This is a genomic window from Kribbella capetownensis (assembly GCF_004331485.1).
Classification (GTDB): Bacteria; Actinomycetota; Actinomycetes; order Propionibacteriales; family Kribbellaceae; genus Kribbella; species Kribbella capetownensis.
Genome location: NZ_SJKD01000001.1, coordinates 1 through 54449 on the forward strand (window position 1 = coordinate 1; position 54449 = coordinate 54449).

The window sequence follows — 54449 nt, forward strand, 5'->3', positions numbered from 1 at the left end:
GGTCCACATCGAAGGCGGCGCCCGCCACAAATCCACCTGATATCCAGTACGACAGCTGAGTGAGTCAGGTGAGCTCGGCGCGCAGGATCGATGCTGCGCCGGCCATGGCGCGCATCTTTCCCTCCGCACTCGCGCGCGGGAGGTACTTCATCCCGCAGTCCGTGGCGATGGTGATCCGGTCCGGCGAGGTGTAGGCGAAGGCACGGCGGACCCGATCAGCGACCAATTCGGCGGACTCGACCTCGTGGTCCGCCAGGTCGATGACGCCCAGGATGACGGTCTTCTCGCTGAGGTCCGTCAGGACGCCGAGATCGAGACCCGACTGTGCGGTCTCGATCGAGATCTGGTCGGCCGAGCAGCCGGCCAACTCGGGGAGGAACGAGTACCCCTCGGGCCGTTCGTGGATGATCGCGGCGTACCCGAAGCAGATGTGTACGGCGGTCGTGCCGGTGACGCCGTCGAGCGCGGCGTTGAGCGCGGTGAGGCCGTACTCCCGGGCCGCCTCAGGCCGTGCCTGCATGTACGGTTCGTCGATCTGGACCAGGTCGGCGCCGGCGGCATGCAGGTCCTTGATCTCGGCATTGACCGCGGCTGCGTACGCCAGAGCTGCCGACGCGAGGTCGGGGTAGTGGTCGTTCTGCGCCTGCTGCGACATCGTGAACGGACCCGGCACGGTCATCTTGACCGTGTGATCGGTGTTCGCCTTCAGGAACTCCAGATCGCGTACGCCGACGGGGTGCGACCGCACGATCGGGCCGGCGATCCGCGGCACCGGGTTGGGATGCCCGCTGCGGTCGAGCGCCGTACCAGGGTTGTCGAGATCGATTCCCTCGAGGGCGGTGGCGAAGTGGTTGCTGTACGACTCGCGCCGCATCTCTCCGTCGGTGATGATGTCGAGTCCCGCCGCCTCCTGGGCGCGGATGGCCAGCAACGTCGCGTCGTCTTGCGCCTGCGCGAGGTACTCCGGCTGCACCCGCCACAGCTCTCTCGCCCGCACCCGCGGAGGGAAGCGGCCGGCGAGCTTGGCCCGGTCGATCAGCCAGTCCGGCTGGGCGTAGCTGCCCACCAGCGAGGTCGGCAGGATCGGTGTCGCAGTCATTCTCGTGACTCTAGACCTGCCGATGCCCTCTGAGGAGGGCGTCCACTGCATCTCGTCCGGGGCGGGTGAGGCGAGGGGTCCGGCCGGCGAATTAGCGTGACCGGATATGAGTGAGGCCCCGACTCAGACGCGCGCGACCGGCGTGCTTGCCGCCACTTGCCTGTCGACGCTGGTCGTCAATGCGAACACGTCCGCCGTCAGCATCCTTCTTCCCGCGATCAGCGAGGACACCGGCATGGGCGTCACGACGCTCCAGTGGGCGGTGACGGGCTATTCACTGGTCGGTGCCGCGGTCATCGTGACGTCGGGCTCCATGGGAGATGTCTTCGGTCGCAAGAGGATCTTCCAACTCGGTCTGCTGGTGTTCGTCGCATCCTGCGTGCTCATTGCGCTGTCGAGCAGCGGTGGAATGGTGATCGCCGGGCGAGTCATCCAAGGAGCCGCCGGCGCGACCATCCTGGCGTGCGGACTCAGCCTGCTCTCGGTGGCCAATACTGGTTCTGAACAGCTACGTGCGGTGTCGCTGTGGGGAGCAGCCGCCGCGGTGGGGGCGGCGCTGGGTCCGCTGCTCGGCGGCGTACTCGTTGACACCACCGGGTGGCAAGGCCTGTTCTGGGTCGACGCGGTCGTCGCCGTCCTCTGCATGGTTCTTACCTACTTCACCGTGTCGGAGTCGCGCGATCCCAACCGCTCCCGTTCGATCGACTATGCGGGCACCCTGCTCGTCGCCCTGACGCTCGCCCCGCTGATCCTTGCCCTCAGCAAGGGCAGCGCTTGGGGATGGGCGTCTGTCGCCACCATCGGCTGCTTCGTGATCTCCGTTGTCTCCGGCTACCTCTTCGTCGTCATCGAGGGTCGCGTCAAGGTTCCTCTCCTCGATCTGGCCCTGCTACGCAACCGCATCCTGGTCGGCGCGACCATCGCCATCCTCATCGGCGCGGGCACCATCAACGGACTGATGTACCTGCTCAGCCTCTACTTCCAGGATCCCGCCAGCTTGGGCTTCACGCCCCTGCAAGCTGGTCTCGCCACTCTCCCGGCGACGGCCGGGCTCGTCGCGATCGCGCCCCTGGTCCCGCGACTCGCTTCGCGCGTGGGTGGCAGGCAGGTCATCGCGGCGGGATTCCTCCTCACCGCCATCGGGTTCGCCGCCGTGGGGTTCGTCCAGTCGGACTGGAGGTACGCCGCTTTCATCCTTCCGCTGATCGCCATCGCCGTCGGTATGGGGCTGTCCAACGGACCTGCTTCGTCGGCGTCGACCGCCTGCGTGGCGGAGAACCAGGTGGGCGCTGCCTCAGGCGTCTCCAACATGGCCCGGTACGTCGGCGCCGCCGTGGCCACGGCCCTCGCGGCCACCATCTACGGCAGCGTGATAGCTGATCAAACCGCCGCAGGTGCCGCGAAGGGCGATGCCCTGGCTTCCGGGCTGAGCGCCGCATCGTGGGTGATGGCGGCGATCAGTGCCGCAGGACTCCTGATGGCCGTAGTCATGGGACGGCACTCCACTGCGCGCGGCACCCTGCAGGACGCGGCCGCCGCAGCCGCGGCCCACACTCACACGCTCCCCACGTCGGCGACCCCCGTCGCCGATCGAGCCACCTGACTTCGCCCGAGCAGGCCAACGCATGAGCCCGCCCGAATCGTTCGCGGTGACAGTCAGGATCGCCAAGCTCCTGCTGGCATCCAGCGGTGAAGGTGTCGAGATGCTCGAGAAGTACGTCGCGTGCGTCTCAGGAGCGTTCCGGATCGACGTCACACTCCTGGTCCTGCCTGAGCAGGTGCTGCTCGCCTCGCCGGGCGCTCCAACGGTCGCCGTCGTACGCTCCGCGCCGGGCCTTTCCCGGCTGGACCAGGTGGCCGACCTCAAGGTGCTCGTCGCGGACATCGAGGCGGGACTGGGCCCGGCGGACGCCCTGCGTCGCGTCGACGAACTTGCCGCCCGCCCGCCACGATGGCCGGCCTGGTTGCGCGTCCTCGGTGTCGTGCTCTTCGCGGCGGGCTTCGCGCCCAGCGTCGTGGCCACCTGGTCCGAGCTCGCCACGTCGGCGCTGCTAGGTGCCGTCATGGGCGTGCTCATGGTGTTCTTCGAGCACCGCCGCTTCGAACCGTTGCTGCCGTTCGTCGCGGCGTTCCTCCTGACGGTCCTCGCGGCGACCCTGCTCGACGGGCTGACGTCGGTGTCCGGTGTCGTGCTGGTCGTCGTACCGGCGCTGTTCGTTGTCGTTCCCGGGGACTACCTGTCCGCGGCCGCCGCCGAGCTGGTGAGCGGGCACCTCAGCGCCGGCGCCGTACGGCTGGTGTACGCCGCGTTCGTGCTCGGCATGCTCGTCGTCGGCATCGTCGGTGCCGCCCAGCTGACCGGCCGCGAGCAGGCATTGGCCGAGACGGTCGTGGTGCCCGAGCTGCCGTTCGTGGTGGTCGTGCTGGCCTGGATACCGTTCTCGTGCGGCCTGGTGCTGGCCTTCAACGGGTACCCGAGCATGGTGCCATGGCTGGTACCGACCGTCATCGGCACGTACCTGCTTCAGCAAGGTGTCACCAGGCTGGGAGGCGACGTCACCGGAACGCTCATCGCGGGGATCGCGCTCGGCGCCGTCGCGAACCTCCTGTCGGCGCCGAACCACCGGCCACCGCGCCTGCTCCTGCTGGTCGGTGGATTCTTCGTGCTCACTGTCGGCGGGCTCGGGCTCCGTGGCTTCACGGCGATGGTCGGTGGGGACGTCATCTCCAGCTTCGACGACCTGCGGGGTTTCCTACTTCAGGTGCCGACAGTGGCGATCGCCATCGCCATCGGGGTACTGGCTACAGTCCGTCGGTCCGGGCCGACGGTTTCACCCGGCGTACGGCGTCGTTGATCTCACCGCTAGGCCACCTTGACGATCTTGCATTCAATGCCTGCCGCTCCGATCGGAGCCTCCGCCGGAGTGGTTCCTCCGAAGGTCGTCGTACCGCGAACCTCGAAGGTCTGACCGCCGATCCTCTGCTGCGAGGTTGCATCCAGGACCTCGACGGTCACCGAGTAGCTCGTCGCGTCACCTGAAATCGTGCCGTTGATCGTTACCGTGCCCTGCGATCCGACGGTGTTCACCTGGCAGTCGACGCTGGTCTTGTAACTCTTCAAGGCGCCCCCTCCCACCACACCGGTCAGGTAGAGCACGACGGCAACGCCCATCAACGCCACCAGACCAAAGCCGATGAACATCCGAATGCGCCTGGAGCGCGATTGCGAGCCATAGTCATCGTTGGCCAAGGTCCACTCGCTGGTCGGCATCGCTGTCCCCCGTAATCCTGATGCACGCTAGGCGCCGGTCGGTGTGCCCAGCCGACGAGACAGCCTAGGCAACTGTGAGCCAACCAGGCTGTGATCCGCGTCTCCCGCCGCCAGATTTGTCGTTGCGGAGGGCCGGGGCCGGGGCTGATACTGCGTCACGGTGCCGGGTGGCCAGCTCGGCGGAGTGGATTGGAGGCGCCGCTCGTGAACACCGCATCTGTGCGGTGCGCCTTGCTGTGCGCGCCAGAAGCTGACCACTTCGCTTCGCCCACCGGCTGACCTGCTTCGTTCACGGTGGGCGCGTTCCCTCATGGGAGACCACCTTGATGTACGAAGACTCCTTCGCCCGTAGTCGCCGCCCGCTGACCACAGTCCTTGCCGCCAACATCGTTTCGATCACCGGGAACTGCCTGACGGGCATCGGCGTGCCGTGGTTCGTACTGCAGAGCACCGGCAGCGCCACCAAGGCCGGGATCGTCGCGTTCTGCACACTGCTGCCCGTCGTACTCGCCGCGATCGTCGGTGGTCCGGTCATCGACCGGATCGGGCGCCGGCGGGTGAGTGTCACGTCGGACCTCGTCTGTGGCGCGGCTGTCGCCATGGTCCCGCTGCTTCAGCTCGCCGGGGTACTGCAGTTTTGGATGCTCTGTGGGCTGATGGCCGTGACCGGGCTGTTCCACGCTCCTGGCCAGACGGCCCGCGGCGTACTGTTGCCCTCACTCGCGAAACGTGCTGCGATGCCGCTGACTCGGGCAGCCGGGCTGTACGACGGCGCCTCGCGGTTCGCGGGACTGATCGGCTCGGCACTCGGCGGCATCCTGGTCGCGGTACTGGGATCCGAGAACGTCCTGCTGCTGGACGCCGGGACCTACGCGGTGTCCGCGTTCATTCTCTTGTACGGGTTGCGCGACCTACCCGAAGCCGGGCCTCAGTCGCGCGGCGAGCCGACGTCGCTGCGTGTGTATCGCCGCGAGCTGGGTGAGGGATACCGGTTCGTGGCGGCGACGCCGCTGCTTCTGGGCATCTGCCTCATGACGCTGGCCACCAGGGGCCTCGACCAGGCGTGGAGCGCCGTACTCCTCCCGGTCCACGCACGCGAAAGGCTCGGCGGCTCAGTCGATCTCGGGTTGCTGGAGGCATCGTTCGGGATCTGCGCGCTGACGAGCGCGCTGGTCTACGGAGCGGTGGGCAGCCGCTGGCGGCGGTGGCCGGTGTTCACGGTCGCGTTTCTCATCGTCGGTACGCCGCGCTTCGTCGTGGCTGCCTGCACCGACCACTTCGCGCCGTTGGCCGTGATGATGTCGATCGAGGGCCTCGCCTGCGGTGTGCTCAACCCCATCATGGCCTCGGTCATGTACGAGACAGTGCCGGAGGAACTGCGCAGCCGGGTGCTCAGCGCAACAACCGCCTCGTTCCTGACGATCACTCCACTCGGCGGCCTCGCCGCGGGATTCATGGTCGACTCGGCCGGCCTGTTCACGGCGATGCTGACTGTCGGCGGTGCCTACCTCCTCGCCACACTCTGCCCCGTCATCTTCCCGACCTGGAGAAAGATGGACCACACAAACACTCCGAAGGCAGCCGTGAGCGCGTGACCGATCGCGGCCGGCAGAGGTCCCGTGAGATTTCTGCCGGTGGCCTGTCGGATCCACGGTGCGGCGTTCGTTGCACGGGTGACAGGCAGCCGGAGACTGGCCGCCGGGACAAGGAGTCATGAGATGCCGAAGTACCTGATCTCGTTCGAGAAGGACGCGATGGACCATATTCCCGAGGAGGACTTCGCTGAGGTGGGCGCGGCCGCCCGCGCGGTGTGCCAGGAGGCCGAGGATGCCGGCGTGTTCGTCTTCTCCGATGGTCTGAGTTACGACGACGGCGACGTGGAGCACGCCGTGGTGGACGTTGACGCGATGGTCATCGACGGCCCGTACCCGGAGAGCAAGGAGCTCATCGGTGGCATCTTCATCGTCGACGTACCCACCCGGGAGGCAGCCCTGGAGTGGGCCGCAAAGGTCGCGGTCGCCTGCCGCTGTGCGCAAGATGTCCGCAAGTTCCGCGGCCCAAACGCCGTCTGATCGAACCGTGGTCGATGGCGGTGGTAGTTGCAGACCGGCCGTCGTCGTCTCGGAGCCGTTCGATGTCGGCGCCACCCCACGACACGGGGTGGCTGGCGGTCGAGGCGCCGGTGAGCTGGGATTGACCTACGGTGGGACGACGCCGAAGGGAGATGCATGGCCGACGAGATCAACAGTCCACGTCTGCAGAAGCTTGATCCGGCCGGAACTGAGGAGTTCTGGGCCGACGTCACCGAGCAGGGTGCACCACTGGTGGAGCCTGTGCTGGATGACGACGACGATGTATGGCTGACATTCCTCTACCGTTCGAGCGAGCCTGTCACCGGCGTCTCGGTGTTCGGCGGCCCAGCAGGATGGGATGCGCCAGACAACCAGATGCACCACCTGGACGGCACCGACGTCTGGTACCTGACCTGCCGGGTCCGCGCTGATCTGCGCTGTACCTACCGGCTGGCGGTCGATGACGTGGACAGTGCTGCGGCCAAGGCGGAGGACTGGCAGGAACGTACGGCGAAGTGGTTCACCGATCCACTCAACCCGGCAACGTTCGTCTATCCCGCGGACGAATTCCTTGACTCCGACGAGACCGTGGTGTCGTTGATCGAGCTATCGGCCGCGCCTGCTCAGCCGTGGCTCGCGCCACGGCCCGACGTCAAGCCCGGCGAGCTCGTCCAGCATCTGCACCGGAGCGAGATCCTCGGCAACGAGCGCCGCATCTGGGTCTACACCCCGCACGGCTATCGGCCGAACGACGAACCGTATCCGTTGCTCGTGCTGTTCGACGGCGACGTCGTACGCGGCCCGATCCCGTTCCCCACGATCCTGGACAACCTCATCGACGACGGCCGCATCCCGCCGACGGTGGCCGTCCTCGTCGACAGCCTGACCCAGGAAGTCCGCAACCGGGAACTCCCCTGCGGCAAACCCTTCCTGAAGTACCTGACCGACGAACTGCTGCCCTGGGCTCGCGAGCAGTACCGGATCACGACCGATCCCGCGCGCACGATCGTGGCGGGTCAGAGCCACGGCGGTCAGGCGGCCGCGTTCGCGGCACTCAACCGCCCGGACATCTTCGGCACTGTGATCTCGCAGTCGGGATCGTTCTGGTGGAGCCCCGACGACGACCACGAACACGAGTGGCTGACCCGCCAGTACGCCGAGACCGAACGACAGCCCGTGCGGCTCTACCTCGAGGTCGGCCTGCAGGAACGCGGTTCAACCCCTGACGACGGCCCCTCCATGGTGGTCGCGAACCGCCACTTTCGAACCATCCTGCGCAGCAAGGGCTACGACGTGACGTACACGGAGTACAACGGCGGCCACGACTACGTCTGCTGGCGCGGCTCACTCGCCGACGCACTCACCACTGTCACGGCGGGGTCAGTTGCCGGCGTAGCTGATGGACACGGCGGTTGAGCTGCTGCTGATCTTGCCGCTGTCGACTTTCTTGCCGCTGACAACCAGTACGACGGAGAGGCCGTCGGCGCCCTTGGTCTTGTGCAGGTTGACGGTGTAGGAACCGTTCGAGGCCTTGACCTGGAACGTGGCGGATCCACAGCCCTTCTTGCTCGTCGCGCCGATCCGGCCCGCCCAGCAGGTCTTCTTCGACGCCGTGATCCGGACGGTGGCACCCGACTGCGTGCTGGTCTTCCCCTTCCCCTTCCCCTTCGCACTCCCGCTCCCGCTGCTGCTGCCACCGGTGCTGGTGCCGGGCGTGGTCTTGATCGGTTCGCAGCCGGTCAGCACCAGCGGGACCACAAGTGCGACCGCGAGGGCGGTCCATCGGCGGGCAGACATCGGGGGCCTCCGGTCATCCGGTTTTGACGGTCAGTTGTGGCTTCAGGCTGGTCGGCTTCAGCTCCTTGCGAACCAGCGCTTCGATATCGGCAAGCCCACCGCTGTTCTTCGTCGCGGTGAGGCGCGCCGCCTTGCTGCCGGTCGAAAGCTGGGCCTCGAGTTCTCGCGCCATCGCCTCGAGCTGTTGCCGGCCGTGCCGCGAGAACGCGCGGTGCTTGCTGGTGACAACGACGATCTGCACCGCGACGGCCGAGGTCGTGCAGCCGGAACAGGCCGCGTTGACCGCGAAGGCACGGTTTCGAGCCGTGACCGTCGCACCGGGACGGACCACGACAACCTGCACGGACACGCTGGTCGCTCGGCAGTTGCTGCAACTCGACCAGGCGTTCGCGACGTTGTCCGCCGTACGCTTCTTGGCCTTGTTCACGTAGATGACCTGCACTGCCGAAGCGCTGGCGCTGCACGAGTCGCAGGTCGCCGTTGCGGTGGCCACGGCATCTGCCTGGGCTCGCTTGCCGCGGGCACGTTCGAACATGGCGGTCCGGTCGGTGTCCGAGCTGCCGGCCGTCGCAGGGTTGGCGGACGCGACCAGGTCGAAGTCCTGGCCGCTGCGGAACGTGAGGACGCTCGCGCCCATGACGAGGGACGCAACGACGGTGATCGCTTGGAGTCGCCGGCTGAGGTTCATGAGGCTCCTTCGCCTGTCAGGGACGGATCAACCACCGACACGGGACTCCAGCGGTTCGTGGTGAAGCCGCCGGCGACCAGTTCGGCCAGTTCCAGGTACGCATCGCGGGTTGCGGAGCGCAAGTCGTCGAGGCCGACCGCTGCTCCGCTGTCCAGCGCCGGGTCCCACGGGATGCGGACCGTCCCGGCGCAGCGACTGTTGAAGTGGTTCTCGATCTCGTCGAGCTGGAGCCAGCGCGGCTTGCCTCTGGTCGTGTTGATCACGGCCACCGCGGACGACACCAGGTCGGCGTGCCCGTGCTGGTCCAGCCAGTCCAGCGTCCCGGCCGCGACCCGGGCGCCGTCGAGTGCCGGTGGCATCACGACGACGATCTGGTCAGCCTCCCGCAGGATGCCCTGAATGGCGCCGTCCAGGATGCCGGTGCCGGTATCGACCAGGATCAGGTTGTAGTGCTGGGTGAGCAGGTCGAGCACGGCGCGGTAGTCCCGGTCGCCGAGCGCCTGGCTGATGGTCGGGTCGTCATCGGACGCGATCACCTCGAGCCGGCTCGGTGCCTGCGAGGTGTACTCGCGCAGATCGGCGTACTTCGTGATCAGATCGCGCTCGCCCAGGAGGTTGGTCACCGTGGCCGGGGACTCCCGGCGGACCCGGTAGATGAGCGAGCCGGCGTCAGGGTTCGCGTCGAGCGCGACCACTCGGTCGCCTCGGTGCATCGCGAGCGTGTGACCCAGCATCAGCGTAGTCGTGGTCTTTCCAGCCCCGCCCTTGCGGCTCAAGGTGACCACTCTGCGCGGGCCGCGCAGCGCCGTACGGACCCGGTCGATCCGCTCCAGCTCGCGCTGCTCGGCGAGGCTGGGCCCGACGTTGATCCGGCCACTCGAGACGAAGTACAGGCTGTGCCGCCATCCGTTCCGGGGTGGCGTCACCCGCCGGCGGAGCATCTTGTCCTCGGTGAACAGGGCAGCACCGGTCGCGCCGCTGATGTGGTCCATCGGTTCCTCCTCGGCCGGCGACGGCGGGGTCTGCCGGGTTCGAACCGCGCGTACGACGTGCAGCAGGGATCGGACGAGTACGACGCTCAGCCCGACGATCGGGAGCGCGATCGCCAGCAGAGACAGCAGCGCGAGCGTCGCTGCGCCGATCTGCCCTGCCGCGACGAGTGTTCGTACGCCGGCCCACAACTCACTCGAGCGATCCCAGAACCCGGCGAGGTAGCCAGGGGCGTTCCAGGTCAGGAGGCCCAGACCGATGAGCAGGGCGGGGACGGTGACCAGCACCCAGGTCGTGACCACGATCCGGGTACGGAACCGCAGCGTCGCCACCCCGGCATCGTTGCGGCGACCCGGCAGAAGGCTCACCAGAATGGGCCGGACATGCCCGAAGAGATTCGGTACGCCGGCCAGGTCGCCGAGAATGTAGTACCCGTCGAACCGGACCACCGGCAGCAGTTGCTGGATGATCTCCAGGTGGGACAGCGCGATCACCGCGAGCAGGGGCGCCCATCCGGTCCACAGGTACATCCCGGCCGCGACCACGATGTAGACCGCGTTGAAGTAGACGCCGCCCAGATCGGTCCGGAGCCGGCCGGCCCGGTTGAGCCGGTAGGCGCTGGTCACGTTCGTGTAGAACGCAGGGATCCAGAGGTAGAGCCCGACGCCGATCTGTCCGGGCTTGGCGCCGCCGTACCGGCAGCCGGCCGCGTGACCGAACTCGTGGAAGAGCGTGGCCAGTAGCAACAAGATCAGGACGGCCAGCACCCCGGCCGGATCGACCAGGGCGGCGAAGACGTCCGAGGCCGCCAGGGTGGTCAGCACCCAGACGTCGAAGGCGATCACGGCCGCCAGGACCGTGAAGATCACGGGCCGGTGGAACAACGGTGCGAAGATCCGTGCGATCGTGCGGACCGCACCGGGCGGCAGCAGCACGCCGCGCACGCTCAACGCGAGCAGGGGATCCGCCTTCTCCTGTCCCACCGGGGCGCCGTTCCAGAGCGCGACCAGGCCGGACGGACCGAGCTTGTCGTTGATCAGGCGGACCAGATCGTCGGAATCGAGACGCTGACCGTACGCGCGGCTCACCCGCTGCGCCAGCAGATCGGTCGACGAGCGTCCGTCGGCGTTGTCCACGATCAGGTAGAGCAGCTTGGTCAGCAGAACCATCTGCCGGTCGGCGCGTTCGACCAGATAGCGCTCGTCCCGGAACCCGGACCCCTCGTACCGCCCGAGCAGGCGTACGCCGCCGACCCGGCTCGGCCTGGGTCCGCCGCGCACCGGGACCGCGCGGAGGTGGTCTTCTGTCGTTGTCACGATGCGGTTGTCCCCCCAGTGCGGGGGGCGCAGGCCCCCCGCCAGTTCCGTGCGCCGAAGAAGCTAACGCTGGAACGCAGCCAGGTGCTGCAGTGCGGCGGCCGTGGCGGTCGAGCCGATCGTCCCCGCATTCACCGCGATCGCCAGGTTGACGGCCGTGATGTTGGTGATGTTGATCAGTGCCAGTGCCTCGCGCATGGGCAGCAGCTCGGCCGACTGGCCGGCGACGTCCGTACCCGAGATCCTGCCGAGATCCGTCATCGAAACCCCCTCGTTCCCGCGGCGTGCGGACGGCGCACTGGGTCAACGCCGCCCGCACACCCGATTCGGCGGCTAGTGCTGGTGGACGAAAATCGTCTGCACAGCCACGGCCTTCGCCGCTGAGAAGTGCGATGCTGCGTTGAGCGCCAGCGCCGTGTTGTTCGCCGTGATGTTCGCAAAGTTGAATGAACCCAGCGCCTCACGTTCGGGGAGAACCTGGACTTCTTCCAGGTCGAGCTCCACCGTTGTCACCTTCTCGTTCATGAGTCACCCCCTCCGCCCTTGTCGGTGCTCACAGCCAGTGGATGCCTGTTGGCATCCTCAGGGTGTTGTCACAGCGTTGTCCCGGCGTTGTCACAGCGTTGTCAGAAGACGGTGGTCGACGTAACGGCGTACTTCGGGGATCGTTGGGCTCATCGTGAGTCTCCCCGTGGCCCGAGCCCGAACGACGCCAGGCAGCCGGCCGGATGACTCCCGGGGGAGTGGATCATGACCGATCACGCGCAGTCCGAGCCCGTGCCCGACGCGGCGGCACTGGTCATCCGGGTCTGGCGGGAACCGACCGATTTGGCCGGCATCAAGGCGCGCATCACCCGGCGGCCCGATCTGGGCGCCGACGCCGAGACGACCGCTGTAGTGACCTCACCGGACGCCGTCTACAGCGAGGTCCGCGCCTGGCTCGAAGAGTTCGTCAACCGAACGGGCGGCCAGTCTTGACATCCGGCCATTCCTGTCCCATGTTTCAGAGAGTGCGTGGCAATTGGTGGTTCAGCCGTCACGCACAGCGGGGACATCTGCGAGCAACACAGCCGGGGGGCAGGCTCGACTGACGCGCGCCGTCGCATCCCCGAGGGGGAGGCCGTGCGGTGCGGACGTTCTTAGAGAGCGAATTTCGACTTCAGTTGCTCGGCGACTGGCTCCTGACCGTTGCCGACGAGCCGGCCGACGCGGCCGAACCGATCGATCTGCCGGCCGGTCCGCAGCACCTCATCGCGCTGCTGGCCCTCAACGGCCGCTGCGCACGGACCCACACGGCGGCGACGCTCTGGCCGGACTGCACCGACGAGGTCGCGGCCGCCCGTCTTCGCGCGGTTCTGTGGCGGCTGCGGCACCGGCATGTCGGCGTACCGCCCGTACTCGAGATCGGCGACTCCTCGCTGTCGCTGGCGGTCGACGTCGATGTGGACGTCGACCGTTTGCTTGACTGCGCCGAGCTGCTGATCCGCGACCACCCCGACCGCGGCACCGACGAGGCCGAAGACGCCGCTCTCGTCGTACTGCACTCCTCGGAACTTCTCCCCGGGTGGTACGACGACTGGGTGCTGGCCGCCCGCGAACGACTGCAGTACCTGCGGCTGGGCGCGCTCGACGCCCTCGCAACTAGGCGCCGACGGCAACGACGTACGCACGAAGCGCTCCAGGCCGCGCGGGCCGCGATCAGCATCGAACCGCTGCACGAGAGCGCGCACCGCACGATCGTCGAGACCCACTTGGACAATGGCGATCTCGTTGAGGCGATCAACCATTACCAACGATTCCAGGAGATGCTCGGCCGCGAACTGGGACTCCCACCCAGCGACCTGTTCCGCGAGGTCGTGAGCCCCTACCTGGCCGTTGCCTCTCGCAAGGTGGCCCGAACTCGCTGAACCCGGTCGGCCTTCAGGTCAGGCCGGTTGCGGCGGCGGTCAGGTTGATCTGGTGGGGGTCGGGGTTGGCGGGGAACAGGATCAGCTCGTCGCAGCCTGCGGCGGTGAAGCCGGTGACGGCGTCGGCGACTGCTTGTTCGGTGGTCAGGGCGTTGCCGATGATCCGCTCGGCGTACGGGCCGGCGAAGCTGTAGTAGTCGCCGAGGTAGCGCCGCGCGTGCTCCTCGGCGTCGTCGCCGAGACTCACGTAGCCGATGGCGACCAGGCGCGGCTGTCCTTCACGTCCCGCCTCGCGCCAGGCGCTCCTGGCCGTGTCGGCTGCGGCCGCGAAGGCGTCCGGACCGCCGGCGCCGAGGATCCAGCCGGCGCCGTACTCCGTCATCCGGCGGAAGGCGGCGGGAGAGCCACCACCGATGAGCAGCGGCGGGCCGCCTGGTTGCACCGGGGCCGGCCCGATCGCACCGGCGTACCCGCGCGGCTCACCGGCCCACACCGCCCGCATCTCCGCGAGTTGCGCGTCGAACGCCTTGCCACGCTTCTCGTACGGCGATGCCGTCGCCTCGAAGTCGTCCGGCCTCGCTCCGACCGCGATGCCGACCGTCAACCGGCCGTCGGACAGACGATCCACGGTGGCCAGTTGCTTGGCCAGCAAGGCGCCGTTGCCACGGAACGGGCCGATCATGATGGCCGTCGTCAGACCGATCCGGCTGGTCACCGCCGCCGCGGCGGCCAGCGCCGGTATCGCGTCCAGATTCCCGTACACGAGCCGGTCGAGCGTCGCCAGGGTGGAGAACCCGGCCTGCTCGGCGGCCTGCGCCCAATCCAGGATCAGTCGAGCGCGAATTCCCGGAATCGTGGACGGCAGACCGACACCAACATCCATGAGAGCTCCTTGGTTGAAATGTTCGCGACCTCACCAGACTGCACCGTCGTCTTGACTCTGTCTTGGGTGGCGAGGAGGGTCGACAGCAGGGGTGGGGATTCCAATGGATATCCGACGAATTCGCAAAGTACTGGCCGTCCTGGGTTCCGGGTTGCTGGTGTCGACGACATTCGTGTCGGCGGCACAGTCCGATACTGCGACCTCGCCGTACCACATCAACTTCGCGCCTTGTCCGGGATCGGCTGTGGTCCGGTGCGGCACGTTGCGCGTGCCCGCGGACTGGTCGGCCCCGAGGGGTCCGAAGATCACTGTGGCGGTGGCTCGCCGTCCCGCGGACGACCCTGCGCACCGGATCGGCACGCTGTTCTACAACCCCGGTGGTCCGGGCGACGGCGCGGTCGACAACGTCATCGCCGCCGAGACCTACTTCTCCGCGACGTTGCGGGCTCGGTTCGACATCGTCGGCCTCGATCCGAGAGGCGTCGGTGGCAGTACGCCGATCCGCTGCGGCGTACCGGCGCTGACCCCTGACTACGCGTTCTTCCCACGCACGCAAGCAGAGTTCGACGCGATGGTCGCGCACAATCGCGCGCTCGCGCGGAGCTGCCTGCAGCAGACCGGACCGCTGTTCGTGCACGCGGACACCGTGAGCGTGGCCCGCGACCACGAGGCGGTCCGGATCGCCCTGGGCGTCTCGAAGGTGAACTGGCTCGGGCTGTCCTACGGCACGCAGGTCGGAGCGCAGTACGCCCAACTGTTCCCGAAGCACACCCGAGCAATGGTTCTGGACGCGGCTCTCGACCACAGCAGCCCGGACGTACAACTGATCGCCGATGCGGCCAAGACCGTGGAGGAGGCGTTCGAGCGGTTCGCCGACTGGTGTGACACCGCTCCCGACTGCGTCCTGCGGGGTCAAGACGTCCGTGCGGTGTACGACAACCTCGTCCGGAGCGCCGACCGGAATCCGATCCCGGTCGAAGGAGCCCTGCGCCCCGTCACCGGCGACGACATCCGGATGAACACCCCGAACTGGCTCGTCGCGAAGACACCCAACGTCCTCGCGGGAGAGCTGTCCTGGCCCGTCTTCTCGGAGGTCCTCAGGCGGGCCGTCGCCGGGGACGCGCAGTTCTTCGCCTTCCCGCCGCCCGGAGGTCCGACCGACTTCCTGTTCTCCCGGATAGCAAATCACTGCGGTGACTACGTGTCCGGCATCCACACCTTCGCGGAGATGCGGCAGCGCGTCGAGATGGGCCGGCAGTTGGCGCCGCACCTGCAAGGCGCCTCGGAGTTCTGGCAGGGCGGCCTGTGCATCGGCTACCCCTTCAAGGTCGCCAACCCCCAGCGCAGCCTGAACGTGAAGGGCGTGCCCACCCTCATCGTCCACGCGACCCACGACCCGTCCGTCTCCTACCAGTGGGCGTTCGGCCTGGCCGCCCAGATCCACGGCAGCAGCGTCCTCTCCCGCCTCGGCGACGGCCACACCTCCTACTACACCTCCGCCTGCGCCCGCGAAGCGACGGACCACTTCCTCCTCACCAAACAGTCCACCCCAGCCCCGGTCTGCACCACCTAGGGCTTAGTCCAGGCAGAATTCGTTGCCTTCTGGGTCGGTCATGGTGATGGTGCCGAGAGCCAGGGGCGGTTGGGGGTCGAAGCGGCGTACTCGGTGGGCTCCCAGGGCGACCAGGCGGGCGCACTCGGCCTCGAGGGCTGCCATGCGTTCGTCGCCTTCGAGGCCGGGAGCTGCTCGGACGTCGAGGTGGACTCTGTTCTTGGCGGCCTTGTCCTCGGGCACCTGCTGGAAGAACAGCCGTGGGCCGTTTTCGTCCGGGTCTTCGAGGGCCGAGCGGGTGTTGCGCTGATCCTCCGGTACGCCGACGCGCTCGAGGAACTCGTCCCACGCCGCCAGCGGGTCGGCGCCCTCGGGCAGTTCGACACCAGGCGGCCCGGGGTGAACGTAGCCCAGTACGTCGCGCCAGAAGTACGACAGCGCCCGCGGGTCGTGCGCGTCGAAGGTGACCTGGAATTCGCGGCTCATCGCCATACTCCATCCGTCGCGGTTCTCATGTCCCACTCTGACGCCGCGGGCGCCCGGACCTGTCAGCAGGTGCCGTTCAGCACCGGAAAGTGCATGACGACCACACCACCGGTGGCGTAGTTGGCGACATCGGCAGTCACCTGCCGGCCCTGCGGAGACGACCTCGCCGCGGTCATTGCCGCAGCGTCAGCGAAGTCGGCCTCGAAGACCGCGAAGTACGGCGTCTGTCCCTGCGTCGCTGCCACCTCGAAGCTGTAGCGGTACGCGAGCAGGCCCGGCATGCGCGTGACCAACGGGAGGTGCTTGCTCACGTAGTAGTCGCGGAAGTGGTCGGGATCGGTGGGCTCGGGATACAGGACCAACAGCTTGTGCATTACAACCCCTCCAAATGCTTCGGAAAACGAATCGGCGGAGGCTACGATAGTGTGTCTGATATCGAAGCGGCAAGAGGGGACGGAACGACGGATGGCGACACCCAGGCCAGGACGAGCGGTCAGAGGTTCGAGCACCGGCCGGCCGGTGATGGCCGCCCTCGACCTGTTCGGCCGTAGGTGGAACCTGCGGATCGTCTGGGAACTGCGAGACGGGCCGGTCGGGTTCCGTGCATTGCAGGAGCGCTGCGACAACATGTCCTCCAGCGTGCTGCGGCAACGGCTGACCGAACTGCTCGACGCCGCCCTCGTCGAGCAGCAGCCGGACACCACCTACGCCCTCACCGAACTGGGCCACGGCGCCCGCCGCGCGCTGCGCCCGCTCGTCCGGTGGTCCGCCGAGTGGGCCGAGACCCTCTCCGCCGCCTCAAACCACAGCGGGACATGGCGGTCAGGTGGTGCCGAGGAGGGGTAGGCGCTTGGTCAGTTTGGTGACTTTGCTTCTTGGGCCGGCGATGACGAGGCCGATGATGTTGCTGTCGGCGGCGTTCGTGGTGGCCAGGGTGGTGAGGTAGTCGTCGTACGTTCGGGCTTGGCGTGCTGTCTCGGTGAGGCAGAGGACTGTGAGTTCGTCGTCGGAGTTCGCGGTCCGGAACAAGGACGTCAGCTCCTCTGCGGGGGCGTGCAGGATCGGCACGGGGGTCGTGACGATGCCGGGATACCGGGTGCCGGAGGCATCGTTGCCGGCCGGGCCGAGGGGAAGACTCGCGGCGGCACCGACGCTCGCGCCCAGAACCGTGGCGGCGTTCACCGCGTGCACGAGTGGGAGGCCGGTCTTGACGGTGAGAACCACACGCACCGGCGTCACCTCAGATCGTTGAATTGATTGATGCATGGGCATGACCGTTGCACAGACCCAGCCGGTACGGCGCGGATCGGCGATATGTTCGGCAGATGGCCACAGATTCGAACCTCGATCGAACGGATCGGGACATCGTCCGGGAGTTGCAGCGCAACGCCCGCGTCCCGATGCGCGACCTTGCAGAGATCGTCGGCGTCGCTCCATCGACCTGCTCCGAACGCATCCGCCGGCTTCAGTCTCGCGGGATCATCACCGGATTCCATGCCGCCGTGGACCTGCCGAACCTCGGCCGCGCGGTCCAGGCCATGGTCTTCGCCCAGGTCCGCCCACTCAGCCGCGATCTCATCGCCACGTTCCGTCGCGACGTACTGGCGATGCCCGAAACGATGGCCGTCTTCGTTCTGGCCGGCGGAGACGACTTCCTCGTGCACGTCGGAGTGCCGGACATCCAAGGCCTGCACTCGTTCTTGGTGGACAAGCTGAGCAGTCGACGTGAGGTCGTGCAGTTCCGCAGTTCGATCATCTACGACCACGGCGAGAAGCGCGCCCTCGAGGATCTCAGGAGCTATGACTGAGAGCGCCCGCGCGCGAGGTGAACGGTGATGTCGGCGGCGATCGCGACTGTCTCCGGCAGCACCCGCAAGATCTCGCGGTATACCTGCTCTCGGACCGCGGCCGGCAGTTCGAGGTACGCCGAGATCGTCGACAGAAGGCCGACGTAGTCACCCGCACTCATCGTCCAGCGCCGCTCGATCACCACCTGCCGAACGTCGCTGAACCACTCAGACCGTTGGAGCTCCGTGCCCGGCCACTGCATCTCATGGTCGGGAGGCGTTCCATCCGGAGACGGAATGTCGTCGGCCTCCAAGAACGGCGCCCGGGCCGCGCGAACCGCTTCCTCCACCGCCGGCTCAGCCAGCCCGACCGGCCCCGCGAACGACGCGAAGACGCCACCCGGCTCCAGTAGCCCGGCGATGCGCGACCACCGGCCGTCTGGGTTCGTCCAGTGCAGCGCCGCAGCCGCATAGACAAGCCCGTACCGCTGCCCCGATCTCAGCTCCTCGAAGGCGGCTCGCACAGCCGTGACGTGCGCCGGCACATGCCTACGCAGCTCGGCGAGCATGGCATCGTCGGGCTCGGTCGCGGTGACTGCGACCCCTCGGTCGGCAAACAAGCGCGTCGCCTTGCCGGTCCCAGCGCCGATCTCGAGGGCAGTCCGAACCGGCTGGCCGGCGTACGTCATCACCAGGTCGGAAAGCTCCACGGGATATCCCGGCCGGAACCGTTCGTAGGCTTTCGCCATTGCTCCGAAACTCAACGCGCGACCAGACATGCCGAGCATCCTGGCACGAGCGTGCCGGCAATTCATGGTCTTTTCGCGGGACCGGAAGGCGACCCGCGGGCGTGTCAGAGTGAGTCACTGTGAGCTGGCGCGCGGATTTTGCGGTCTTACGGCATCGCGAGGTGCGGCTGTTTCTGGGCGCCCGGTTCATCTCGTTGCTCGGTTCGGCGGTCGGACCGATCGCGTTGGCGTTCGCGGTGCTCGATCTGTCCGATTCCGCGCGGACATTGGGCCTGGTGCTGGCGTCTCAGAGTGTGCCGATGGTCAGCTTGATGCTGCTCGGTGGAGCGATCGCCGATCGGCTGCCCCGCCGGTTGGTGCTCGTGGTGGCGCACCTCGTCTGCGGTACGACGCAGGCGACGGCGGCGGTTCTGCTGCTGAGCGGCCAGGCCGAGATCTGGCACCTGATGGTGCTCGGGGCAACAAACGGCGTCGCGACCGCCGTGTCATTACCCGCGTTGTCGGGAATCCTGCCCGAGCTGGTGGACGCGGCCGAACTGCCGCAGGCCAACGCGGCCTCAGGGATCGCTCGATCCACCGGGACCCTCCTCGGCGGCGCAGTCGCCAGTGTGATCGTCGGTTTCATCGGCCCTGCGCCCGGGCTGGCCGTCGATGCCGCCGCCTTCCTGCTGGCCGCGGCACTGCTGTCGCGCCTTCCGCTGACCCGCCTCGCCCGTACGTCGAAGTCGTTGCTCAAGGACCTCGTCGAAGGCTGGTCGGACTTCATCAGGACTCGGTGGGTCGTCGTGATCAGCCTGGTGATGTTCGCGAATCAGTTCGTCTGGGTCGGCTGCTGGGTGACCCTCGGCCCGGTCATCGCCGACGAGTCGTTCGGCCGGGCCGGCTGGGCGATCTCGAGCGTGTTCCTGGGCCTCGGCTTTCTCACCGGCGGATTCCTCGTCCTCAGGGTGAAACCGAGCCATCCCCTGCGCTTCGGCATTCTCGGCATCCTGCTGATGATCCCCGCTCTGCTGTGCCTCGCGCTCGCACCTCGGCTCCCCCTGGTGGCCCTGTGCGCGCTGGGCGTCGGCATCGGATTCCAGGCCATCAGCGTCGGCGTCGACACCGCACTCGGTCAGCACATCCCACTCGGCAAGCTGTCCCGCATCTCGTCGTACGTCATGCTCGCCACATACGCCGCGATGCCGCTCGCCCAACTCACGGTGGGCCTCATCGACACCAGCCCCCGCACAGTCGAACTCGCGGCGGCCGCCGCCTTCACCACAACCCTGCTGCTAGCCCTCTGCGTCCCCAGCGTCCGCAACCTGCCCCGCCTGACCTGACGAGATGGCGTCGAGGTCGCGAACGGCGTAGCGGTGGTGTTCCCACTCCTCTTGGAGGATTACGTGCAGGCAGGAGAGAACGGTCTCGGGGTACTCGGGGGCGTGCGGGTTCTTGCGCGCCTCCGCCAATGTCTGCGGTGTCACCGCCGCCACAAACTCGCGCACCGTGGCGACGTGACCCGCGCGGACCTCGAGGACCTCGGCGTACGTCGGCTCGGTCTTCGTGAGGGCCGACGTGTCCGCGCCGTCGTTCTTGGTGGCGGTGTCCATCTGACCGATCGGATGGAACGGTTGTTCGAGCTCGAGGATCGCCCGGCCGAGCCACACGTCCGTGGCGTGAACCAGGTGGCGGAGCGTCTGGGCGAACGACCACTCGCCGTCCACCGACACGTCGACCGTGCCGGCCGGCATCGCCGCGGCGCGGTCCAGCGTCGCCGCCCAGGTGCGCTCGAGTGCGGCCCAGGCCTCGCGCAGGCCGTCCGGATCCCCGGCCCGCCGGAGCTCGCGGCCGGGAAAGCGCCGGTCGAGCTCGGCCTCAACGTACGGGATCACGTCGATTCCGTTCAGGCGGAAGAAGCCCTCGCCGTCGGAGAGCCAGGGCGCGTCGATGTCAGCCTTCCCGATGTCGACACCGCGCATCACGACGCCGGACAGGTCGGACTCCACGAACCGCGCCCCGTGCAGATCCGTCCCGACGAACTTCGCGCCCCGCAGGTCGTCGGACTGGGTGAAAGTTGCCATGACGTCTCCTCGTCGAGCGTCTGCTGCCGGTGGCGAGAGGTTAGCCGTTGAGCCGGGCAATGGCGAGAATGCGGACATGGATCTGCATCTGCATCTGGGCGGGGAGGGCGGACTGGCCGAGCAGATCTATGCACAGTTGCACGAGCGGATCCGGACCGACGCCTTGCCGGCGGGGACCGTGCTGCCGTCGTCGCGTGAGCTCGCGGAGCGATTGTCGGTGTCGCGGGCGACCGTGGTCGCGGCGTACGAGCGGCTCGCCGCGCATGGGTTGATCCGCTCGCGGGCCGGGATCGGAACGTTCGTCACCGGGGCACGTGTCCCCGCCACGCCCGCGCCACCCGCGTCCCCGCTGCAGCCACGGGCGATCTGGAGCGCCGAGCAGTTCGCCATACCGGATCTGATCGTCGACGCCGAGTTCGATTTCGCGCCTGGTATCCCCGGGCGGACCCAGTTCCCGTTCGCACGGTGGCGAGCGTTGATCAATGATCAACTGCGGACTCGGACCGATGTGGGCTACGCCGATCCGGCGGGCTCGGCCCGGCTGCGTGATGCGCTCGCGCGGCATCTGGTCGTCAGCCGAGGTGTCCGGATCGCGCCCGAGCAGCTGGTGATCACCACCGGTGCACAGCAGGCGTTCGACATCGCCGCGCGGGTCCTGCTCGAGCCGGGCGACACGGTGGCCATCGAGGATCCCGGCTACCTACCGGCGTACCGCGGATTCCTTGCGCATGGAGCCCGCGTCGTCGGAGTGCCCGTCGACAGCGAGGGGCTGGTTGTCGAGCGGCTTCCGGCCGAGACGCGGTTGGTGTACGTGACGCCGTCGCACCAATTCCCGCTCGGCATGCCGCTGTCGGAGTCGCGCCGTACTGCGCTGCTCGCGTGGGCCGCCGAGCACGATGCGGCGATCGTCGAGGACGACTACGACTCGGAGTTCCGCTTCACCGGACGTCCGCTCACTCCCCTGCAGGCGACCGACAAGGAGGGTCGCGTGCTCTACGTCGGTTCCTTCTCCAAGACACTGTTGCCCGCGCTGCGGGTCGGGTTCCTCGGCGTACCGGCACCGCTGGGTGAAGCCGCCCGCCGCGCGAAGTTCGTCGCCGACTACGGCACCGCCGGTCACGTGCAGGCCGCTCTCGCAGCCTTCATCGAGGAGGGCGATCTGGCCCGCTACATCCGGCGGATGCGGCGCTCGTACGAACGTCTGCACGACCTGTTGTCCGGCACTCTGCGTGCGGACTTCGCGGACGCACTCGAGCCGATCGAGTCCAGCGGCGGGACGCACATGGCCGCATTGCTGACATCCGGACAACCGAGCGACACCGTACTCGCCGCGCGCGCCCTCACCGCGGGCGTGAACCTCGGGACGATCTCGCGCTGGGGCATCGATCGCCTGGGACCGAACGGCTTCGTCTTCGGGTACGGCGCCGTCCCGGCCGACCGGATCCCGGCTGCGCTGGCCGCGCTGCGCCGCGTTATCTGATCGAGATTGGACTGGCGCAGAACAGCTCGAATCGGCCCCGCCACCGGACCGGCACCGTTCCTAGGCTGCCGCGGACATCCATCACAGGAGGCCTGATGAGATCCCTGCGCATCGCCGCAATCGCCATCGCCTGTGCCGGCGTCATCGCCGGCACCTCGCTCGCCAACGCATCGCCCCGCTGCGAGGAGGTCGAGGCGACGATCTACGACAAGGTTGTCGACGTGGGGTGCCCGCCGCCGACCCAGGTGTGCGTGGCCGGCTTCGTCCGCGGCAAGCACGGCTTCGACGGGACGACCGTGTTCATCCTCGGCTCCCGCGGCGTAGCACCGGCGACGGCTCCCGACCAGCGGCCGGTCAGCGGCGCGCTCACCTACACCTTCAAGGACGGGGCGACGCTCACCGCACTCGAGACGAGCATCGGCAACGTCGACACCACCACCGGCGCCGGACACGCCGGCGGCACCCAGCAGTTCACCGGCGGCACCGGCCGCTACGAAGGCGCCACCGGCTACGCCTACCTGGGCCAGCACTGGGAGGTCGACCACTTCGTCACCCAGATCAAGGGCGAAGTCTGCCGCTCCAAGCACTAGCCGGGCCACTGGCGGGTTGTTTCACCACTGGCACGCAACAACCCGCCAGCCGGCACACAACCCGCCATCCGCCATGTGACTGGGTCAGTCGGGTTCCGTGCCGGTGAGGAGGGCGGCTAGCTGGGTGGGTTTGTAGAGGACCTGTTTGCCGGTGCGTTGGGGTTCTACCAGCCCGGTACGGCGGAGGAGCTGCAACTGCTGGCTGACGGCTGAGGGGGTGACCTTGAGCTCGGCAGCGACGTCGGTCGTGGTTCTGGGGTGGGTGAGGAGTTCGAGGATGCGGGTGCGGGCGGTGCCGATGAGTTGGGCCAGGTCGCGGCGCGACGGTGGGTCGACGACCGACCAGAGGTTCGCCTGGCCGCGCGGCGGGTAGCCGAGGATCGGTTCGGCGCCGACGTCCATCGGGATCACGGCGTGCGGGCCGAAGAGGGTCGGCTGGAGGACAAGGCCACGGCCGTCGACACTTTCGGTGCGGCTGACCTCGCTGACGCGGTCGACGCGCAGCAGGCCGTCGCCATAACTGATGGCCGGCCCGAGTTCGTTCAGCATCACGCCCGTACCTCGCTGAGTGACGACATGCCCGCGGTAGCTGATGTCTGCGGTCAGCAGCGTGCGCATCCGATTCCAGTACGGCGCTATCGCGGACTGCCAGTACTCGCGGAGAGCGTCGACCACCTTCGTCACGCCGTCGGCCCCGACCAGCTCAGCGGGGACCTCACCGTGGACCCCGACGAGCTGGCGTTCGAACGTCTCGCGGTCCACCGAGCCGATGAGGTCGAGCTCGTCGGCGATCTGCGTGAGCGGAGAGGTGGGCCGCGGCGTCAGGAAGTCCGGACTCCCCATCGTGTCGTTGACCAGCCAGCGCAGCACGCTCCAGTCCAGCGACTCGAGCAACGGCTGAACCGCCCGGACCCATGGCAGTTGGAGCGGGAACCGGCCGGGGTCCTGCAACGCGCGCAGCGACAGCACAGTCTCGGCCGCGGGCGAGACCGCGAACCGGACATCCTCAAGGTCCCGCGAGGTCAACTCATACGTGAGCACGCCTGCCCCCCTTGTCGATGTAGCCCAATCCTAAATCGTTCGCAGGCCGCTGCGGCGCCCGGCAACAGTCGGGGGATGAGTATCGAGGTTGCCGTCGACGCGCGCCCGCGCACGACGTTGCTCGGCGTACTGGCCGTGTGTTCGGCGGTCGGCGTCGGGACTGTCTACTTTCCGCAGGCGCTGCTGCCCTCCGTCGCAGCATCCCTGCACGTGCCGTTGTCGGACGCGGCGCTGGTCGTGACCGCGCCACAAGCCGGGTACGCCGTCGGCATCCTGACCGTCGTACCGCTGGGTGACACCGGTGTGCAGCGGCGGCTGCTGACCATCTTGTTCGCTAGTGTCGCGGTCTTCGCGATCGCAGCCGCGGCCGCACCGTCGTTGCCGGTCCTGGTGATCGCATCGTTCCTGATGGGCTGTGCGACGGTCGCGTCGCCGGTGATCGGTCCGTACGTCGCGGGGATGACCGGATCGCGCCGCTTGGGCAGCATCAACAGCGTCCTGCTCAGCGTGGGCATCCCCGGGATGATCCTGTCGCGCGCGATCGCCGGGTTCCTGGGCGAGGAGTACTCGTGGCGATACGCCTACCTGGGTGCGGCCGTGCTGGCGCTGGTATGCGCCGCCGTCGCGTGGACTCGCCTCCCCGTGCCGGTGCACGTCGAGCCGGCGGAGTTCCCGCAGTACCTGCGCCGGCCCTTCGACCAACTGAGGTTACGTAGCGGTCTGCGTCGATCGGCGGTCTACCAGGCCTGCACGTTCGCGGGCTTCACCGGCACCTGGGCGACCCTGGTCCTCGTCCTGCAGGATTCCTTCGGCCTCGGAGCGGGCGCACTCGGCTGGATCAGTCTGGTCGCGATCGCCACGATGGCCGTCGTCCCGTGGACCGGTCGCATCGTCGATCGCCGTACGCCGGACGCCGTGACGGCCTGGATCCTGGCCGGAACCGTTCTCGCCGCCGTACTCATGCTGGGTGCGTACGCCGGTGGTGCGCTGGGACTCACGCTCCTCGTGGCCGGCGTACTCGTCCTCGATGTGTCGATGCAGTCGGGGATGGTCGCGAACGTCACCCGGATGTACCAACTCGACCCCGGCCGGCGCAGCGCGATGAACACGGCGTACATGGTCTGCGCCTACTCCGCCGGCAGCCTCGGCTCCTGGACCGCCGTACGCCTCTACCACGCCCTCGGCTGGTGGACAGTCCCCACCTTCGTCGCCGCCCTCGCAACCCTCGCCCTCCTCCGCCTGGTCCTGAAGCCTGACAGTTCGGGGAGGAGTCTCGTCGTACATGTATGACTACGACGACGGTATTGAGGCAACTGACCGGGGACTACGCGGTGGATGTGGCGCGGTCGCGGTTGGGGTTTACGGCGCGGCACACGGTGGGGCCTCGGGTGCCTGGGGAGTTCGAGGTGTTCAGTGGGGTGCTGCGGCTGGACGGGGAGGATCCGGCGCGGTCGACAGCGGATCTGACGATTCAGGCGGACAGCATTCAGACCGGCGACCGGCGGCGGGATGCGGCGCTGCGTGAGCACTTCCTCGACGCCGAGACGTATCCGTCGATCAGGTTCCGGTCCACGAAGGTGAGCCAGACAAGTGTGACGACGTTCACGGTGACGGGAAATCTCACGATCCGCGGCGCCACCCGGCCGGTCGTCGTACCGCTCGAACTGGTAGGCACCGACGATGGAGTCGCCTTCACAGGATCGCTTCCGCTGCTGCGCAAGCGCTGGTCGGTGAGCTGGAACGCCGCCATCAACCTCATGGTCGCCCAGAAACTCGACCTCCACCTGGAGCTCACGGCCAGCCGCATCGCCTGACCGCCTGGGTTGTCTCGATCGCCTTGGGTGGTTAGTGTCGAACTGCCGCGGGAGCTCGCACCGGAGCGGGCTGAGAGGGCGACTGTGTACGGCGTCGCCGACCGCTGAACCTGAATCGGGTAATTCCGGCGTAGGGAGGAAGCGATGCAGGAATCCGTCTGGGTGAACGGTACAGAGACCACGGTCGCACCGGGGAAGTCCGTTGCCGACCTGATCCAGGAGTTCTCCGACCGCACCACCGGGATCGCGGTCGCGGTCAACCAGACCGTGCTCACGCGCAGCGAGTGGGCCGGTACGACGCTCGAACCGGGCGACCGGGTCGAGATCGTCAGCGCCGTCCAGGGAGGCTGACATGGACGACCCGTTGGAGCTCGGCGGGCGGACCTATACCTCGCGGCTGATCATGGGCACGGGCGGTTCGGCCAACCTGGAAGTGATGGAGGAGGCATTGCTTGCCTCCGGCACCCAACTCACCACGGTCGCGATGCGGCGGCTCGGGACCGGTCACGAGGGCTCGGTCCTCGACGTCCTGGCGAAGCACGGCATCGAGGTGCTGCCGAACACGGCCGGTTGTCACACCGCCGCGGAGGCGGTGCTGACCGCCCGGATGGCCCGGGAGGCCTTGCAGACCGACCTGATCAAGGTCGAGGTCGTTGCCGACGACCACCTGCTGATGCCCGACCCGGTCGAGTTGCTCGATGCCGTGGACACGTTGGTGGCCGACGGTTTCATCGTGCTGCCGTACACGAACGACGACCCGATCCTGGCCCGCCGCCTCGAACAGGCCGGCTGTGCGGCGGTGATGCCGTTGGCGGCACCTATCGGTTCGGCGCTCGGGATCCGCAACCCGCACAACCTCGCGCTGATCGCCGAGGCCGCGAACGTCCCGGTGATCGTCGATGCCGGGATCGGTACGGCGAGCGACGCCGCGCTGGCCATGGAGCTTGGGTGTGACGCGGTCATGCTCGCCACCCCGGTCACGCGCGCGGAGAAGCCGGCCTTGATGGCGGCCGCGATGCGCGACGCGGTCTCCGCCGGCCGCGCTGCCCGCCTGGCGGGCCGGGTCCCCCGCCGCTGGCACTCCGCCCTCGCATCCTCTCCGGTGACGGGCCTCGCGTCCCTCTCCTAGAGCAGGCGACCCATCAGGGTGCGGGCTTGGGACAAGTCCAGCGGGAGGTCGAGGAGCAGCGCGCTCAGGGAGAACGAGACCGCTTGCTCTGGCTGCAGGTCCAGGGGACCGTCCCAGGCCAGGGCAGGACCGGCTCCGACGTAGTCGGTGGAGCGGAGGAACCACGGACGGACATCACCGGGCTGGAACAGCAGCAGCGTGGTGAAAGCGTCGGCGCGCTGTTGGATGAAGGCCAGCCAGCGGCTGGTCGATCCGTAGGCGGCATCGGCTCCCTCACCGGAATCGCTGAGAACAGTCGTGGTCTCGACGGTCGGAAGGCGCCAGAAGATGCCGCCGTACCCGGCACCGGCGCGTCCAGTGGTGGCCGGGCTGTCGATGCGGACCGGGCCGTACCGGGCGGTGAAGACGCTCTCCCAGTCGAGGCGCCAACCGCCTTCGGCCAACGCTCCGCGGAGGAGCCTGCGCTCCGCGAGTTGCGGGCGGCCTTGTTCGTCGTACCAGGTGACCTCGTCGGTCAACGCGTTGCCGGCGACGGTGACGCCGCGGCTGCGTTGCTGACCGTGATTCGGGAGCAGCGTTGGTCCGCGGTCCGGGAGGAAGGTCCGGCCACCCCAGTGCGACGTACCGTTGACTCCGGCAACGGCCAGCGAGACGCCGTAGTGGTGCCGGTGGTCGACCGGGCTGACCTCGGTGAGCGGGTGACCGCCGAGCGTCCGCACCGGATGCAAGTACGGCCGGGGTGAATGCACCTGTGGCATCCGCCGCCCGAACTCGTAGTGCGCCAGCGGCACGGAGTCGCCGCCAAGCACAAACCTGTCCCCCTGCTGCTGCCATCGGACCCGCTCACCTGGAGAATCCCCGGTCAGCTTCGTTGCCTGCGGCACCGGTCCGGTGCTCGCACGCACCGCCAGCCGAAGATCCGGTACGCCGTCCACTTCGACATCCGCACCGGAGATCGCGGCGTACAACCGACGCCAGGCCAGCTCCCCCAACTCCTGCTGCGGAACCCGCACTGTCGTCAGCGAGGGTACGGCGAACCGCGACAACCCGATGTCGTCCATCCCGGCGACCGACACATCGGCCGGTACGGCGACGCCCACTTCGTTGAGCCGGGCAAGCAACCCGAACGCGACCAGATCGTTGAAGGCGACAACCGCCGTCACGCGTGACTCCAGCACCCGCTCGACCGCGGCGTACCCGTCCTCGATCGACCAGCCGCAGTCCAGCCGGACGATCTCGAGATCGGGGATCTCTCGCTGCGCGACGTCCAGCGACCGCAGCCGCGCCTGGTTGGACGAGCTGGCCGGCGGACCGGCGAGGAACGCAAGCCGACGGTGCCCAAGGCCGACCAGGTGGTTCACCACGATCCGCACCGCGCGGCCGTAATCGACCGCGACGCTGGCGACGTCCGCCGGGCCTGGCCGGTTGACCAGGATCACCGGCTGGACCTGCGGCAGCAGTTCGAGCAGGCTCTCCTCGTCGAGCCGCGGCGACACCATGATCAGCGCGTCGCATCGCCGGCGCGCCGCCAGCGCGATCCCCGCCTCGGCGGTCGGGTCCTCATCGGTCTCGGCGACCAGCACCCGGTAGCCGGCGGCGGCCGAGGCGTTCGTGATGCCGCGCAGGACCTGCTGGAACAGCGGGTTGGCCAGATCCGGAACGACGAGCGCGACCATGTTCGTGCGCCCGAGCGACAGGCTGCGGGCCAGGTCGCTGGGCCGGTAGTTCAGCCGGTCGGCGGCGGCGCGGACGCGTTCGGCGATGTCCGGAGCGACGGTCAGGCGCCCGTTCATCACCCGCGAGACCGTCGCCCGCGACACTTCCGCCGCCCGTGCGACATCGGCGATCGTGATCGAGTCCTTCGGTGTCCTGCCCATGCGCCGTCTTCCGTTCGTCCCCGCCCGGTTGGGAAACCGCCTTCCGAAGCCTATTCGAGCCTCGGCCACTGTGTTACCTTCTCAGGAAAGAAACCGGTTTCTCAACCCTGTGAGGTGGCGTGAGACCCAGCGCACTGGGCGGGTACGACGACTGGCCGGACTTCGTCCGGGACACCCTGCCACTGACCGGCGACGAACTGACCACGAAGGTCGCCGGGCTGCTCGGCGTACCGGAGCCCGGTGCTGCGCCCGCCGTGCGGACTGTAGACGAGTGGCAGTCCGACGGCGTCCAGACCAGTGAGTTGCAGTGGACCACACCGTTCGGACCGCCGACGCGTGCGTGGTTGCTCCGGCCGGCCGGGCGAGCGCCGCGGGCCGGATTGCTTGGACTGCACTGCCATGCCGGGGTGAAGTCGATCGGTGCCGAGCGACTGGTCGACGTACCGCGGCCCAGCCGGGTCGCGGTCAGGGTCCGCGACGATCTGTACGAGGGCCAGGCCGCCGCCGGTGTGCTCGCCCGCGCCGGCTTCGTGGTGCTGTGTCATGACACGTTCGCCTGGGGTTCCCGCCGCTTCGAGCTGCCGGCCGAAGACGACGAGTCGTACGACGTCGCCGCGGCCCTTCATGAGCACACGGTCGCGAAGGCGGCCGGAATCCTCGGTACGTCGCTGGCCGGCATGGTCGCGTACGACGACCTGACCGCGCTCAGCGTGTTGCGCGGAATCGACGGCGTGGACAAGGTCGGCGTCTTCGGACTGTCCGGCGGTGGTGGCCGGGCCGCGATCCTCACCGCGCTCGCCCCCGGCATCGAGGCGTCGGCCGTGGTCTGCATGATGACCACCTTCGCCGGGCTCATCCCGTCGTACGTCGACGTCCACTCGTGGCTGTTCTCGACCCCCGGCCTGGCCCGGCACCTCGATCATCCGACCCTCGCCGCCGGCCGCGCCCGCCACCAGCAACTCGTCGTGTACGCCGAGGACGACGAACTGTTCAGCCCGGTTGGCATGCACGACGCCGACCGCGAACTGACCGAACACTTCCACTACGGCCCCGGCAGCTACGAAGGCGTCTTCCTCCCCGGCCGGCACCGCTTCGACGCCGGGATGCAGCGGCTCGTCGGCGACTTCCTCACCAAGGCGTTGTATACCTGAGTGCGGACGACCCGACTCTGGAGGAACTCTTGAGCAAGCTCTCACACCCGCAACCGGAAGGTGTTGCCCCAGGCAACGGTTACAGCCACGTCGTGACCGGCCCCGGCCAGTGGGTGGCGATCGCCGGGCAGGTCGCACTGGACGCCGACGGCGCGTTCGTCGGCGTCGGCGACCCGGCCGCCCAGGCCCGGCAGGTGTTCGCGAACCTGGACGCCTGCCTCAAGGCCGCCGGCGCCACCTTCGCCGACGTGGTCAAGCTGAACTTCTTCGTCACCGACATCGCTTACCTGCCGGCGATCCGCGCCGCCCGCGATGCGTACGTCGACACCACCAATCCGCCCGCGAGCACGGCCGTCCAGGTGGTCGCACTCTTCAGCCCCGACGCCCTGCTGGAAGTCGAGGCCTACGCGATCGTCTGACGCAGCAGGTCGACGGCGACGCGCGCGGCCTCGCCGATCGCTGCGTCGACCCGAGGCTGGCGGAAGTCGCCGCGAGCGGCGAGCGTGAACACGGCGATCGCAAAGGCAGCGCCACCCGGCAGCGTGACGACCCCGACCTCGTGCCGCAAAGCCCCGAACGTCCCGGTCTTCCCCGCGACGCGCACGCCGTCGTGCGGGAAGCCGGACGCCAGCCGATGCATGAACAGTTGCCGATGCATCGTCGCCCGGACGAACGCCGTCTGCTGCTCGGACAGCAACTCCCCCGTCCACAACCGCCGCAGCAGCGTCGTCAGGTCACGCGGGCTGCTCGCCGACGCGTTCGCCGCCTCGTACACGCCGACCGGATCGGTCTGATCGTTGTCGGCCAGTACGGCGAGCGCCGCGTCCGGATCGTCCGCCCCGGTCCGGCTCTGCAGGTCACGCAGGTTGCCCGCGGTCCCCCGTCGTACCCAGGTCCGTTTCAGGCCGAAGGATTCCAGCAGTTCCGCGAGCCGTTGCAGACCGACCACATCCAGCAGCGCATCCGCGGAGGCGTTGTCGGACACGGTGATCATCGACACCGCCAAGTCCCGCAGCGACATCGTCACCGGGTCCGCCAGGATCGACACCCCGGTCGGTCCAGCCGTCCGCGTCGACGGATCCAGCGTCAACTGCCGCCGCGGATCCACCTCGCCCAGATCGACCAGCCGGCAGAAGCCCGCGAGCAACGGCACCTTGTAGACCGACGCCATCGGTACGACGGTGTCCGCGTCGACGTCGACCGTCGCTTCCGGCGCGTCGAGCGCGACCGCGTGCAGCCAACCGCGAACGCCGGCGTCCTCGAAGACCGCGCGGATCCGGGCGCTCATGACGCCACCATCGCATCGGTCAACCGAGCCATCACATCCGCCGGGCGGAGGAACGGCGTACGGGTCCTGGACCACACCAGCCGAAGACGCACCGGCAGTGGATTGTCGACAATCCGATGCCTGCCGACTCCAGGCGCCGTCAGCGAAGGATCGGCAGTCACCACGATCGCCTGGCCGGCGGCCGCCATCGCGAGCCCGGCTCGCTCGTCCGTGACCACGACCGTGCCACCGTCCGGCCGATGCAGTGCGAGCGTGTCCAGGAACAGATCCCGAGCGGCCGGTGCCTCGGCCCGCGGCCGAACGGCGATTGGCACCCCGGCCAACCGCCGCAGCGCAACCTCATCCCCGTCGTTCGCGCCGAGTCCCTTTGGTGCGAGTGCCCACGTCGGCAGCAACGTCACCGGCCCAGCCTCGAGCCCGTCGAGTACGGCGGGATGCAGTACGGCGGCCAACGTCAGCCGACCCGCGGACACCTGGCCCACGAGCGAGCTGGTCGGCGCAGACACGACAGTCACCCGGCTACCGGGAATCGCAGCACCACAAGCCGCGGCCACCGCCGCGCCCGCCGACGGCGGAACCTCCGGCGCCAGCCCAAGCCGGATCTCGGGACCTTCCGGATCACGGGACACCGCGGCCTGACGCAGTTCCTCCATCGAGGTCAGCGCGCGACGGGCGTACGGCAGCAACGCGGCGCCGGCCGGCGTCAGCTCGACCCGGCCCTGCCCGCGCTCGAACAGCTTGGCGCCGACCAGCGCCTCGAGCCGCCGCAGTCCCTGGGACAGCGGCGGCTGGGTGATGCCGACCACCCGGGCGGCGTCGCCGAAGTGCTGCTCGTCGGCCAGCGCGATGAAGATCTGCAGATGCCGTTCGGTCAGCATTGACCTGGCTGACCTGCGGCGATATCTCCAGACAATCGATTCATGCGCAAGAGCATATTCGACAGGCTGCAGCGCCCTCGCCTTGACTGAAGGTCCAGTACGACGAGAGGAGACAGCGTGAAGGTGAGTCGTCGAGGCATGCTGACCGGCGCAGCCGCGGCCGCGGCCGGAGCCACCGGGGTCATCGGAATGGACACCCGCGGCGAAGCGGCACCAACAGCGAGTGCACCGACGGACCGGACGCCGGTCGAGTTCACCTGGCTCGGCACCCACGCGTGGCAGATCCGGTGCGGCAAGCACATCGTGCTGACCGATCCGTGGCTGACCCGCTTCGAGACCGGGACGTTCACACCGGACGGCGTGAATCCGAAGACCAGACTGGTGATCGACGAGGCCGTGATCGATCGCCACCTCACCGCGGCCGACGCGATCCTCGTGCACCACGGGCACTACGACCACATGGCCGACGTACCGTACGTCGCGCAGAAGACGCAGGCGACGGTCCTCGGCACCCACTCGCACGTCAACCTGCTGCGGGCGATGCGGACGCCCAAGGACCTGCTGTCACCCGTGCGCGGCGGTGAGTACCTCGCGTTCGACGGCTTCACCATCGAGGTCTTCCCGTCACTGCACTCGTGCGGCGGGAAACGGCACGACTACGCGTTCGCGGGCTACCGCCTCGACGCCGTACCGCCCAGGCCGCGGGTGATCGAGGACCTGGTCGAGGGCGGCACGCTCGCGTACGTGATCACGATCGGCGGCCTGCGCATCCTCAGTCTGAGTACGGCGAACTTCGACCCGAACGCACTGCGCGATCTCGAGGTCGATGTGGTCCTCGCCGCGCCCGGCGGCGAGCCCGGCATCACGGACCGACTGCTCCGGACGATCAAACCGGTGCGCACGGTGCTGGCAACGCACTGGGACGACTTCGGCAAGCCCCTCGATCAACCGGCCGTGCCGTGGACCGACCTCACCCCGCTGCGCACGTCGGTCGAGCGCACCGGGGCGAAGTTCGTCGTACTGGAGTTGCTGGCGAAGGTCACGCTCTGACGCGGTAGTGGTACTGCGAGACCGTCCGGAAGCCAAGGCGGTCGTACAGCGCACGGGCTGGGGTGTTGGCCTCGACGACGCAGAGGAAGACGCGCTCGACACCCCGGCTCGTTGCCTCCTGCAACAAGGCGCGGATGACCGCGCGGGCCAGGCCCTGGCGGCGGAAGGCTTCGTCGACGGCCAGGCAGTAGAGGCCGGCCCAGTCGTCGACGAGTGCGAGCCGGCCGATCGCCTTGACGTCCTCGGCTTCGCCCGGCAGGACGGCGTAGAGCGCGCGGCCGCGCTCGAGGATCTGCTGGGCGGACGCCTGCTCGGCCGGACCGCCGCCACGACCGTCGACGGCCCACCAGCACTTCATCCAGCGATCACTGGGCACCGAGGAAATATTCACGTCGGCGTCCGACTCGGGGAGCTTGGCGAGTACGTCGGCGATCTCGGCGCACTGCACCAGCGTCGGGTTGCGGACCTCGTAGCCGCGCGCCTCGAGCTGGGCGTCCAGGTCGGTCGGCTGGGCCGCCGGGCTGATCTGGAACGACGGCGTGATGCCGTGCGCCTGATACAGGTTTTCCACGTAGTCCAAGGCTTTTCCGAGGTCGAACGGCGCACCCGCGGGGAGCACCGAGTTGGCTCGGAGGGTGACACCGTCGTTGCGTCGGACCAGCCAGCCGTCCAGCTCGGTGCTGTGCGCGGCGGGCCAGCCCTGGTTCATCAGGTTGTCGATGCAAGCAGCGGTTATCACCCGTCCGAGCCTAGAACCAATCGGATCGAATTGCAACCGAATGGAAGTTTATTCATCGAATGCGTAGGGATCCGATCGCGTCCGCGAGCAGGTCGATGCCCTCGACAACAGCCTTCTGGGTCAGTCCGCCGTACCCGAAGACCAGTCCGGCCGGCCCAGGTGACGCGACCCAGTACGGCGTCAGTCCGTAAACACCGAGGCCGCGTTCGAGCGCCGCCGCCTGGACGTCAGCCTCGGTCAGATCCGGCGGCAGCAACGTCATCACGTGCAGCCCGGCGGAGATCCCGGCCGGCACCAGCTCGGGCAGTCGCGCCGCGAGCCGGTCGACCAGCGTGTCCCGCAGCAAGCGGTACCGCGGCCGCATGCGGCGTAGGTGCCGATCGAACTCACCGCGAGCGACGAAGTCCGCGAACGCCAACTGGTCGAACACCGGCGACCCGCGGTCGTCCATCAGCTTCGCCCGCGACATCGGCTCGACCAGCCGGGTCGGCAGGATCAGCCAGCCCAGCCGCAGCCCCGGCGCCAGCGTCTTGCTGGCCGTGCCGGCGTACGCGACCCGGTCCGGCGCCAGCCCCTGCATCGCACCGATCGGCTCGCGGTCGTACCGGTACTCCGCGTCGTAGTCGTCCTCGATGACCAGCCGATCGCCCTCGGCGGCCCACGCCACCAGCGCCGCCCGCGTCTCGGCCGACGCGACCGCGCCGGTCGGGAACTGGTGCGCGGCGGTCACCAGTACGACGTCCGCACCGGACCGCTCGAGCGCGTCCACGTCGATGCCCGACTCCAGCACCGGTACGCCGACCGCCTCGAGACCGGCCGCTCGAGCCACCTCGCGCAGATCGTTGTCGGATGGATCCTCGACCGCCAGACAGCGATACCCCTGCTCGGCAAGGACCTGCAGGAGCAACCGCGATCCCTGCGCGAAGCCGTTGCAGATCATCATGTGTTCCGGGCGAGCCGCCGTACCGCGAACCCGATTGAGATAGTCGGACAGCGCCGTCCGCAGCTCGATCGTGCCGCGCCCGTCGAGATAGGCGAGGCTTTGGTACGGCGTCTCGTTCAGCACCCGGCGGATCGAGCGGAGCCACGCGGCGCGCGGGAACTGCGAGACGTCCGGACGGCTGTAGCGGAAGTCGATCCGCGGCTCCCCGGCCGGCGTCGCGACCGCGCCGTCCGGCTCGACGATCTCCACCGGCGCGACCTGCGTGTACCCGCCGCCCCGGCTGACCAGATAGCCCTCCGCGACCAGCTGTTGGTAGGCCTCGACCACGACACCACGCGACAACCCGAGGTCGTCCGCCAGCGCGCGGGTCGATGGCATCACGGTGTCGGCGCGCAGCAGGCCCTCGCGGATCCGGGCCCGGATCCCGCCTTCGAGCTGCTGATGCAGCGGTACTCCGGCGTCCCGGCGGAGCTCGACCAGCAACTCACCGGCGCCTGAACTGGTCCTGATTCGACTCACGAAACTGGACCTTATCGGAGTACCGCTTCGCTGTCAGGGTGGTGAACACAACCCGCTGCGAAGGAGCCAGAACGATGACCACCCTGCTACGCGCCGGCGACGCCGGCTACGACGAGGCCCGCACCGTCTGGAACGCGATGGTCGACCGACGCCCCGCCGTGATCGCCCGGTGCCACGACACCGCCGACGTGGTGGCCGCGGTCCGGTTCGCCCGGACGGCCGGACTCGAGATCGGGGTCCGCTGCGGCGGCCACAACATCGCCGGTCTCGCTGTGCCGGACGGCGGCCTGATGATCGACCTCACGCCGATGAACGCGGTCCGGGTCGATCCTGAGCGGCAACTGGCCTGGATCCAGGGTGGCGCGTTGCTGGGTGAGCTGGACCGGGCCGCGCAGGAACACGGCCTGGCGACGACCGCGGGCAACGTCTCGCACACCGGCGTCGGCGGCCTGACCCTCGGCGGCGGGATGGGCTGGCTGGCCCGGCAGTTCGGTCTCGCCTGCGACAACGTGGCGTCGTACGAGGTGGTCACGGCGGACGGCGAGGTGGTTCGCGCGAGCGCCGAGGAGAACCCGGAACTGTTCTGGGGACTGCGCGGCGGTGGCGGGAACTTCGGGATCGTCACGTCGTTCGAGTTCCGCCTGCACCAGGTCGGGACGCGGGCATTGGTTGCCGAGTTCACCTATCCGGCGTCGGCAGGTTTCCCGGTACTGCGGGGCTGGCGGGAACTCAACGCGCAGGCACCGCGCGAGGCGACGTTCACCGCGACCATCAAGGCGGACACCGTCACCGTTGGGTACGTGTGGGTCGGGAGCGGCGGCTACAACCTGCTGCCGGCGTTCCGTGCGCTGGGTCCGGTGCTGGAGGAGTCCATCGAGGAGATGCCGTACCTGACCTTGCAGAGCCGCGACGACAACGTGCAGGGACACCGCTACCGCCGCTACTGGAAGGGCCACTACTTCAAGGCGTTGCCGGACGACGCGATCCGCGCCCTGCTGCAGACTCCCGGTGTGGCTGCGAGCCTGCAGGCGTACGGCGGTGCGATCGCCGACGTACCGGACGAGGATGCCGCGTTCAGCCACCGGCACACCTTGTTCGAGTTCGTCACCGCGACGCGGTGGGAGGACCCGGCGGAGGACGAGGCACGGATCACCCAGCTTCGTGAGTACGCCGCGACGCTGGAGCCGTACGCGAACGGGGCCTACGTGAACACGCTCAACGGTGACCCGATCAACCGTGCCTTTCCGCCGGCGAAGCTGGCCCGGCTGGTCGCGCTCAAGACGGCGTACGACCCGGACAACGTCTTCCACCTGAACCAGAACATCAACCCCGGCGAGCCAGCCACCACCGCGGCCGCCTGACTGATACCTGTGGACGGTGGACTTCGAGGCCGTGTTCGCCGACGTGGCGCGGGTGATCGAGGGCGCCGGCGTCTTCATCATGGCGATCGGCCTCGCGGTCGTCCTGATCCGCTACGTGTACGACGTACTGCACCATGGCACCAACACCTACCAGCGTCTGCGCGTCAACCTCGGCCGGGTCATCCTCCTCGGTCTGGAGATCCTGATCGTCGGCGACATCATCCGCTCGATCCTCGTCGACACCTCGGTCCAGTCCGTCCTCGTCCTGGGCCTGATCGTCGTCATCCGCACCGTCCTCAGCTTCGCCCTCGAGGTCGAGATCTCCGGCTCCTGGCCCTGGCAGCAACACCGCACGACGGAGGATCGGCTGGACGCGGCATGATGGAGTGGTGACAACAGAACTGACGCCGGAACTGGCAGCGACGATCGAGGAGGCGTTCGGGCGGCGGGACCGGTCGAACATGCAGCCGACGATCGACTACTTCGAGCGGCTGCTGATCGAGCATCCGGGCAACCCGTACGTGCTGTACGAGGTTGGCGGGTCGTACGACAGCGACGGCCAGGAAGCGAAGGCGATCGAGTACTACGAGCGCGCGCTGCCCGGGTTGAGCGGGGAGACGCGACGCAAGTGCCTGCTGCAGTACGGCAGCACGCTGCGCAACCTCGGCCGGTTCGACGACTCGCTGGACGTGTTCAAGAAGGCCTGCGCGGAGTTCCCGGAGTCGGACTCGCTGCGGGTGTTCAAGGCGCTGACCCTGCACGCGGCCGGGCAGAAGGACAAAGCACTGGCGTCGTTGCTGCTCGTCATCGCCGACCGCGTGGACAGCGCGGAGATCAAGCGCTACGAGGCCGCCATCCGCGGCAACGCCGACTACCTGGCCGGTCTCTGAGCCCGGTCAGCAGGCGCAGGCGATCCCGAGCGGCGCGGTGAGCGGATCGGTCGCGCGGCGTTCGATGCCGCCGGCCGTCTGCACCGGCAACCCTTCGCGGGTCCAGTACTCGAACCCGCCGATCATCTCCTTCACCGGATAGCCGAGCCGGGCGAACTCGAGCGCCGCCTTGGTCGCCCCGTTGCACCCCGGCCCCCAGCAGTACGTCACCACCGTCACACCTTCGGGTACGACGGACGCCGCGCGCGCAGCGATCTCGCGGGTCGGCAGGTGGATCGCGCCGGGCACGTGACCCTGGTCCCAGCTCTCCTGACTGCGACTGTCGATCAGCACCCAACCGATAGCCCCGGCACCGATGTCCGCGGCCACATCGGAGACGTCTGCCTCGAACGACAACCGGCCGGCGAAGTGCGCGACGGCTGCGTCGCGGCGCGCGGCCGGCGTCTGCAGGACAACCGAGGTCAGAACGGTCATGGCGGGCTCCTCAACACTGATCGGAGCCACCAGCGTCAGGCATCCGCGCCATCCCGCGACAGTGGCAGAAATGCCCTGGTACCACAAGATCCAGTCAGCCCCGACGGTTGATCTTCGCCCGCGCGCGGGCCACGTGGATCGCGGCCTTCAGCGTCTCGACGTCATACGCGCCGTAGTGCCGCTGCCCGTTGATGAAGAACGTCGGAGTTCCCGACACGCCACTCAGATCGGCTGATTCCACGTCCTGCGCGACCCGGGCCGCCGCGACGTGCCGCTTCACCTCGTCGTGCAGCCGGTCCGTGTCGAGTCCGAGCTGAGCGGCGTACCCGAGCAGGTCGGCCGGCTGCAGCTTGTCCTGGTTCGCGAGCAGCAGGTCGTGCATCTCCCAGAAGGCCCCCTGGGCGGACGCCGCCTCCGACACCTCGGCCGCGATCTGCGCCTGCGCGTGCACGTCACTCAGCGGCAGGTGCCGCCAGACGTAGCGCAGGTCGTCGTCCAGGAGCAGCTTGCGGACGATGGGCTCCGCCCGCCCGCAGTACGGGCACTCGAAGTCGCCGTACTCGACCAATGTCACCGACGCGTCATGCGGACCGCGGATGTGGTCGCGCTCGGGATCCACCGCGTCGATCAGGTCGACCAGCTGCTCGGCGTCGCCGAGGAGCGCCATCGCCTTCTTCGGTGGCGACAGCAGCTTCGCGGTCCGGAACACCAGCCAGGTCAGGACGGACGCCACCACGACCGCCGACAGCAGGCCGAGCTTGGCCTCGACCAACTCCTGTCCATCGAAGGCGATCGTTGCTATCAGCAAGGACACGGTGAAGCCGATGCCGGCGATCGTCCCGCTGCCGATCACGCCGGCCCAGCCGACCTGCGGGCGGAAGCGGCCGCCGGTGGCGCGGTCCAGCAGCCAGGACGCACCGGTCACCGCGACCGGCTTGCCCACGACGTACCCGATCAGGATGCCGAGCGTGATGGGTGCGGTGTACGCCCGGCCGAGGAAGTCCAGGTCGATCGGGATGCCGGCGTTGGCCAGCCCGAACAGCGGAACGATCAGGTAGCTGGCCCAGGGGTGGTACAGGAACTGCAGGCGCTCGTTCGGTGAGATCGTCGCGGTCAGTCCGACCGTCGCGGACCGCGCCAGTTCGGGCGTCGGCTGCTCACGGAACAGGCGGACCAACCCGGTCGCCTGCTCGAGTTCCTCACGCCCCGGCGTGTACGCCGTTGCCGTCAGGCCGATCGCGAGTCCGGCGACCACGGGGTCGACGCCACTCGTGAGCAGCGCGGCCCACATGACCAGGCCGAGGACGACGTACAGCCAGGCGATGCGGACGCGGTAGATGGCCAGCGTCAGGACGACGGCGAACGCGACGATCGCCGCCGCCAGCATCGTCAGGTCGACGTCCTCGCTGTAGACGACGCCGATCACGACCAGCGCGAGGAGGTCGTCGACGACGAACACCGTCAGCAGGAAGACCCGGATCCGATCGGGGACGCCGCGGCCGACCAAGGCGAGCAGGCCGAGCGCCAGCGCGGTGTCGGTGGACATCGCGACTCCCCAGCCGTGCGCGCCGTCGCCGCCCAGGTTGAAGGCGAGATAGATGAGGACCGGCACGATCATTCCGGTGACGCCGGCCAGCACCGGCAGCACGAAACGGCTGCGCTCGCGCAGGTCGCCGAGGTCGAATTCGCGGCGCGCCTCCAGACCGACGACGAGGAAGAACAGCGTCATCAGGCCGCTGTTGATCCACTCCCGTAGGTCGAGGCTCAGGACGTGGTCTCCGAGGCCGACGGACAGTTCGGTCCGCCAGAAATCGTCGTACAGCTCGGGAGCGACGTTGGCCCACAGCAGGGCGACCACGATGGCTGCGGCGAGGACTCCGGAACTGCCCGCTTCGGTCCGCAGAAAGGCACGCATCGGTGCCGCGAACTCCCGCCGCCAGCTGGTCTGGCCGCTCAGCAGAGCGGAGAAGTCCGTCATGGGGTTCACTCTAGCGTTTTGGGTCCAGCGACCCAGAAAATTCCTCGGCGGTCCAGCTAACAGATTCCGGGCAGTGGGCTGCATCATGTCTCCTGAGGATCACTCCAGCCACGGGGTGCCCGATGGCTCGAGCACGACTGGAGTCCCTGTGATGACCGATCAGGATCTCGCCGCGACGTCGGCGGACGCGTTCGCGCGTCTGGCGATCGAGCTGCACGACGCCCCAGGGGTGGACGAGACGGTCGACGCCGTCGTTCAGTTCGCCCTGCAGGCGCTCAACTGCACGTACGCCGGTGTGGCGTTGTATTCCCGTGGATCACAGGCGGAGATCGCCGCCGTCACCGATCCGGTTGTCAGGGACGTGTACGACCTGCAACTCGGCACCCAGAACGGTCCGTTGGTCACCGCGTTGCGGGACCGGTCCACGGTCCTGATCCGCGACACCACAACCGACGACCGCTGGCCGGAGTGGGCCGCGAAGGTTGCCGCGCTCGGGGTGCGCAGCGTGCTCGACGTACCGCTGGCGACTGGTGGTGCGGCTCGTGCGACGGTCGGCGTACTCGGGCTCTACAGCCCGTTCCCGGATGCGTTCACGGAGGACGACGAGGCGATCGCCCACATCCTCGCCCGGCACGCATCCGTTGCTCTCGCCTCCGCGCGGCACGAGCGGTCGATGGCGCAGGCCGTCGATGCCCGCAAACTCGTCGGCCAGGCGATGGGCATCCTGATGGAACGCTTCGACGTCGACGGCGACCGGGCCTTCGCCATCCTCAAGCGCTACTCCCAGGACACCAACACCAAACTCCGCGACGTCGCCCAGCAACTCATCGACACCCGCAAACTCCCGCGGTAGCGCTACACCGCGGTGCCGGTCACGCGGCTGATCAGGGCGTCGAAGGCGCGGTCCGGGAGAACGCGGCGGAGGGTGATGAGTGGCTTGGCGGCGAAGCCGGCGGTGTAGCGGGTTCGGGGACCGCGGGCGGTGACGGCTTTGGCAATGGCGTCGGCGATGACTGTGGGCGGGGAGTTCCGGCGGGCGTTGGCTTCGGAGGCCATCGACGCGGCCATGGCGCCGGCCCGCTTGGCGTACGGGCCGTCGGCGGAGACCTTGCGCAGGTTGCCTGCGGCAATGTCGCCCCACTCGGTCTGGATGCTGCCCGGCTCGATCACGACCACGTCGACGCCGAAGGGCTTGGTCTCCAGACGCAGGCAGTCGCTGAGCGCCTCCAGTGCGAACTTCGTGCCGTGGTACCAGCCACCGAGCGGCGTGTAGATCCGGCCGCCCATCGAGCTGATGTTCACGATCGTGCCGCTCCGCTGCGTCCGCATCCCGGGCAGCACCAACTGGATCAGCCGCGCGGCACCGAACACGTTCACCTCGAACTGGTACCGCGCCTCGTCCAGCGGCACCTCCTCAACAGCGCCGTACGACCCGTAGCCAGCGTTGTTGACCAGTACGTCGATCCGCCCTGTCTCACTGAGGATGCGGTCGACTGCGGTCCGCAGCGAGTCGTCATCGGTGACGTCCATGGCGATGGTCCGGATGCCGTCGGCGGCCAGCTGCTCCATCCGGTCGACGCGGCGGGCGGCGCCGTACACGACATACCCGAGCGCGTGCAGTTTCCGCGCGGTGGCCTCGCCGATACCGGACGAGGCGCCGGTGACGAGGGCGATCCTGGCTGTCATGGCACTCCCAGGGGATAAGCTGAACGCTGGTTCACGCCTATCATGAACCTGCGTTCACGATCTTGCAACGCCCAGCCGAGGAGGCCCATGAGCCCGCGCGCCGACGCGGTCCGGAACCGGACGAAGATCCTGGACGCCGCCCGGGAGCAGATCACCCTGCACGGCCCGGACGCCGGGATGGACGAGATCGCCGCGGCCGCCGGGGTGGCGGTCGGCACGCTGTACCGGCACTTCCCGAACAAGACCGACCTGGTCAGCGCGGTCCTCACCGAGCACCTGGATCGCGTCGCCGACGACATCGAGGCGGCCCGGGAGCGGACGGCCGGCGGCGCCAAGGCGATGGACGAGATCCTCGGACTCGTCGAGCGCGTGCTGGAGGCATCCGCCACGGATCACGCGGTGAAGGCCGCGGCCCGCCTGCTCGGCGCGTATCCGACCGACGAACTCGTGGAAGATCGCACCGGCACGGCCTTGGCGGAACTGATCCAGGCCGCCCAGGCCGACGGCGAGCTGCACGACGACGTGACGGTCCAGGACTTTTATCTGCTGATCAACACAGCCCCCACCGACCAGCCTCCGGCGGTGCGATCCCGGTGGCTCACTCTGGTGCTACCGGGCCTGACGACCCGCGGCCGCTGATCGGCCCGACGCTTTTATCCGTCCTGCGGGCGAAGGCCGGGGTTACTTTTCTGACAGCGTTGTCCCCGATCCTTTCTGGCCGAGTAGGGGCATACTTCGTAAAGAATTGGGTACGGCGCCGTTGGTGCGTTCACCATTTCGAGGGGTGTGGACACCTACACGACGTTGGGTTGATCTCGACGCCGGGGCTTGTGCGGCCAGAACCGCGGACCGGGTCACGTCCCGGCGTCCATCCCCAGCGTGCGCGGATACCCTGTCGAAATGGGTGAGTGGCGTCCGCTGACCGGACCGTCGCGGCAGGTCGCGTTGGAGATCCTGCTCGACGGGCCGCTGTCGCGTGCCGAGTTGTCACGCCGCGTGGGCCTGTCGCCGGGGAGTCTGACCCGGCTGACCAAGCCGATGGTGGAGTCCGGTCTGCTGGTCGAGGTCGCCGGAGGACCCACAGACGCCCGGGTCGGCCGGCCGTCGCAGCCGCTCGATCTCGACCCCGGCGCACACCACTTCGTCGGCATCAAACTCACTGGTGACACGGCAATCGGCGTACTCACGACCTTGCGTGCCGAGGTGATCGCGAGTGCCGAGCGCCCGCTGACCGATCCGACGCCGTCCGCGGTGGCTGCGCTCGTTCTCGAGCTCACCGACGACCTCGCTCTCCAGGCGCCTGGGCCGATCACCGGGCTCGGTGTGGCGCTCGGCGGCCGGGTGGCGAACAACTCCGAGGTCCGTTGGGGGCCGTACCTGAACTGGGTCGACGTACCTTTCGGCGAGATCCTCGCCGCCCACACCAGTACGCCGGTCGTGATCGCGAACGACCTGGTCGCGCTGACCGAGGCGACCCATTGGTTCGGCGCGGGCCGCGGCGTCGACCGCTTCGTACTGCTGACGATCGGCGCCGGAGTCGGGTACGGCCTGATTGTCCACAATCGGATCGTGGACAGCCCGGACACGAGTATCGGCACGATCGGCCACTACCCCCTGCTGCCGGACGGACCCCGTTGCGATCGCGGGCACCACGGCTGCGCGATCAGTCTGCTGACAGTCGGCGCCATCACCGAACAGGTCGGTGCGGCGCTCGGCCGATCGGTCGACTACGAGGAATGCCTCGACCTCGCAGCCAAAGGCGATCCGGCCGCGAGCCAGGTGATCAGCCGCGCCGGCCGCGCATTGGGCCGGCTGATCGCGGCGGCCGCGAACTTCACCATGCCCGAACTCGTCGTCCTCGGCGGCGAGGGCGTCCGCCTGGCCGACGTCGCGCACGACGATCTCTTGGCCGGGCTGCACGCCGACCGGCACCCGTCCAGCGTGGAACTGCCGATGGTCCTCCAGCCTGCCGACTTCAGCGAGTGGGCCCGCGGCGGCGCGGTGGTCGCCATCCAGACCTTCGTACTCGGACGCGAGTAACTGACTATCGAACAATAAACAGTTACGATCCTCCGTATGGACGATCTCCTCAGGCGGTGGGTGGACGGCTGGCGGCGCTGCCGTGGCCTCGAGCCGGCGATCGAGTACGACGATGCGTTCGCCGTCGTACTGCGGTTGCCCGGACGAGATCGGGAACTGTTCGCCCGCGCGGATGACCCAGCGGTGGTCGACCATCTGGTGGCGCGGACGTCCGAGGACGTCTGGCTGACTGTGACCACCCAGCATGGCGACGAGATCACGCGACGCCTCAGCGCCGCCGGGTTGGAACCGTTCGCCGAGCAGAAGGTATTGATGTCGATCGAGCTCGCCGATCAGCCGCAGCCGGAGCCGCCCGCGTCGTACCAGGTGACGACGCAGACCGACGACGCGCTGGAGTACGTGCGACTGCTCCACGAAGGTGAGGTCGCGGCTCGCGGCATGGTGGCGATTGTCGACAATGATGCGGTCATGCATGACATCCACACCGATCCGGCGCATCGGCGACGCGGACTCGGCAGTGTGGTGATGGGTGCGCTCAGCCGGCGGGCCATCGAACGCGGCGCACGGACGGGTCTGCTGATGGCCACCACCGAAGGCGTTCGCCTCTACACGAAGCTCGGCTGGTTGCCGGAAGCAACGATGGTGACGGCGACCGGGTCAGGCGGTGCGGGCCCGGTGGGCGGCGACCTTGGTGCGGTTCTGGCAGGCCGTTGAGCAGAACCGCTGGGTGCGGTTCTTGGTCGCGTCGAGGAAGAGGTCCTCGCACCGCTCCGCCTCGCACCGACGGAGGCGATGGGCGTCGTCACTGCCGAGCAGCATCGCCACCGCGGTGGCGAACTCGGCCAGCCAACCTGTCGCCTCGGACACGTCCGGACCGGCGAAGTGCAGATGCCACGGTGCGCCGTCGTCCCGGACGAGCTGCGGCGCGGCCTTGGTTACCCGGAGTAAGTTGTTCACCAGCTCGACCGCCGGATCGACCTCCGGCAGGTGGCTGAGGGCGTCGTACAGGGTCTTGCCGCCGGACGCGTACTCCGCAGGATCCGGGGAGCCGACGCGGTTGGTGGTCAGCCGCAGCACGTCGGCGACGGACTCCGTCGAGGGCGCGGTGGCGGGCCGTCCCTGGCGCCACGCGGAGCCGAAAGTGTTCGCCAGCGCGATCGCCGCGAGGAGCGACGCCTTCAGGTGATCGGTGGCTTCCACTCGTCCATTATGACGAGGCAGGTCAGCCCAGGGCATGCCAACTCGTACTACCAGGGTCGTACACCCGGCCCGGGCAACATCGTTCCTTACTCCGATGATCCTGATGGTTGCCAGAAACAACAATGGCGGTCATGAACCTGGTTCAGGCCGTGTCTGATGGTCGGGCAGCACGTGGGATTGCCGGACTCTCCGAGGCGGTCGTCGATCTCTCGGCCGTCCGCGACAACGTCCGGACCTTCCGGCGGCTCGTCCCGCAGGACGTGATGGCCGTGGTCAAGGCCGACGCCTTCGGCCACGGCGCCGTACCGGTGGCCCGCGCGGCGGTCGAGGCCGGGGCGACCTGGCTCGGTGTGGCTCGCGCCGACGAGGCGCTGCAGTTGCGCGCCGGCGGACTGACAACTCCGATTCTCACCTGGCTGTACGACGCCGCCGAGCTGATGCTGCTCGGTGACGTCGACGTGGACGTGAGCGTCTCGACGATCGCCGAACTCCAGCGCGTCGCTTCGATCCCGTCCGTCCACTGCGTGCACCTCAAGCTGGACACCGGACTGCACCGGGCCGGCAGTGCACCTGACCAGTGGATCGAGCTCACCCGTGCGGCGGCGCATTACGAGGCGCTCGGCGCCGTCACGGTCCGCGGGATCTGGTCCCACCTCTGGCACGGCGACTCCGCCGACGCCGTGCACAGCCAGAGGCAGCTCCGGCTCCTGCGGACCGGGGTGAGTCTCGCACGACGGGCCGGTCTGCGGCCCAGCGTCGTACACCTGGCCAATTCGGCCGGTGCGATCACGCTCGACGCGCCGGACTGCGATCTGGTCCGGATCGGCGCCGGTCTGTACGGCATCGACGAGACAGGCATCGGGCTGCGGCCGGCGATGCGGCTGATGAGCAAGCTGGCCCAGGTACGCCGGATCCACGCCGGTGAAGGGGTTTCGTACGGCCATGACTACATCGCGCCGCGGGACACCACGGTCGCCTTGGTCCCACTTGGGTACGCCGACGGCATCCCGCGGGTCGCGGCCGGCCAGGCGAGTGTGCTCTGCCGGGGCGTCCGGATGCCCGTGATCGGGCGGATCGCAATGGACCAGTTCGTCGTCGACGCCGGTGACCTGGCGGTCGAACCGGGCGAACCGGTAACCATCTTCGGCGACGGCTCGCAGGGTGAGCCGACCGCCAGGGACTGGGCCGGCTGGGCCGGCACCATCCCGCACGAGATCTACTGCGGCATCGGATCCCGGGTGCCCCGACGCTACGAGGAAGGCAACCGATGAAGGTCGCGGTAGTGATGGGCGGCGTGAGCCCCGAACACCAGGTCTCGCTGGCGAGCGGCAGAGGCATCGCGAAGGCGGTCGAGATCCTCGGCCACACGGCGATCCCGCTGGTGATCGATGCCAAGGGCAACTGGATCGACGGGCAGCACGAGGCGATCGAGATCCTGCAGGCCTGCGACGTCACCGTCCCGGCCCTGCACGGCGAGGGCGGCGAGGACGGCACCCTCCAGGGATTCCTCAACCAACTGAAGGTCCCGTACGTCGGCAGTGGCGTCGCGGCCAGCGCGGTCGGTCTGGACAAACACCTCACCAAGGCGGTCCTCAGAGCCCACGGAATCGCGGTTACTCCAGGGGTGACACTCAGCGGACCGGATCTCACCGACACCGAGGCCGCGATGCAGACGATCAAGGCGGCCGGCCTGGACTTCCCGGTGTTCGTGAAGCCGGGCAACGGCGGCTCGAGCTACGGCGTGACCAGAGCGACCGACCTGACCTCGCTGGCGCGGGCGATCGCGGACGCCGCCGACGTCGATCCGCACGTACTGGTCGAACGAGAGATGGTCGGCCGAGAGATCGATCTGGCTGTGCTGCAATTCCCTGACAGCCACGTCGACACCGCGCCCGCACTGGAGATCCACAGCGATCCGACCCAGCCGTTCTTCAACGCGACTGCCAAGTACGACAGCAGTGCCACGCGTTTCGTCGTACCCGCGCCGCTGGAGCCTGCGTTGGCCGAGCGACTGCGGCGTACGGCGATCGAGGTCTTCGAGGTGCTCGGGTGTGAAGGGCTGGCCAGGGTGGACTTCTTCGTCCCGGCCGAGGGCGCGCCGGTGGTCAACGAGATCAACACGTTCCCCGGGTTCACCCCGGCCTCGCAGTTCCCGCGGATGTGGGCGGCGGCCGGCATGAGCTACGCCGACGTGGTCGACACGCTGTTGCGAACGGCGGTGGCGAACGGATGACCGTCCTGCTGAGCGACGAGCGGATCACCACGATCCCGGTGGCCGAGACCGGCGAGCCGCTGGTCGACCTCTACACCCGCGGCATCTCGACGCCGAACCAGCAGTTCGCCCGTGAGAGTGTGGCCGACCGACTGGCCGTGGCGGACACCTTCCTACCGGCAGGGATCCAACTGCATGTGGTGGAGGGGCTCCGACCGATCGAGAGCCAGCAGGAGATCTACGACGGCTACCGGGCCGAACTCGAGCGCCTGCACCCCGGCATCTCCGATCACGACGTACATGTCCTGGCGAGCCGGTTCGTGTCCCCGGTCGAGGTGGCGCCGCACGTCGCCGGCGCCGCTGTCGACCTCACACTGATCGGCGCCCACGGCCCGCTCGACCTGGGTACGCCGATCGACGCGACACCCGAGCAGAGCAACGGCGCGTGCTTCTTCGATGCGACCAACATCAGCCGGGACGCACGGACCAACCGGGCGTTACTGGCCGACGTACTGTCCGCGGCTGGGCTGGTGAACTATCCGACCGAGTGGTGGCACTGGTCCTTCGGCGACCGCTACTGGGCCTTCCTCGAAGAGCGCGGGGAGGCGCTCTACGGACCGGCCCACGCCGGTGCGGCCGCGGTCGTGATGCGGTCCGGACGGGTGTAGACGTTCATACTGCCGTTGCGGATGAAACCGGCCAGGGTGATGCCGGCCTCCTCCGCCAGATCGACCGCGAGGGACGAGGGCGCGGAGACGGCGGCGAGAACCGGGATGCCTGCCATCACAGTCTTCTGCGCGAGCTCGAACGACGTACGCCCGGAGACGACCAGGATGCAGCCGGCGGCCGGGATCATGCCGCCGAGGACAGCCCAGCCGACCACCTTGTCGACTGCGTTGTGACGCCCTACGTCCTCGCGGACGACGAGTAGTTCGCCGGTCGCTGTGAACAGGCCGGCCGCATGCAGTCCGCCGGTCCGGTCGAAGACCTGCTGCTTGGCCCGCAACGCGTCGGGCAGCCCGGCCAGTACGTCGAACGGCACGGTCATCGGATCGTCTGCCGGGGAGAATCGCGTCTTCACCCGGACGGCGTCCAGGGACGCCTTGCCGCAGACGCCGCAGGACGAGGTGGTGTAGAAGTTGCGCTCTACACCGGCGAGAGGCGGCGGTACGCCGGGAGCCAGGCCAAGGTCGAGGACGTTGTAGGTGTTGCGGCCTTCGTCGTCAAAGGAATCGCAGTACCGCGCTTCGCGGATGTCGTCGACACTTCCGATCACGCCTTCGGTGTGCAGGAAGCCGTGGGCCAGCTCGACGTCGTGGCCGGGGGTGCGCATCGTGACGGCGAGCGGTTTGCCGTCGACGCGGAGCTCGAGAGGTTCCTCGACGGCGATCGAGTCCGGGCGCTTCCGCTCGCCTCCCGGGCCGAGACGCAGTACCGGACGGCGCGCGATCACACGGCCCATGGGCGTGCTCCTGGATCGAGTGGCAGCAGTCGTGCGGCGATCGCTTCGGCCGGTCCGGGGTCGACGACGGCCAGTGCGTCGGCTGCGGCTGGGCCTCGGAGCATTGCGGATCCGCCATGCCCGACCGGTACGGCGCCGTACGGCTCGAGGCGGACCGGGACGAGGCGGGTGCTGTGGGGGTGGCACTGGAGGCCGCCGGGGATGGGGGTCAGCGTGAGGCCTGGGAGTGAGAGGCCGCGCATGCGGAGGAGAGCCGAGACGCCGAGGGTCAGGAAGGCGACGAGGGCGGCGAAGGGGTTGCCGGGGAGCCCGAGCACCAAGCGGCCGTCGGGCAGCTGGGCAAGGGCTTGGGGGTGGCCTGGGCGGCAGGCGACTCCATCGACGATCAGGTCGGCGCCGAGGGCGGACAGCGCCGGGCGGAGATGGTCGGCTGGACCGGAGGCGGACGAGCCCGAGACGAGGATGAGCTCGGCGTCTGCTGTTTCGAGGGCGTTGATCAGGCTGGTGCCGTCGTCCGGCAGATGGCTGATGGGTGCCGCGGTTGCGCCGGCGCGGGTGATCAGGCCGGGGAGCATCGGGCCGATGGCGTCGCGGACGCGGCCCGGTCCGGACGGGCCGCGGTGGACGAGTTCGTCGCCGGTGACGAGGGCGGCTACGCGCGGTTTGGGGATCACGGTCAGCCGGTTGAGGCCGACGCTTGCGGCTAGACCCAGTACTGCGGGATCGACGGTCACGCCGGCCGGCAGGAGTTGTTCACCGGCCTTGCACTCTTCTCCCGCCCGCCTGATGTGTTTGCCTTCTTCACTTGGGCCGTCGAGGCAGTCGCCCAGGAGCACGCTGTCCTCGGAACGCATTACCGACGTTGCATCCGCCGGCACTGCGGCTCCTGTCACGATGCCGCAGGCTTCACCTTCCTCCAACGTCACAGGGTCGGCGCACCCGATCCCCACGTGCCCGGTCACCCGCCAGGGTCCGGTGCCTCGCACTGCAAAGCCATCCATGGCCGAGCGATCCACCGGTGGCACGGCGACCGTAGATACCAACGGCGCGGCCAGCGTGAGCCCGTCCGCGTCACTCAAACTCCGCGAGACCGCCCCCAGTGGCGTCCCCGCGGCATGAGCCATCTGCCGAGCAAAATCCCAAGAAACATCCACCCGCCGCCCCCGAAGCACACGGCCAGTACCGTCCGCTACCCGGCCGGGATCCGGTGCCGCAGCCCCGCCCTCCTCCACCTGTTGGAGGGCGGGGTCGTGGTCTGTGGTCACTTGGCGGCCAACTGCTTGGCTGCCAGGGCGGCGATCGGGTCCAGGTCTTCGGCGCCTGACTCGACGTGGGCTATCAGGGCCTGCTTCATGCGCGGGTCCCAGACAGCATTCATGTGGGTGGCGACCGCGGTGGCGGCGTCGGTGGGTGAACGGTGCGCGAACTGGGCCGCGATCTCGTTCGCCAGCCGGACGTGCGGCGGCACCCCGGCGCTCATCGGTTGCCGCCGGCAACGACAGGCTCACGCTCGGCCTGGCTGTCCACCCGGCCGGGCAGCAGGTCGACCTGGACCGCGGTCACCTTGTACTCCGGGCAGTTCGTGGCCCAGTCGGAGTTGTCCGTGGTGATCACGTTCGCCCCGGTGACCGGATGGTGGAACGTCGTGTAGCAGACCCCGACCGGCATCCGGTCGGACAGCTTGGCCCGCAGTTCGGTCCGTCCGACCCGGCTCGACAGCGCAACCTGGTCGCCGTCCTCGATCCCGCGGACCTCGGCGTCGTGCGGATGCATTTCCAGGATGTCCTCCGGGTGCCAGGCGACATTCGCCGTACGACGGGTCTGGGCGCCGACATTGTATTGCGACAGGATCCGCCCGGTGGTGAGGATCAGCGGGAACTTCCGCGTCGACCGCTCCGTCGTCGGCACATAGACGGTCTCCATGAACCGGCCCTTGCCGCGGGTGAACTCCTCCTCGTGCATGATCGGCATCCCGTTCGGGAAGTCCACGTTGCACGGCCACTGGATCGAGCCCACCTCGTCCAGCTTCTTGAACGAGACGCCCATGAACGTCGGCGTGGTCTGCGCGATCTCGTCCATGATCTGACTGGCCGAGTCGTAGTGCATCGGGTAGCCCATCGCCTGGGCGATCTCGCAGACGATCTCCCACTCCTGCTTGCCGGTCTCCGGCGCCATGATCGGCCGGACCCGGTTGATCCGCCGCTCGGCGTTGGTGAACGTGCCGTCCTTCTCCAGGAACGATGTCCCCGGCAACAACACGTGCGCGAACTTCGCGGTCTCGTTGATGAACAGGTCCTGGACGACGAGCAGGTCCAGAGCGCCCAGCGCCGCGAACACGTGCTGCGTGTTCGGGTCGGACTGTGCGATGTCCTCACCCTGCACGAACAGCCCTCGGAACGATCCCTCGATCGAGGCGTCGAACATATTCGGGATCCGCAGACCTGGCTCGTTCAGCAGCGGCGTACCCCAGAGCTTCTCGTAGACCTCGCGGACGCCGTCGTCGGACACGTGCCGGTAGCCGGGCAACTCGTGCGGGAACGAACCCATGTCGCACGAACCCTGCACGTTGTTCTGCCCACGCATCGGGTTCACGCCGACGCCGGGGCGGCCGATGTTGCCGGTCGCCATCGCGAGGTTCGCCATCCCCATCACCATGGTCGAACCCTGGCTGTGCTCGGTGACGCCGAGCCCGTAGTAGATCGCGCCGTTGCCGCCGGTCGCGTACAGCCGGGCCGCCGCGCGGATCTCCTCGGCCGGTACGCCGCTGATGTCGGCAACCGCCTCGGGGCTGTGCTCGGGCTGCGCGATGAACGCCTCCCACGTCTCGAAGTCCTCGCACCGGTCCGCCACGAACGCACGGTCGACCAGGTTCTCGGTGACCACGACGTGCGCGATCGCGTTGATGATCGCCACGTTCGTGCCCGGCGCGAGCCGCAGGTGGTGCGCGGCCTCGATGTGCGGCGAGCGGACCAGGTCGATCCGGCGCGGGTCGACCACGATCAGCTTCGCGCCCTGCCGGAGCCGCTGCTTCATCCGGGACGCGAAGACCGGGTGCGCATCGGTCGGGTTCGCGCCGATCACCAGGATCACGTCGGCCTCCTCGACCGACTTGAAGTCCTGGGTGCCGGCGGACTCGCCGAACGTCTGCTTCAGGCCGTACCCCGTCGGCGAGTGGCAGACCCGCGCGCAGGTGTCCACGTTGTTGTTGCCGAACACCGCGCGGACCATCTTCTGTACGGCGTAGACCTCCTCGTTGGTCGTCCGCGACGAGGTGATCGCGCCGATCGAGCCCGGCCCGTACTGCGCCTGGATCTCGCGCAGCCGCCGTGCGGTGAACGAGATCGCCTCGTCCCAGGAGACCTTCCGCCACTCGTCCGCGATCGTGTCGCGCACCATCGGCTCCAGCACCCGGTCCGGGTGGCTGGCGTACCCGAACGCGAACCGGCCCTTGACGCAGGAGTGGCCCTCGTTCGCGCCGCCGTTCTTGTACGGCACCATCCGCACCAACTCGTCACCGCGCATCTCGGCCTTGAACGAGCAGCCGACACCGCAGTAGGCGCAAGTGGTGATGACGGACCGCGTCGGCATACCCAGCTCTACGACGGACTTCTCCTGCAGCGTCGCGGTCGGGCAGGCCTGCACGCACGCCCCGCAGGACACGCAGTCGGACTCCATGAAGGACACGCCGGCACCGGCCGCAACCTTCGAGTCGAACCCGCGACCCTCGATCGTCAGCGCGAAAGTTCCCTGTACTTCGTCACAGGCGCGGACGCAGCGCGAACACGCGATGCACTTGGACGCCTCGAAGTCGAAGTACGGGTTGGAGGAGTCGGTCGGCAGGTCCAGGTGGTTGGCGCCGGCCTCGACGCCGGAGCCGTACCGGACCTCGCGCAGGCCGGTGACGCCGGCCATGTCCTGCAGTTCGCAGTCGCCGTTGGCCGAACAGGTCAGGCAGTCCAGCGGGTGGTCGGAGATGTAGAGCTCCATCACGCCCCGGCGGAGTTTGCCGAGCCGTTCGTTCTGCGTCCGCACGGACATTCCGGGTGACACCGGTGTCGTGCAGGAGGCCGGCGTACCGCGGACTCCGTCGATCTCGACCACGCACAGCCGGCAGGAGCCGAACGCCTCCAGGTTGTCGGTGGCGCACAGCTTCGGGACGTCGACCCCGGCCTGCTTGGCCGCGCGCATGACCGAGGTCCCGGGTGGGACGGTCACCGCGATCCCGTCGATGGTCAGTTCGACGGTGGCTTCGCCGGGGCGTTCCGGCGTACCGAAGTCGGGTTCCTTGAGCAGGGTCATGCGCCGAAGTCCTTTCCGAAATGGCGGACGGCACTTTGTACCGGCATGGGTGTCAGCCCGCCCATCGCGCAGAGCGAGCCGTCGGTCATCAGTTCACACAGGTCGTCGAGCAGGACGAGGTTCTTCTTCCGGTCCTCACCGGCCACGATCCGGTCGATCGTCTCGACGCCGCGGACGGCACCGACCCGGCACGGGGTGCACTTGCCGCACGACTCGGCCGCGCAGAACTCGAACGCGAACCGGGCCATCGAGGCCATGTCGACGGTCTCGTCGAACACCACGATCCCGCCGTGCCCGACCATCGCACCGGCCGCCGCGAACGCCTCGTAGTCCATCGGCAGGTCGAACTGTTCGACCGGGAGGTACGCCCCGAGCGGGCCGCCCACCTGGACGGCCCGCACCGGGCGGCCCGACGACGTACCGCCGCCGAAGTCGTTCACGAGTTCGCCGAGAGTGATGCCGAACGCGGTCTCCACGATTCCGCCGCGGGCCACGTTCCCGCCGAGCTGGAACACGCTCGTGCCGAGCGATCGCCCGGTCCCGTACGCCGCGTAGGCCTCGGCATCCTCGGCCAGGATCACCGGGACAGTTGCCAGCGACAACACGTTGTTCACCACGGTCGGACGGCCGAAAAGCCCTTCCAGCGCAGGGATCGGGGGCTTGGCCCGGACCTGTCCGCGCTTGCCTTCGAGGCTCTCCAGCATCGACGTCTCTTCACCACAGATGTACGCGCCCGCACCGACACGGACGTGCAGATCGAAGGCGAGCCCGGAGCCGAGGACGTCGGCTCCGAGCCAGCCCTTCGACCGGGCGATCTCGATCGCGGCCCTGAGCGTCGCCACCGCGTCGGGGTACTCGGACCGCAGGTACACGTATCCTTCCGAGGCCCCGACGGCGTACGCCGCGATCGTCATCCCCTCGATCAGCGTGAACGGATCGCCCTCGATCAGCATCCGGTCCGCGAACGTCCCGGAGTCGCCCTCGTCGGCGTTGCAGCAGACGAACTTGAGGTCGGACTCGGCGCCGAGGACGGTCCGCCACTTGATGCCGGTCGGGAACCCGGCGCCGCCACGGCCGCGCAGCCCGGAGTCCACCACCGTCTCCACCACTTCGGCCGGCGTCCGCGCCAGCGCCTCCCGTAGTCCGCGCATCCCGCCGTACGACGTGTATTCCTCGGCGGAGAGTGGATCGGTCACCCCGACCCGGGCGAACGTGAGTCGTTGCTGCCGCTTCATCCACGGCAGCTCGTCGACGACGCCGAGGTGGGCGCCGATGTCACCGCCCTCGCCGCTGAGCATGCCGGCCGCGAGCAGGCCGTCGACCTCCTCAGGAGCGACCGGGCCGTAGCCGACCCGGCCTTCGGCGGTCTCGACCTCGACCAGCGGCTCGAGCCAGAGCATGCCGCGCGAACCGTTGCGGACGACCTGCACGTCCTGGCCGTGCGCCGTGGCCGCCGCGGCGATCCGCTCGGCGACCTCGTCCGCTCCGACGGAGCGTGCGGCCGCGTCGCGCGGGACGTAGACACGGATGGTCATCGGGCCTCCCCGAGAAGGGCGTCGAGCCGCGCCGGTGTGACGCGACCGTGCAGCTTCTCTCCGACCTGGACCGCGGGTCCGAGGGCGCAGTTGCCGAAGCAGAAGATCTCGTCGAGGGTGATCCGGCCGTCGTACGTCGTCTCACCGAAACCG

At 68.6% G+C, this 54449-nt stretch carries 59 protein-coding genes and 1 riboswitch (1 of these 60 running past the window's edge); of the genes, 30 read left to right on the top strand and 29 right to left on the bottom strand.

The window, feature by feature from the left end:
- Nucleotides 1-64: 64 nt before the first annotated feature.
- Nucleotides 65-1099, bottom strand: coding sequence for a 5-methyltetrahydropteroyltriglutamate--homocysteine methyltransferase (locus E0H75_RS00005; RefSeq protein ID WP_131510970.1), 1035 nt, complete (start codon nt 1097-1099; stop codon nt 65-67).
- Nucleotides 1100-1205: 106 nt separating this feature from the next.
- Here E0H75_RS00005 and E0H75_RS00010 point away from each other — a divergent pair, with 106 nt between their 5' ends.
- Nucleotides 1206-2702, top strand: coding sequence for an MFS transporter (locus E0H75_RS00010; RefSeq protein WP_131510971.1), 1497 nt, complete (start codon nt 1206-1208; stop codon nt 2700-2702).
- 22 nt (nt 2703-2724) lie between these two features.
- The gene (locus E0H75_RS00015) at nt 2725-3954 is read left to right on the top strand and encodes a threonine/serine exporter family protein (RefSeq protein ID WP_131510972.1); all 1230 of its coding nucleotides are present in this window, start codon (nt 2725-2727) and stop codon (nt 3952-3954) included.
- An 8-nt stretch (nt 3955-3962) separates the two neighbouring features.
- Here E0H75_RS00015 and E0H75_RS00020 read toward each other — a convergent pair whose 3' ends face one another.
- Complete coding sequence (locus E0H75_RS00020) at nt 3963-4370, bottom strand: hypothetical protein (protein WP_131510973.1); 408 nt, start codon at nt 4368-4370, stop codon at nt 3963-3965.
- Nucleotides 4371-4696: 326 nt separating this feature from the next.
- Here E0H75_RS00020 and E0H75_RS00025 point away from each other — a divergent pair, with 326 nt between their 5' ends.
- From E0H75_RS00025 to fes, 3 genes are all read left to right on the top strand, one after another.
- Nucleotides 4697-5965, top strand: coding sequence for an MFS transporter (locus E0H75_RS00025; RefSeq protein WP_131510974.1), 1269 nt, complete (start codon nt 4697-4699; stop codon nt 5963-5965).
- A gap of 123 nt (nt 5966-6088) precedes the next feature.
- Nucleotides 6089-6442 (top strand): YciI family protein, encoded by a 354-nt coding sequence (locus E0H75_RS00030; RefSeq protein ID WP_131510975.1) that lies wholly within the window; start codon nt 6089-6091, stop codon nt 6440-6442.
- Nucleotides 6443-6598: 156 nt separating this feature from the next.
- Nucleotides 6599-7858, top strand: coding sequence for an enterochelin esterase (fes, locus tag E0H75_RS00035; protein ID WP_131510976.1), 1260 nt, complete (start codon nt 6599-6601; stop codon nt 7856-7858).
- Here the strand turns inward: fes and E0H75_RS00040 are convergent.
- The 5 genes from E0H75_RS00040 to E0H75_RS00060 form a co-directional block, all read right to left on the bottom strand.
- Nucleotides 7823-8239, bottom strand: a complete 417-nt coding sequence (locus tag E0H75_RS00040; protein WP_131510977.1) for a hypothetical protein — start codon at nt 8237-8239, stop codon at nt 7823-7825. The two genes, fes and E0H75_RS00040, sit on opposite strands and share 36 nt — an antisense overlap.
- Nucleotides 8240-8252: 13 nt before the next feature.
- Nucleotides 8253-8927, bottom strand: coding sequence for a hypothetical protein (locus tag E0H75_RS00045; RefSeq protein WP_131510978.1), 675 nt, complete (start codon nt 8925-8927; stop codon nt 8253-8255).
- A complete protein-coding gene (locus E0H75_RS00050; protein WP_131510979.1) occupies nt 8924-11233 on the bottom strand; it encodes a MinD/ParA family ATP-binding protein in 2310 nt (769 codons plus the stop codon). Before E0H75_RS00050 ends, E0H75_RS00045 begins: the two co-directional genes overlap by 4 nt.
- A gap of 63 nt (nt 11234-11296) precedes the next feature.
- Nucleotides 11297-11494 carry a hypothetical protein gene (locus E0H75_RS00055; protein WP_202872780.1) on the bottom strand — a complete coding sequence of 66 codons (198 nt, stop codon included), beginning with the start codon at nt 11492-11494 and terminating at the stop codon, nt 11297-11299.
- A 72-nt stretch (nt 11495-11566) separates the two neighbouring features.
- On the bottom strand, nt 11567-11758 hold the full coding sequence (locus E0H75_RS00060) for a hypothetical protein (protein ID WP_131510980.1): 192 nt from the start codon (nt 11756-11758) through the stop codon (nt 11567-11569).
- 225 nt (nt 11759-11983) lie between these two features.
- Between E0H75_RS00060 and E0H75_RS00065 the strand changes: the two genes are divergently transcribed.
- On the top strand, nt 11984-12211 hold the full coding sequence (locus tag E0H75_RS00065; RefSeq protein ID WP_131510981.1) for a hypothetical protein: 228 nt from the start codon (nt 11984-11986) through the stop codon (nt 12209-12211).
- A 149-nt stretch (nt 12212-12360) separates the two neighbouring features.
- Nucleotides 12361-13140, top strand: a complete 780-nt coding sequence (locus E0H75_RS00070) for an AfsR/SARP family transcriptional regulator (RefSeq protein ID WP_131510982.1) — start codon at nt 12361-12363, stop codon at nt 13138-13140.
- A gap of 13 nt (nt 13141-13153) precedes the next feature.
- On the opposite strand, the gene E0H75_RS00075 is transcribed toward E0H75_RS00070, so the two are convergent.
- Nucleotides 13154-14023 (bottom strand): LLM class flavin-dependent oxidoreductase, encoded by an 870-nt coding sequence (locus E0H75_RS00075; RefSeq protein WP_131510983.1) that lies wholly within the window; start codon nt 14021-14023, stop codon nt 13154-13156.
- Nucleotides 14024-14126: 103 nt separating this feature from the next.
- Between E0H75_RS00075 and E0H75_RS00080 the strand changes: the two genes are divergently transcribed.
- On the top strand, nt 14127-15596 hold the full coding sequence (locus E0H75_RS00080; RefSeq protein ID WP_131510984.1) for an alpha/beta fold hydrolase: 1470 nt from the start codon (nt 14127-14129) through the stop codon (nt 15594-15596).
- A gap of 3 nt (nt 15597-15599) precedes the next feature.
- On the opposite strand, the gene E0H75_RS00085 is transcribed toward E0H75_RS00080, so the two are convergent.
- Nucleotides 15600-16061 carry a VOC family protein gene (locus E0H75_RS00085; protein ID WP_131510985.1) on the bottom strand — a complete coding sequence of 154 codons (462 nt, stop codon included), beginning with the start codon at nt 16059-16061 and terminating at the stop codon, nt 15600-15602.
- A gap of 62 nt (nt 16062-16123) precedes the next feature.
- Nucleotides 16124-16435, bottom strand: coding sequence for an EthD family reductase (locus tag E0H75_RS00090; protein WP_131510986.1), 312 nt, complete (start codon nt 16433-16435; stop codon nt 16124-16126).
- Nucleotides 16436-16526: 91 nt separating this feature from the next.
- On the opposite strand from E0H75_RS00090, the gene E0H75_RS00095 reads away from it, so the two are divergent.
- Complete coding sequence (locus E0H75_RS00095) at nt 16527-16907, top strand: winged helix-turn-helix transcriptional regulator (protein WP_202872781.1); 381 nt, start codon at nt 16527-16529, stop codon at nt 16905-16907.
- Here E0H75_RS00095 and E0H75_RS00100 read toward each other — a convergent pair.
- A complete protein-coding gene (locus tag E0H75_RS00100) occupies nt 16884-17291 on the bottom strand; it encodes a DUF2000 domain-containing protein (RefSeq protein ID WP_165553328.1) in 408 nt (135 codons plus the stop codon). The genes E0H75_RS00095 and E0H75_RS00100 overlap by 24 nt on opposite strands.
- A gap of 95 nt (nt 17292-17386) precedes the next feature.
- Here E0H75_RS00100 and E0H75_RS00105 point away from each other — a divergent pair, with 95 nt between their 5' ends.
- A complete protein-coding gene (locus tag E0H75_RS00105) occupies nt 17387-17869 on the top strand; it encodes an Lrp/AsnC family transcriptional regulator (RefSeq protein WP_131510988.1) in 483 nt (160 codons plus the stop codon).
- On the opposite strand, the gene E0H75_RS00110 is transcribed toward E0H75_RS00105, so the two are convergent.
- Nucleotides 17860-18558 (bottom strand): class I SAM-dependent methyltransferase, encoded by a 699-nt coding sequence (locus E0H75_RS00110; protein WP_238162728.1) that lies wholly within the window; start codon nt 18556-18558, stop codon nt 17860-17862. The genes E0H75_RS00105 and E0H75_RS00110 overlap by 10 nt on opposite strands.
- A gap of 200 nt (nt 18559-18758) precedes the next feature.
- On the opposite strand from E0H75_RS00110, the gene E0H75_RS00115 reads away from it, so the two are divergent.
- The gene (locus E0H75_RS00115) at nt 18759-19919 is read left to right on the top strand and encodes an MFS transporter (RefSeq protein ID WP_238162729.1); all 1161 of its coding nucleotides are present in this window, start codon (nt 18759-18761) and stop codon (nt 19917-19919) included.
- Here the strand turns inward: E0H75_RS00115 and E0H75_RS00120 are convergent.
- Nucleotides 19872-20660 carry a DinB family protein gene (locus tag E0H75_RS00120; protein WP_131510991.1) on the bottom strand — a complete coding sequence of 263 codons (789 nt, stop codon included), beginning with the start codon at nt 20658-20660 and terminating at the stop codon, nt 19872-19874. The genes E0H75_RS00115 and E0H75_RS00120 overlap by 48 nt on opposite strands.
- A 76-nt stretch (nt 20661-20736) precedes the next feature.
- Here E0H75_RS00120 and pdxR (E0H75_RS00125) point away from each other — a divergent pair, with 76 nt between their 5' ends.
- On the top strand, nt 20737-22140 hold the full coding sequence (gene pdxR, locus E0H75_RS00125; RefSeq protein ID WP_131510992.1) for a MocR-like pyridoxine biosynthesis transcription factor PdxR: 1404 nt from the start codon (nt 20737-20739) through the stop codon (nt 22138-22140).
- A 95-nt stretch (nt 22141-22235) separates the two neighbouring features.
- The gene (locus tag E0H75_RS00130; protein ID WP_131510993.1) at nt 22236-22730 is read left to right on the top strand and encodes a hypothetical protein; all 495 of its coding nucleotides are present in this window, start codon (nt 22236-22238) and stop codon (nt 22728-22730) included.
- Between the two features lie 84 nt (nt 22731-22814).
- Here the strand turns inward: E0H75_RS00130 and E0H75_RS00135 are convergent, their stop codons facing one another.
- Nucleotides 22815-23771 carry an ArsR/SmtB family transcription factor gene (locus tag E0H75_RS00135; protein ID WP_165553330.1) on the bottom strand — a complete coding sequence of 319 codons (957 nt, stop codon included), beginning with the start codon at nt 23769-23771 and terminating at the stop codon, nt 22815-22817.
- 75 nt (nt 23772-23846) lie between these two features.
- On the opposite strand from E0H75_RS00135, the gene E0H75_RS00140 reads away from it, so the two are divergent.
- The 4 genes from E0H75_RS00140 to E0H75_RS00155 all read left to right on the top strand — a co-directional run bounded on the left by E0H75_RS00140 (nt 23847) and on the right by E0H75_RS00155 (nt 26714).
- On the top strand, nt 23847-25061 hold the full coding sequence (locus E0H75_RS00140) for an MFS transporter (RefSeq protein WP_165553333.1): 1215 nt from the start codon (nt 23847-23849) through the stop codon (nt 25059-25061).
- A complete protein-coding gene (locus E0H75_RS00145) occupies nt 25058-25585 on the top strand; it encodes a YceI family protein (protein WP_131510996.1) in 528 nt (175 codons plus the stop codon). The genes E0H75_RS00140 and E0H75_RS00145 overlap by 4 nt, the downstream gene beginning before the upstream one ends.
- 37 nt (nt 25586-25622) lie before the next feature.
- Nucleotides 25623-25739, top strand: a riboswitch (TPP riboswitch).
- Nucleotides 25730-25936, top strand: a complete 207-nt coding sequence (gene thiS, locus E0H75_RS00150) for a sulfur carrier protein ThiS (protein ID WP_131366050.1) — start codon at nt 25730-25732, stop codon at nt 25934-25936. It overlaps the preceding riboswitch by 10 nt.
- A gap of 1 nt (nt 25937) precedes the next feature.
- Nucleotides 25938-26714: a thiazole synthase gene (locus E0H75_RS00155; protein ID WP_131510997.1), complete on the top strand. Its 777-nt coding sequence runs from the start codon at nt 25938-25940 to the stop codon at nt 26712-26714.
- Here the strand turns inward: E0H75_RS00155 and E0H75_RS00160 are convergent.
- Complete coding sequence (locus tag E0H75_RS00160) at nt 26711-28591, bottom strand: DUF6807 family protein (protein WP_131510998.1); 1881 nt, start codon at nt 28589-28591, stop codon at nt 26711-26713. The genes E0H75_RS00155 and E0H75_RS00160 overlap by 4 nt on opposite strands.
- A gap of 119 nt (nt 28592-28710) precedes the next feature.
- On the opposite strand from E0H75_RS00160, the gene E0H75_RS00165 reads away from it, so the two are divergent.
- Nucleotides 28711-29742, top strand: a complete 1032-nt coding sequence (locus E0H75_RS00165; protein WP_131510999.1) for an acetylesterase — start codon at nt 28711-28713, stop codon at nt 29740-29742.
- Nucleotides 29743-29771: 29 nt separating this feature from the next.
- Nucleotides 29772-30161, top strand: coding sequence for a RidA family protein (locus E0H75_RS00170; protein ID WP_131511000.1), 390 nt, complete (start codon nt 29772-29774; stop codon nt 30159-30161).
- Here the strand turns inward: E0H75_RS00170 and E0H75_RS00175 are convergent.
- Together E0H75_RS00175 and E0H75_RS00180 are read right to left on the bottom strand one after the other, a co-directional pair.
- Nucleotides 30146-31030 carry a serine hydrolase gene (locus E0H75_RS00175; RefSeq protein WP_131511001.1) on the bottom strand — a complete coding sequence of 295 codons (885 nt, stop codon included), beginning with the start codon at nt 31028-31030 and terminating at the stop codon, nt 30146-30148. The two genes, E0H75_RS00170 and E0H75_RS00175, sit on opposite strands and share 16 nt — an antisense overlap.
- The gene (locus E0H75_RS00180) at nt 31027-31908 is read right to left on the bottom strand and encodes a LysR family transcriptional regulator (RefSeq protein ID WP_131511002.1); all 882 of its coding nucleotides are present in this window, start codon (nt 31906-31908) and stop codon (nt 31027-31029) included. Before E0H75_RS00180 ends, E0H75_RS00175 begins: the two co-directional genes overlap by 4 nt.
- Nucleotides 31909-32025: 117 nt before the next feature.
- Between E0H75_RS00180 and E0H75_RS00185 the strand changes: the two genes are divergently transcribed.
- Entirely contained in the window at nt 32026-32958 is a 933-nt protein-coding gene (locus tag E0H75_RS00185) for an MBL fold metallo-hydrolase (RefSeq protein WP_238162730.1), read from the top strand.
- On the opposite strand, the gene E0H75_RS00190 is transcribed toward E0H75_RS00185, so the two are convergent.
- On the bottom strand, nt 32948-33697 hold the full coding sequence (locus E0H75_RS00190) for a GNAT family N-acetyltransferase (protein WP_131511003.1): 750 nt from the start codon (nt 33695-33697) through the stop codon (nt 32948-32950). The genes E0H75_RS00185 and E0H75_RS00190 overlap by 11 nt on opposite strands.
- 52 nt (nt 33698-33749) lie before the next feature.
- A complete protein-coding gene (gene pdxR, locus E0H75_RS00195) occupies nt 33750-35159 on the bottom strand; it encodes a MocR-like pyridoxine biosynthesis transcription factor PdxR (RefSeq protein ID WP_131511004.1) in 1410 nt (469 codons plus the stop codon).
- Between the two features lie 74 nt (nt 35160-35233).
- Between pdxR (E0H75_RS00195) and E0H75_RS00200 the strand changes: the two genes are divergently transcribed.
- Genes E0H75_RS00200 through E0H75_RS00210 form a run of 3 tightly spaced genes read left to right on the top strand, consistent with a single transcriptional unit; the run spans nt 35234 to nt 37410 of the window.
- Nucleotides 35234-36520, top strand: a complete 1287-nt coding sequence (locus E0H75_RS00200) for an FAD-binding oxidoreductase (RefSeq protein WP_131511005.1) — start codon at nt 35234-35236, stop codon at nt 36518-36520.
- Nucleotides 36521-36536: 16 nt separating this feature from the next.
- Nucleotides 36537-36902, top strand: coding sequence for a DUF1622 domain-containing protein (locus tag E0H75_RS00205; RefSeq protein ID WP_202872782.1), 366 nt, complete (start codon nt 36537-36539; stop codon nt 36900-36902).
- Between the two features lie 7 nt (nt 36903-36909).
- Entirely contained in the window at nt 36910-37410 is a 501-nt protein-coding gene (locus tag E0H75_RS00210) for a tetratricopeptide repeat protein (protein ID WP_238162731.1), read from the top strand.
- 6 nt (nt 37411-37416) lie between these two features.
- Here E0H75_RS00210 and E0H75_RS00215 read toward each other — a convergent pair whose 3' ends face one another.
- Both E0H75_RS00215 and nhaA read right to left on the bottom strand, forming a co-directional pair.
- Nucleotides 37417-37884 carry a rhodanese-like domain-containing protein gene (locus tag E0H75_RS00215; protein ID WP_131511006.1) on the bottom strand — a complete coding sequence of 156 codons (468 nt, stop codon included), beginning with the start codon at nt 37882-37884 and terminating at the stop codon, nt 37417-37419.
- A 94-nt stretch (nt 37885-37978) separates the two neighbouring features.
- Complete coding sequence (nhaA, locus tag E0H75_RS00220) at nt 37979-39862, bottom strand: Na+/H+ antiporter NhaA (RefSeq protein WP_131511007.1); 1884 nt, start codon at nt 39860-39862, stop codon at nt 37979-37981.
- Nucleotides 39863-40013: 151 nt separating this feature from the next.
- On the opposite strand from nhaA, the gene E0H75_RS00225 reads away from it, so the two are divergent.
- Nucleotides 40014-40715, top strand: a complete 702-nt coding sequence (locus E0H75_RS00225) for a GAF and ANTAR domain-containing protein (RefSeq protein ID WP_131511008.1) — start codon at nt 40014-40016, stop codon at nt 40713-40715.
- A 2-nt stretch (nt 40716-40717) separates the two neighbouring features.
- On the opposite strand, the gene E0H75_RS00230 is transcribed toward E0H75_RS00225, so the two are convergent.
- A complete protein-coding gene (locus E0H75_RS00230; protein ID WP_131511009.1) occupies nt 40718-41548 on the bottom strand; it encodes an oxidoreductase in 831 nt (276 codons plus the stop codon).
- A gap of 87 nt (nt 41549-41635) precedes the next feature.
- Here E0H75_RS00230 and E0H75_RS00235 point away from each other — a divergent pair, with 87 nt between their 5' ends.
- The 3 genes from E0H75_RS00235 to E0H75_RS00245 all read left to right on the top strand — a co-directional run bounded on the left by E0H75_RS00235 (nt 41636) and on the right by E0H75_RS00245 (nt 44302).
- Nucleotides 41636-42187, top strand: coding sequence for a TetR/AcrR family transcriptional regulator (locus E0H75_RS00235; protein WP_202872783.1), 552 nt, complete (start codon nt 41636-41638; stop codon nt 42185-42187).
- A 261-nt stretch (nt 42188-42448) separates the two neighbouring features.
- Nucleotides 42449-43588, top strand: a complete 1140-nt coding sequence (locus E0H75_RS00240) for an ROK family transcriptional regulator (protein ID WP_131511011.1) — start codon at nt 42449-42451, stop codon at nt 43586-43588.
- Between the two features lie 36 nt (nt 43589-43624).
- Nucleotides 43625-44302, top strand: coding sequence for a GNAT family N-acetyltransferase (locus E0H75_RS00245; protein WP_131511012.1), 678 nt, complete (start codon nt 43625-43627; stop codon nt 44300-44302).
- On the opposite strand, the gene E0H75_RS00250 is transcribed toward E0H75_RS00245, so the two are convergent.
- The gene (locus E0H75_RS00250) at nt 44246-44788 is read right to left on the bottom strand and encodes a CGNR zinc finger domain-containing protein (RefSeq protein ID WP_165553335.1); all 543 of its coding nucleotides are present in this window, start codon (nt 44786-44788) and stop codon (nt 44246-44248) included. The two genes, E0H75_RS00245 and E0H75_RS00250, sit on opposite strands and share 57 nt — an antisense overlap.
- 131 nt (nt 44789-44919) lie before the next feature.
- Here E0H75_RS00250 and alr point away from each other — a divergent pair, with 131 nt between their 5' ends.
- Genes alr through E0H75_RS00265 form a run of 3 tightly spaced genes read left to right on the top strand, consistent with a single transcriptional unit; the run spans nt 44920 to nt 47668 of the window.
- Nucleotides 44920-46059, top strand: coding sequence for an alanine racemase (gene alr, locus E0H75_RS00255; RefSeq protein WP_131511014.1), 1140 nt, complete (start codon nt 44920-44922; stop codon nt 46057-46059).
- Nucleotides 46056-47021, top strand: a complete 966-nt coding sequence (locus tag E0H75_RS00260) for a D-alanine--D-alanine ligase family protein (protein ID WP_131511015.1) — start codon at nt 46056-46058, stop codon at nt 47019-47021. Before alr ends, E0H75_RS00260 begins: the two co-directional genes overlap by 4 nt.
- Entirely contained in the window at nt 47018-47668 is a 651-nt protein-coding gene (locus E0H75_RS00265) for a M15 family metallopeptidase (protein ID WP_131511016.1), read from the top strand. Before E0H75_RS00260 ends, E0H75_RS00265 begins: the two co-directional genes overlap by 4 nt.
- Here E0H75_RS00265 and fdhD read toward each other — a convergent pair.
- The 6 genes from fdhD to E0H75_RS00295 all read right to left on the bottom strand — a co-directional run.
- Entirely contained in the window at nt 47611-48462 is an 852-nt protein-coding gene (fdhD, locus tag E0H75_RS00270) for a formate dehydrogenase accessory sulfurtransferase FdhD (protein WP_131511017.1), read from the bottom strand. The genes E0H75_RS00265 and fdhD overlap by 58 nt on opposite strands.
- Nucleotides 48450-49586, bottom strand: a complete 1137-nt coding sequence (locus tag E0H75_RS00275) for a molybdopterin molybdotransferase MoeA (RefSeq protein ID WP_131511018.1) — start codon at nt 49584-49586, stop codon at nt 48450-48452. Before E0H75_RS00275 ends, fdhD begins: the two co-directional genes overlap by 13 nt.
- 137 nt (nt 49587-49723) lie before the next feature.
- Nucleotides 49724-49942, bottom strand: a complete 219-nt coding sequence (locus E0H75_RS00280) for a formate dehydrogenase subunit delta (protein ID WP_131511019.1) — start codon at nt 49940-49942, stop codon at nt 49724-49726.
- The gene (gene fdhF / locus E0H75_RS00285; RefSeq protein WP_131511020.1) at nt 49939-52761 is read right to left on the bottom strand and encodes a formate dehydrogenase subunit alpha; all 2823 of its coding nucleotides are present in this window, start codon (nt 52759-52761) and stop codon (nt 49939-49941) included. The genes E0H75_RS00280 and fdhF overlap by 4 nt, the downstream gene beginning before the upstream one ends.
- A complete protein-coding gene (locus E0H75_RS00290; RefSeq protein WP_131511021.1) occupies nt 52758-54296 on the bottom strand; it encodes a formate dehydrogenase beta subunit in 1539 nt (512 codons plus the stop codon). Before E0H75_RS00290 ends, fdhF begins: the two co-directional genes overlap by 4 nt.
- Nucleotides 54293-54449, bottom strand: the final stretch of a protein-coding gene (locus E0H75_RS00295; protein WP_131511022.1) for an NAD(P)H-dependent oxidoreductase subunit E. It continues 338 nt past the right edge of the window; the window shows 157 of its 495 coding nt (coding positions 339-495); its start codon lies beyond the right edge, outside the window; its stop codon occupies nt 54293-54295. The genes E0H75_RS00290 and E0H75_RS00295 overlap by 4 nt, the downstream gene beginning before the upstream one ends.

Bases quoted from the DNA above. Each gene is read 5' to 3' on its own strand.
- E0H75_RS00005 (WP_131510970.1), bottom strand. From the start codon at position 1,099: ATGACTGCGACACCGATCCTGCCGACCTCGCTGGTGGGCAGCTACGCC.
- E0H75_RS00010 (WP_131510971.1), top strand. From the start codon at position 1,206: ATGAGTGAGGCCCCGACTCAGACGCGCGCGACCGGCGTGCTTGCCGCC.
- E0H75_RS00015 (WP_131510972.1), top strand. From the start codon at position 2,725: ATGAGCCCGCCCGAATCGTTCGCGGTGACAGTCAGGATCGCCAAGCTC.
- E0H75_RS00020 (WP_131510973.1), bottom strand. From the start codon at position 4,370: ATGCCGACCAGCGAGTGGACCTTGGCCAACGATGACTATGGCTCGCAA.
- E0H75_RS00025 (WP_131510974.1), top strand. From the start codon at position 4,697: ATGTACGAAGACTCCTTCGCCCGTAGTCGCCGCCCGCTGACCACAGTC.
- E0H75_RS00030 (WP_131510975.1), top strand. From the start codon at position 6,089: ATGCCGAAGTACCTGATCTCGTTCGAGAAGGACGCGATGGACCATATT.
- fes (WP_131510976.1), top strand. From the start codon at position 6,599: ATGGCCGACGAGATCAACAGTCCACGTCTGCAGAAGCTTGATCCGGCC.
- E0H75_RS00040 (WP_131510977.1), bottom strand. From the start codon at position 8,239: ATGTCTGCCCGCCGATGGACCGCCCTCGCGGTCGCACTTGTGGTCCCG.
- E0H75_RS00045 (WP_131510978.1), bottom strand. From the start codon at position 8,927: ATGAACCTCAGCCGGCGACTCCAAGCGATCACCGTCGTTGCGTCCCTC.
- E0H75_RS00055 (WP_202872780.1), bottom strand. From the start codon at position 11,494: ATGACGGATCTCGGCAGGATCTCGGGTACGGACGTCGCCGGCCAGTCG.
- E0H75_RS00060 (WP_131510980.1), bottom strand. From the start codon at position 11,758: ATGAACGAGAAGGTGACAACGGTGGAGCTCGACCTGGAAGAAGTCCAG.
- E0H75_RS00065 (WP_131510981.1), top strand. From the start codon at position 11,984: ATGACCGATCACGCGCAGTCCGAGCCCGTGCCCGACGCGGCGGCACTG.
- E0H75_RS00075 (WP_131510983.1), bottom strand. From the start codon at position 14,023: ATGGATGTTGGTGTCGGTCTGCCGTCCACGATTCCGGGAATTCGCGCT.
- E0H75_RS00080 (WP_131510984.1), top strand. From the start codon at position 14,127: ATGGATATCCGACGAATTCGCAAAGTACTGGCCGTCCTGGGTTCCGGG.
- E0H75_RS00085 (WP_131510985.1), bottom strand. From the start codon at position 16,061: ATGAGCCGCGAATTCCAGGTCACCTTCGACGCGCACGACCCGCGGGCG.
- E0H75_RS00090 (WP_131510986.1), bottom strand. From the start codon at position 16,435: ATGCACAAGCTGTTGGTCCTGTATCCCGAGCCCACCGATCCCGACCAC.
- E0H75_RS00095 (WP_202872781.1), top strand. From the start codon at position 16,527: ATGGCGACACCCAGGCCAGGACGAGCGGTCAGAGGTTCGAGCACCGGC.
- E0H75_RS00105 (WP_131510988.1), top strand. From the start codon at position 17,387: ATGGCCACAGATTCGAACCTCGATCGAACGGATCGGGACATCGTCCGG.
- E0H75_RS00120 (WP_131510991.1), bottom strand. From the start codon at position 20,660: ATGGCAACTTTCACCCAGTCCGACGACCTGCGGGGCGCGAAGTTCGTC.
- pdxR (WP_131510992.1), top strand. From the start codon at position 20,737: ATGGATCTGCATCTGCATCTGGGCGGGGAGGGCGGACTGGCCGAGCAG.
- E0H75_RS00130 (WP_131510993.1), top strand. From the start codon at position 22,236: ATGAGATCCCTGCGCATCGCCGCAATCGCCATCGCCTGTGCCGGCGTC.
- E0H75_RS00140 (WP_165553333.1), top strand. From the start codon at position 23,847: ATGAGTATCGAGGTTGCCGTCGACGCGCGCCCGCGCACGACGTTGCTC.
- E0H75_RS00145 (WP_131510996.1), top strand. From the start codon at position 25,058: ATGACTACGACGACGGTATTGAGGCAACTGACCGGGGACTACGCGGTG.
- thiS (WP_131366050.1), top strand. From the start codon at position 25,730: ATGCAGGAATCCGTCTGGGTGAACGGTACAGAGACCACGGTCGCACCG.
- E0H75_RS00155 (WP_131510997.1), top strand. From the start codon at position 25,938: ATGGACGACCCGTTGGAGCTCGGCGGGCGGACCTATACCTCGCGGCTG.
- E0H75_RS00160 (WP_131510998.1), bottom strand. From the start codon at position 28,591: ATGGGCAGGACACCGAAGGACTCGATCACGATCGCCGATGTCGCACGG.
- E0H75_RS00175 (WP_131511001.1), bottom strand. From the start codon at position 31,030: ATGAGCGCCCGGATCCGCGCGGTCTTCGAGGACGCCGGCGTTCGCGGT.
- E0H75_RS00180 (WP_131511002.1), bottom strand. From the start codon at position 31,908: ATGCTGACCGAACGGCATCTGCAGATCTTCATCGCGCTGGCCGACGAG.
- E0H75_RS00200 (WP_131511005.1), top strand. From the start codon at position 35,234: ATGACCACCCTGCTACGCGCCGGCGACGCCGGCTACGACGAGGCCCGC.
- E0H75_RS00215 (WP_131511006.1), bottom strand. From the start codon at position 37,884: ATGACCGTTCTGACCTCGGTTGTCCTGCAGACGCCGGCCGCGCGCCGC.
- nhaA (WP_131511007.1), bottom strand. From the start codon at position 39,862: ATGACGGACTTCTCCGCTCTGCTGAGCGGCCAGACCAGCTGGCGGCGG.
- E0H75_RS00225 (WP_131511008.1), top strand. From the start codon at position 40,014: ATGACCGATCAGGATCTCGCCGCGACGTCGGCGGACGCGTTCGCGCGT.
- E0H75_RS00230 (WP_131511009.1), bottom strand. From the start codon at position 41,548: ATGACAGCCAGGATCGCCCTCGTCACCGGCGCCTCGTCCGGTATCGGC.
- E0H75_RS00235 (WP_202872783.1), top strand. From the start codon at position 41,636: ATGAGCCCGCGCGCCGACGCGGTCCGGAACCGGACGAAGATCCTGGAC.
- E0H75_RS00240 (WP_131511011.1), top strand. From the start codon at position 42,449: ATGGGTGAGTGGCGTCCGCTGACCGGACCGTCGCGGCAGGTCGCGTTG.
- E0H75_RS00245 (WP_131511012.1), top strand. From the start codon at position 43,625: ATGGACGATCTCCTCAGGCGGTGGGTGGACGGCTGGCGGCGCTGCCGT.
- alr (WP_131511014.1), top strand. From the start codon at position 44,920: ATGAACCTGGTTCAGGCCGTGTCTGATGGTCGGGCAGCACGTGGGATT.
- E0H75_RS00260 (WP_131511015.1), top strand. From the start codon at position 46,056: ATGAAGGTCGCGGTAGTGATGGGCGGCGTGAGCCCCGAACACCAGGTC.
- E0H75_RS00265 (WP_131511016.1), top strand. From the start codon at position 47,018: ATGACCGTCCTGCTGAGCGACGAGCGGATCACCACGATCCCGGTGGCC.
- fdhD (WP_131511017.1), bottom strand. From the start codon at position 48,462: ATGGGCCGTGTGATCGCGCGCCGTCCGGTACTGCGTCTCGGCCCGGGA.
- E0H75_RS00275 (WP_131511018.1), bottom strand. From the start codon at position 49,586: ATGGCTCATGCCGCGGGGACGCCACTGGGGGCGGTCTCGCGGAGTTTG.
- E0H75_RS00280 (WP_131511019.1), bottom strand. From the start codon at position 49,942: ATGAGCGCCGGGGTGCCGCCGCACGTCCGGCTGGCGAACGAGATCGCG.
- fdhF (WP_131511020.1), bottom strand. From the start codon at position 52,761: ATGACCCTGCTCAAGGAACCCGACTTCGGTACGCCGGAACGCCCCGGC.
- E0H75_RS00290 (WP_131511021.1), bottom strand. From the start codon at position 54,296: ATGACCATCCGTGTCTACGTCCCGCGCGACGCGGCCGCACGCTCCGTC.